Here is a 55210-nt window from a genome sequence, read left to right as displayed (position 1 = left end):
GGCCTGCATGACGCTTGCCGTGATGACCCGCGCCTCCCTCGGCCACACAGGCCGCGAACTGGCGGCAGGCGCCGGAACGCGTGCGATCTTCGTTGCGATCGTCATCGCAACCATCCTGCGCGTAGCTGCGGCCATGGCTCCCGGCGCTCCGATCCTCCTGCACGTCTCGGCGGCGCTATGGGTTACCGCTTTCGTCGGCTACGCCGTGTTCTTTGGCGGAATGCTCACGCGGCCACGCCGGCAAGCGCGTAACAACGCTGAATGAACGCTTGGGCCGACACTGACCATCATGCCGGTTCCGCGCCATCACTTTCGTCGCGGCATTTGAGCTAGCGCAAATCGCCACGTCCTCCGACGATCTAAAAGCGCGCGACGGTAGATGCCGTGGTGAAACAAGAAAGGAACTCTCCGATGAAACTGCCCCTCATTGCCGCGGCGGTCGCGTTGCTCTCGATGGCCGGCGCCGCGAATGCCGAAGAACATGTCGTCCAGATGCTGAACAAGGGTGAAAAGGGCGCGATGGTCTTCCAGCCCAACTTCGTCCGGGCGGCGCCCGGCGACACGATCAAGTTCGTGCCGACCGACAAGACTCACAATGCCGAGGTCATCAATGGAATGCTTCCGGACGGCGCCGAGCCCTTCAAGGGCAAGGCGAGCGAGGAGATCACGGTCACCCTCACCAAGGAAGGTGTCTATGGCGTGAAATGCGCTCCCCACTACGGCATGGGCATGGTGGCGCTGATCGTCGTCGGCAAGCCGGTCAACCTGGAGGCGGCAGAAGCCGTCAAACAGATCGGCAAGGCAAAGCCCGTCTTTGCCGAGCTGTTCGCCGAGGCGACCAAAGCCGCTTCGAACTGATCCGACAGCATGGGGGGCTGCCTCCGGCAATGGCGGGCCGGAGGCACGGGCCGGGCAGACCTTGGGAGAGGTCCTGCCCGGCCATCTTTTTGTCGGCCGCGTGTGCGCGGTGTGCCTATCTGGCCTTCCGGTAGAAGCAAACTCCTCAACAAAGAGCAACTGCACCTGTCACAGGTTTGCGCAAGCGCAAAGATGAGATTCTCGAAGTCGATATTCTGACGATATCGAAATGATTGAAATGAGGAGAGGTTATGATGCTTACGAGACGCGAAGCTTTGCTGGGTTCTGTTCTTACCGCCGCCGCTGTTGCCGCCATCGGCTCGACGCCGGCGATGGCGGCCGTGACGGGTGTGGCAGAGCTGCCGCGCGAAAAGGTCACGCTTGTCGCGCCGCCTTTCGTGCACGCTCACGACCAGGTGGCCAAGGGCGGCCCCAAGATCGTCGAGTTCACCATGAAGATCGAAGAGAAGCCGATGGTCATCGACGCCGACGGCACTCAGCTCAACGCCATGACCTACAACGGTTCCATTCCGGGCCCGCTCATGGTCGTGCATGAGGGCGACTATCTCGAGCTGACCTTGATCAACTCCGACGCCAACACGCTCGCCCACAATATCGACTTCCATGCGGCGACCGGCGGGCTCGGCGGCGGTGCGCTGACGCTGATCAACCCCGGCGAGCAGGTGACGCTGCGCTTCAAGGCGACCCGGTCCGGCACATTCGTCTATCATTGCGCGCCTGGCGGGGCGATGATCCCCTGGCACGTGGTGTCGGGGATGAGCGGGGCGGTGATGGTCCTGCCGCGCGATGGCCTGAGGGACGAAAAGGGCAAGCCCGTACGCTACGACCGCATTTACTATATCGGGGAGAACGACTTCTACATCCCGCGCGACGAGCAGGGAAAGTTCAAGAAGTACGACTCGGCCGGCGACAACTACGACGACACCGTGAAAGTGATGCGCGGCCTTGTCCCGACGCATGTCGTTTTCAACGGCAAGGCTGGATCGCTGACCGGCGAAAACGCCATGAAGGCCAAGGTCGGAGAGACGGTGCTCATCGTCCACTCGCAGGCCAATCGCGACACCCGTCCGCACCTGATCGGCGGCCATGGCGACTTCGTCTGGGAACATGGAAAGTTCGGCAATCCCCCCGCCAAGGATCTCGAGACTTGGTTCATCCGGGGCGGATCGGCGGGCGCCGCGCTCTACGCGTTCCGGCAGCCGGGCGTCTACGCCTACGTCAATCACAATCTGATCGAGGCCGTAGAGCTCGGCGCGACGGCGCACTTCACGGTGGACGGAAAATGGGACGACGATCTGATGATGCAGGTCGAGGCTCCCAAGGCGATTGCCTCATAGAAGGTCGATCGACCTGCGACCCGCCGGCGATATCGGCGGGTCGCAGCCGCTAGCGGAGCTTGAGCATGTCCTTCGATCCTGTCTTCACATTGGGAACGATTGCGGCCGCCGCCCTCATCGGTCTCGGCGTCAGCAATGCGATCGACGGGGCGACGTCCTCGCGGGTTCCAGCTGCCGTGGCGAAGCTGGTCGCCCTGGCGCCCGGATCACTCGAAAATCCGCAGCCTGGTGAGTTCCTCCGGGACAATCATCCCGTACCCGCACCCGTGGCGAAGGAAACCATCGACACGCCACTGGAAATCATGAAGTTCCAGGTGACGGCGTCGGACTATGACCTTTGCGTTTCGGACGGCGCCTGCAAACCTGCCGACTCGCGTCTCGTCGGCAACGTTCCGGTGACGGGCGTCAGCTTCCTCGATGCCCAGGCTTACGCGAATTGGCTGTCGGCAAAAACGGGTGAAACCTGGCGGCTGCCCACCAACGTAGAGTGGGCCTATGCAGCTAGCGAGCGGTTTCGGCCCGACATCGAGGGGGGCGACGGCGACCCGGCGGATCCGGCGAGGCGATGGCTCACCCAATACCGCAACGAGGCGGCGCTCGGCCGTAAAGCGGATCCTGAACCGCGTCCTCTCGGGGCATTCGGAATCAACTCAAAGGGCGTTGCGGATATTGCCGGCAATGTCTGGGAATGGACATCGACTTGCTACGCCCATGTGACGATGACCAGCGATGGCGTTGCCAGTTCGCTCACCAATTGCGGCGTGCACGTTGTGGAGGGGTTCCACCGCACCTACATGTCGAACTTCATCCGCGACGGCAAAAGCGGCGGCTGCGCGGTCGGAACTCCGCCGGACAATCTCGGGTTTCGCCTGGTCCATGAACGCGGCGACTTCCTGCAGGCCGCGCTTCGCCGATTGGGCCTCACCTGACTGCCCCACAAAAAGGAACTTAGATGACTTCGAAGCCGGCCCTGCTTGACAGAGTTCGCCCCGTCGCCGAACAGCCCCTGGCCCGCCCCGGCGTGGACCCGGCCTCGATCGGGGTGCTGGTGCGCGAGTTCTATTCCAGGGTGAGAAAGGATGAGCGGCTCGGGCCTATCTTCGCCCGGGAAATCGCCGGTGACTGGGAGCCCCATCTGGAGAAGATGACGGACTTCTGGTGTTCCGTCATCTTGAAGAGCGGCGACTACCATGGCCGGCCTGTGCCGGCCCATCTGAAGCTCAAGGACGTGACCGAAGCAGACTTCGGGATTTGGCTGGCTCTCTTCGGCGAGACGGCATCCCGCCTCTTCGCTCCCGAGATCGCGGCGGTGTTCGTCGAGCGGGCGGAAAGGATAGCGACGAGCCTCAAGCTCGCCATGTTCTTCCACCTCGTCCATGCCGCCAGAGACGTTTCGGGAAAAGTGTGAGCGGTCAGGTTCGCACCCCTCGCCATAGCCGTTCGTTCACAATTTTCTAAAACAGCGGGATGGAGCGGTTTCGCCGTTTCCTTGCTCCAAGTGACCGGCAAGCAGGGAGCAATCCACCGAGCTGACATCCGGTTTGATTCCGCGCATGGACTGTGATGGACTGTAGCTGTTCGAGCCCCTGATTTCCGCGATGATCCTCAATCTTTTCGTCGGCACGATCGTCATCAGCCTGACGGTCCTGATCCACACTTTCGGCCTTATCGCGATCACTTACGTGATGTCCCGACTCGTTGCGCTGTTCCGGATGCACGGGAGGCGCAGCCGGGTCATCGCCATGATCACGGTCGTGATGGGGCTTTTCGCTGTCATGACGGCGGAAGTCTGGCTATGGGCCGGGATCTACCGGCTGCTCGGAATCTTCAGCGATTTCGAGACGGCGCTTTACTTTTCGACCATCACCTTTTCGACGGTCGGATATGGCGATGTCGTGCCGGCTCATGGCTGGCGCGTGCTGGCGGCCCTGGAAGGCATCAACGGCTTTCTGCTGATCGGCTGGTCGACAGCCTATCTGATCGCGGCTGGGACCCGTGTCGGGCCGTTCAGGGTGGGCGAGCATTTCTGACCCGCTGCCTGAAGCCTATTCAAACCGCCACCGAATGCCTGCCGGTTCCGTTGCTGAGGTATTTGTCGAATTTCGCCGCCACCGTGCGGACAAGCGGACGGCTTGCCGCCGGCACGACGAAGTTCTCGCCTTCCAGCCGAAGAAGCTGGCCCGCCCCGCCGATGGCCAGTCGGCTCGCTTCGCAAAGCAGCCTTTGGCCGACATTTCCAAAGCGGTCGACAAGCTCCACCGCCGAGAAGGCGAAGTTGCACATCAGGCGCTCGATGACCCAGCCACGCGCCTCATCTTCGACGCTGAATTCTATGCCGCGCGCTATCGCCAGCTCTCCCGAATCCACGGCTTTCTGGTATTCACCCGTCGCAACGATGTTTTGTGCATGGCCCTGGCGATACCGGCTGATCGACGAGGGGCCGAGACCGATCAGGGTTTCGCACTGGTCCTCGGTGTAGCCCTGGAAATTGCGGCGGATCTTGCCGGCGCGGGCGGCAACCGCCAGCGTGTCCCCGGGCTTCGCGAAATGGTCCAATCCCAATGCCTCGTAGCCGGCATCGACAATCAGCTGCGCGGCAAGCTGTGACTGCGCCAGGCGCGCGACGGAATCGGGCAGCCAGGCTTCATCGATCATCGTCTGATGCTTCTTGAACCACGGCACATGCGCGTAGCCGAACAGGGCAAGCCTGTCCGGCGCCAAGGTCAGCGCCTGGGCAACGGTCGCCGCGACGCTCTTGCCGGTCTGATGCGGCAGGCCGTACAGCAGGTCGAGGTTGACGGATGTGACGCCCCGCGCCCGCACCGCATCGACAATGCTCTTGGTCAGCGCGAAACTCTGCTCGCGATTGATCGCCTTCTGCACCTTGGGATCGAAATCCTGGACACCGAGGCTCGCCCTTGTCATGCCGATCGCGGCAAACGCGTCCAGCCGACCCTCATCCATGTCGTTCGGGTCGATCTCGACGCTGAGGCTGGCATCGTCGAGGAAGTCGAATTGATCCCGCAACGCCTTTCCGAGCATGAGGATGTCGTCGGGCTTCAGCATTGTCGGGGAGCCGCCACCGAAATGAACGGCGCGGACCCTGCCGCGGCCGCTGACGAGGCCGCCGACCGTTTCGATCTCCTTGTGGAGCGAGCGAAGGAAAGTGGCCACGGGCGCATAGTGACGTGTCTGCTTGGTATGGCAGGCACAGAACCAACATAAGCGGTCGCAATAGGGGATGTGCAGATAAAGCGATATCTCGTCATCGCCTTCGAGAGCGTCCATCCACCCGCGAACCGTGACCGCGTCAACGCCCGGATGAAAATGCGGCGCCGTCGGATAGCTCGTGTAACGCGGCACGCTGTCGCCGGGGCTCACGGTCGGAGCTGGGCGCGGCGGATCTATGGGAGCGGCGGGCGGGGTCATGACGGTCAAACTGCCCGAACGACGCCGGCGAAACCTTGATCTCGATCAAGGCGACTCAGGTCGAAGCCGGCGCAGATTGCCGCTCCTATTTGACCATGGGCGTCGCAATGACCGCCAGACAGGATGTTCAACAGGCCGACGTCCCCGCAATTTGCAAATCCTGCGAAGCGCGGCAGGATGGATTATGCAGCGCCTTCAACGCCCGCCAACTCGCCGAGTTGGCCAAAGCCTCGTGCAGGCATGAGGTTCCGGCAGGCACGGAACTGCCCAACGACGAAACCTACTCCAACCTTCTGTCCGGCGTGGTCAAGCTCACGAGAAATCTCTCGGATGGTCGTCAGCAGATTGTCGGGTTCCATTTCGCGCCCGATTTCCTGGGCAGGCCGTTCGAGGCGAAGAAGCCGATCAGGGCCGAAGCCTTGACGAATGTGGCGCTCTGCTCGTTTCCAAAGGCAATCATCGAGCGGATGACAAACGAGATGCCGGAGCTTGGACGTCTGCTGCTGAAGCATACGCTGAACGAGCTCGACGAAGCACGCGACTGGATGGCGGCGCTGGGGCGCAAGACCGCGTCCGAGAAGGTCGCAAGCTTCCTCCTCATGGTCGCCAGAAACACCGATCCCGCGCACCATCCGGCGAGCCCGATAAGCTTCGACCTGCCGCTGACACGCACCGATATCGCCGATTTTCTCGGGCTGACCATCGAGACGGTCAGCCGGGAATTGTCCAGGTTGCGGTCCGACGGCACGATCCGGATCGTCAACAAGCGGCAGATCAGCCTCGCAAGCATGGCTCAGCTCGAGGAACGCTGCGGCGACTGAGCGGCGACGATCCTCCTGCGAGCCTTCGCTTTGCTTGATACCACCAAGGTCCCAAGGTTCGGCCTTGCAGGTCGTTTCGCTGGCGTCCCTGCCTGAAGCGGGATCAGTTTCCGACGCCCTCCAAATAAAAGCAGTGCGCGTTTGACCTGGATCAAGGCCGGGGGGCCGGGAAATCTCGAAAAGGTGCCTCGGGCGGGTATTTCCGCCGGAACTTTCGAGACGAGATCGGGGACTTGCGATGAAATTTGGCACGGAGATCGTCCTTCTAAGCCTGTTCGCCTTTGGCGCCCTCGTAGCCGCCGGCTTCGGGGTGGATGAACCTTTTCGCCAGCACATGTGGGTTTTGTTCTTGGCCGTGGCTGGATTCACCGCGGTTCTGCTGCGCACTACGGATTTCAAGCCCGCGGCGCCGATCGACCCATCCGCCTACATGGATGGTCCGATCCGCTACGGCGCCATTGCGACGGTATTCTGGGGCGTCGTCGGCATGCTGGTCGGCTTGATCATCGCTCTGGAGCTTGCATACCCTCAGCTTAACATCGGGCCCTGGTTCAATTTCGGCCGGCTGCGGCCGCTTCATACCTCCGGTGTGATCTTCGCCTTTGGCGGCAACGCCCTTCTGTGCACATCCATGTATGTCGTGCAGCGCACGTCCCGCGCGAGGCTGTTCGGCGGCAATCTCGCCTGGTTCGTCTTCTGGGGCTATCAGCTGTTCATCCTCATGGCCGCGACCGGCTATCTGCTGGGCATCACCGAAGGCCGCGAATATGCCGAGCCGGAATGGTATGTCGACCTCTGGCTGACGATCGTCTGGGTCGCGTATCTGATCCTTTTCCTCGGCACCATTCTGAAGCGCAAGGAACCGCATATCTACGTCGCCAACTGGTTCTACCTGTCCTTCATCGTCACCATCGCGATGCTGCATGTCGTCAACAACCTGACGATGCCGGTCTCGTTCCTCGGCTCGAAGAGCTACTCGGCATTCTCGGGTGTTCAGGACGCGCTGACGCAGTGGTGGTACGGCCATAATGCGGTCGGGTTTTTCCTGACGGCGGGCTTCCTCGGCATGATGTACTACTTCGTGCCCAAGCAGGTGAACCGCCCGGTCTATTCCTACCGGCTGTCGATCATCCACTTCTGGGCGCTGATCTTCCTCTATATCTGGGCAGGACCGCACCACCTCCATTACACCGCCCTGCCCGACTGGGCGCAGACGCTCGGCATGGTGTTCTCGATCATGCTGTGGATGCCGTCCTGGGGCGGCATGATCAACGGCCTCATGACCCTCTCCGGCGCCTGGGACAAGATCCGCACCGACCCGATCGTCCGCATGATGGTGGCGGCCATCGCCTTCTACGGCATGTCGACCTTCGAAGGGCCGATGATGTCGATCAAGACGGTCAACTCGCTGTCGCACTACACGGACTGGACAATCGGCCACGTCCATTCGGGCGCGCTCGGCTGGGTCGGCCTGATCAGCTTCGGCGCGATCTACTACATGGTGCCCAAGCTCTGGAACCGCGAGCGGCTCTATTCGATGCGCCTCGTCACCTGGCACTTCTGGCTGGCGACGCTCGGCATCGTTGTCTACGCGGCGGTGATGTGGGTCTCGGGCATCATGCAGGGGCTCATGTGGCGCGAATACGACGAGCAGGGTTTCCTCGTCTATTCCTTCGCCGAGACGGTCGCCGCGATGCATCCCTACTACATCATGCGCGCCGCGGGCGGCGCCATGTACCTGGCCGGCATGCTGATCATGGCCTGGAACATCACCATGACCATCCGTGGCTACCAGCGCAAAGAGCAGCCTTTGCCGGGTTCCGCCCCCGCCCTCCAGCCTGCCGAATAAGGAGCCAGACATGGGCCTGATAGACAAACACGCGCTGATCGAGAAGAACGCGACGCTTCTTCTCGTCGGATCCCTGCTGGTCGTGACCGTTGGCGGTATCGTCGAGATCGCGCCGCTCTTCTATCTCGACAACACGATCGAGGAGGTCGAGGGCATGCGCCCCTACACCCCGCTGGAGCTTGCCGGACGCAACATCTATGTGCGCGAGGGATGCTATCTCTGCCACAGCCAGATGATCCGGCCGTTCCGCGACGAGGTGGAACGCTACGGCCATTACAGCCTGGCGGCAGAGTCGATGTACGACCACCCCTTCCAGTGGGGATCCAAGCGAACCGGACCGGATCTTGCTCGCGTCGGCGATCGCTACTCCAACAGCTGGCAAGTTCAGCATCTTGCCGACCCGCGCTCCGTGGTGCCTGAATCGGTCATGCCGAACTACGCGTTCTTGAAAGACACGCCGATCGAGGTGAAGGATTTCTCGACGCATCTGGTTGCGAACAGGCGCGTCGGGGTGCCCTACTCCGACGACATGGTCGCCAACGCAAACGCCGACCTGACGGCGCAGGCCGATCCCAATGCCGACACGACCGGCCTGGAGAAACGCTACCCCAAGGCCAAGATCGGCGACTTCGACGGCAACCCGCAACAGGTCACCGAGATGGATGCTCTCGTAGCCTATCTCCAGATGCTCGGCACCCTGGTCGATTTCAAGAACTACGACGAAGCAGCCGGCTACCGCTGAGGAGGGCAACCGATGGAATACAACTTGATGCGGGAGTTCGCCGACAGTTGGGGCCTGCTTGCCATGGCTTTGTTCTTTGTCGGCTGCATTGTCTTCGCGCTGCGTCCGGGTGGCAGAAAGCATGCCGACGACGCCGCTAAAATTCCTCTCCAGGACGATTGATCATGAGCAACGAGCATATCGACGAAATCTCGGGCATCACGACGACCGGCCATGAATGGGACGGTATCAAGGAGCTCAACAATCCTCTGCCGCGCTGGTGGGTGATCACCTTCTACATCACCGTGGCCTGGGCGCTCGCATACACGATTGCCTATCCCGCCTGGCCGATGCTGAGTTCCGCCACCAGGGGCGTCCTGGGCTTCTCCAGCCGCAATGACGTCAAGAACGAGATGGCCGCGGCTGACGCCGCCAAGGCCAAATACGTCACGGCAATACAGTCCAAGACCGTTTCGGAAATCGCCGCTGACGACACGTTGCGCGAGTTCGCCGTCGCCGCCGGCGGCGCGGCGTTCAAGGTGAATTGCGTGCAGTGCCACGGCTCCGGCGCGCAAGGATCGACAGGGTTTCCGAACCTCAACGATGACGATTGGCTCTGGGGCGGCAAGGCGGAGGAGATCCAGCAGACGATCACGCACGGCATCCGCTTCGCAGCGGACCCCGACACCCGTCAATCCGAGATGACCGCCTTTGCCGACGTGCTCAAGCCGGAACAGATCGCCCAGGTCAGCGCCTATGTGGCGAGCCTTTCCGGACCGGTACAGGACAAGAGTCTGATCGAGCCCGGCGCCAAGGTTTTCGCGGACAATTGCGCCGCCTGCCATGGCGAGAACGCTAAGGGCAACCGCGACCTCGGAGCACCTGATCTGACGGATGCCATCTGGCTCCACGGTTCCGGCGAGGCCGCGATTGCTGCCCAGGTGCGAGCCCCGAAGAACGGGGTGATGCCTGCCTGGGTCGGCCGTCTCGGCGAGACGACGGTCAAGGAGCTGGCTGTCTATGTCCATTCGCTTGGCGGCGGAGAATAGGAGCGGGGCCTATTCTCGGCCCTCAGCCGTTCAAGCGACGAGGCCCGGTCATGCCGGGCCTCGACTTGCTTTTTGATGGCTCAATTTGACCTGCATCAACGCGACGCGCCCGCGCGATTGCGAGATTGCCGGAAAGAAGGCGGCATCATTTCGCCGTGATTGGAGATCGTCGTGCTGGATCAGTCGCAGGTAGAACGGCTCGAGGCCGAAGCGGTCAACTCCGCGAAGACGCGACAGCCGCTCTACGCCGCGCGCAAGAAAATCTTTCCGAAGCGCGCCTCCGGTCGTTTCCGCCAGTTCAAATGGCTGGTGATGGCGATCACGCTCGGCATCTATTACCTGACCCCCTGGCTGCGCTGGGATCGGGGGCCTTTCGCTCCCGACCAAGCCGTTCTCATCGACCTGGCGAACCGCCGTTTCTACTTCTTCTTCATCGAAATCTGGCCGCAGGAATTCTACTACGTCGCCGGCCTTCTGATGATGGCGGGCGTCGGTCTTTTCCTGATCACATCGACGGTCGGGCGAGCCTGGTGCGGCTATACCTGCCCGCAAACCGTCTGGGTCGACCTGTTCCTTGTCGTCGAACGCGCAATTGAAGGCGATCGCAATGCCCGCATGAAGCTGGATGCCGCTCCCTGGAGCGGCCGCAAGCTCTTCCTGCGCGTATCCAAGCACACCATCTGGCTTGTCATTGCTGTGGCCACCGGCGGCGCCTGGATCTTCTACTTCGCCGATGCGCCGAAGCTGCTCGGCGAGGTCGTCACCGGCACGGCGGCGCCCATCGCCTATGCCACGATCGCGGTGCTCACCGGCACCACCTATGTGCTCGGCGGGCTGATGCGCGAGCAGGTCTGCACCTATATGTGCCCGTGGCCCCGCATCCAGGCGGCCATGCTCGACGAAAACTCGCTGACGGTGACGTACAACGACTGGCGCGGCGAGCCGCGCTCGCGCCACGCCAAGAAGGCCTCGGCCGCCGGGCAATCGGTCGGCGACTGCGTCGACTGCAACGCCTGTGTCGCGGTCTGCCCCATGGGAATCGACATCCGCGACGGCCAGCAGCTGGAATGCATCACCTGCGCGCTTTGCATCGACGCCTGCGACAGCGTCATGGACAAGCTCGGCCGGGAACGCGGGCTGATCTCCTACGCGACGCTGGCTGACTACAACGCCAACATGGCGTTGGCTACCTCCGCGGGCACCGGCCCGGTCAATCCGGCGCTGGTGAGGACGCCGAGCGGCAGCTTCGCCAACGGCTTGGCACACTTCCACCTGGGCAAGATCTTCCGGTTGCGCACCTACATCTATCTCGGCGTGTGGTCGGCGATCGGCCTGGTGCTCGTCTATTCGCTGCTCACGCGCGAACGGCTGGAGCTCAACGTCCTGCATGATCGCAATCCGCAGTTCGTGACGCTCTCGGACGGCTCGATCCGCAACGGCTATACGGTCAAGCTGCTCAACATGATACCCGAGCCGAGGACGGTCGAGATCACGCTGCACGGCCTCGACGGCGGTGAGATGAGCATCGTGGGCATCGACCAGCCGGCGAGCCGCTCCTTCTCCATCCCGGTCGAGCCCGACCGGCTGAAGACGCTGAAGGTCTTCGTCCGGCAACCGGCCGATCAGATCAGGAAGCCGGCGCAGAGTTTCGAATTCCGCATCGACGACACGGCAAGTTCCGAAACCGCCGAATACACTGCAACTTTCAATGCCCCGGAGAACAGCAGATGAGCGCCGAAATGCCGAAGCCGCGCGAGTTCACCGGCAAGCATATGTTGGTCTCCATTCTGGCGTTCTTCGCGGTGGTGATCGGGGTCAATGTCACCATGGCCACGCTTGCCCAGAAGAGCTGGACCGGCCTCGTCGTCGAGAACACCTATGTCGCAAGCCAGCAGTTCAACGAAGAAGCCAGGAAAGGCAGGGCGCAGGCGGCGCTGGGCTGGACAGGCAAGCTGAGCGTCGCTTCCGGCGAGGTCCGTTACAGCCTTGTCGACAGCCAGGGCAAGCCGGTGCCGCTGCGCGGCGTCAAGGTGCTGTTCCGCCACCCGGCCTACGAGGCCGAGGACGAAGCCCTGACACTTGCCGCGGTGGCCGGCACTGCCGGGAACGCGGACGCATTTGCTGTCCGGCACACGCCCAGGAATGGCGTCTGGATCGTGGAGATCGATGCGGATGCCGGGCTGGCTTCACCGTTCCGCGACGTCCGCCGTGTCATGATCTCAAATGGAGCCCTGCAATGAGCTGCTGCGCGCCTGGGGCTGAAATGGCGTTGGAGGTCGCTGGCGCGACATCCGCATCGCCGTCGAGCGAGGAGATCAAGTTGGCCAGCCGCTCCCTGGGCGGCGACATCCACCAGACCGACCTATCGGTGCCGACGGTTCACTGCGGAGCTTGCATCCAGGCGATCGAGGCGGCGCTCGGCTCGGTCGAGAACGTCGCCTCCGCTCGCGTCAACCTGTCGACGAAGCGTGTGTCGGTCCGCTGGCGCGGCGACATCGTCCCGCCATTCTTCGCCGTGCTCGGCCGGCTCGGCTATCAGGCGCACCTGTTCGACCCGGAAATTCACGAGAAGGACAGGACGCTCTCGGAGCTGATCCGCGCCGTCGCCGTGGCGGGCTTCGCGGCCGGCAATATCATGCTGCTCTCGGTATCGGTCTGGTCCGGCGCGGAAGGCCCGACACGCGATCTGTTCCATTGGCTGTCCGCGCTGATCGCCATCCCGGCGCTCGCCTTCGCCGGCGGGATCTACTTCCGCTCGGCTGCGAACGCGCTGCGCCATGGCCGCATGAACATGGACGTGCCGATCGCGGTGGGCGTTTCCCTCGCCTACACGATGAGCCTCTACGAGACCATCAATCACGGCGAGCACGCCTATTTCGACGCCTCGGTGTCGCTGCTCTTCTTCCTGCTGATCGGGCGCACGCTGGATCACGTGATGCGCGAGCGGGCGCGAACCGCGGTCAATGGCCTGTCGCGGCTTGCCGCGCGAGGGGCAGTGGTCCTGCGGGACGACGGAATACGCGAATACGTGCCCGTCGCCGAACTCGCTCGGGGAATGCGCCTGCTCATTGCGGCCGGCGAGCGGATCCCGGTCGACGGCGATATCGTCAGCGGGAATTCCGACCTCGATTGCTCGATCGTCTCCGGCGAGAGCGCGCCGAAAGCCGTGAGCGCCGGCACGCACGTCCAGGCCGGCACGCTGAACTTGACGGGTCCGCTGACGATGCAGGCTCGCGCCGCAGCGAAGGATTCCTTCCTGGCGGAAATGATCCGGCTGATGGAAGCCGCCGAGGGTAGCCGCTCGCGCTACAGGCGGATCGCCGACCGGGTATCGGCACTCTACGCACCTGTGGTCCATCTGGCGGCCTTCGTCACCTTCCTCGGCTGGATGGTTGCGTCCGGCGATTGGCACCGCGCCATGACCATCGCGATCGCCGTGCTCATCATCACCTGCCCGTGCGCGCTCGGCCTCGCGGTTCCGATCGTCCAGGTGGTGGCGGCCCGGCGCCTGTTCGAGGCCGGCGTCATGGTCAAGGACGGTTCGGCGATGGAGCGTCTCGCGGCGATCGACGCGGCTGTGTTCGACAAGACCGGGACGCTCACTCTGGGGCTGCCCAGGCTCGTCAACGCGGCGTCGATCGATCCGGCCATGCTGGCGATCGCGGCAGACCTGGCGGCGCATTCCCGGCACCCGTTCTCGAAGGCGCTGGCGGCCTATGGCAGCCTTCGCGATCGAACCCAATTCGACCGCGTGCAGGAGGAGCCGGGCTTCGGCATCGAAGCGTCCGCGGGCGGCGATATCTGGCGCCTTGGCCGGCTCGGCTGGGCCGGATGGAAGGCCCGCACCGGCGGTGAAGGGCGATATGGCGGCCTTGGCGGCACGGTCCTCGCGAAGAATGGCAGGATCGTCGCATGCTTCGCCTTCGAGGATGCCACGCGCGCCGATGCGAAGGCGACGGTGGAACGGTTGAAGGACGCCGGCATCTCGGTCGAGATGCTTTCCGGCGACACCGCGAGAGCCTGCGGCGAGGCGGCGGGAGCCTTGGGCATCGAGAATTTCGTGCCGGCCCTGCTGCCTTCGGGCAAGGTCGAGAGGATCGAGGCGCTGGCCCGCGCCGGTCACAAGGTGCTGATGGTGGGCGACGGCCTCAACGACACGCCGGCGCTCGGCGCCGCGCATGTCTCGATGGCTCCGGCGACCGCGGCTGACATCGGCCGCCAGGCCGCGGATTTCGTCTTCCTGCGCGAGAGCCTGCTGGCGGTGCCGCTCGCCCTGGATGTCTCGCGCAAGGCCGGCCGGCTCATCCGCCAGAACATCGCGATCGCGATCATCTACAACGCGTTCGCCGTGCCGATTGCCATCCTCGGACATGTGACGCCGCTGATTGCGGCGATCGCGATGAGCGCTTCCTCGCTGATCGTGATCGCAAATGCGATGCGGCTTCAGACGACGGCGAAAGCGGCTCCTGAAGCCGCTCCCGCCAGGCGCCGCAGCGACGCCATCGAAGCGGCGCACCCATGACCATGCTCGTCTATCTCATTCCAGTGGCCCTGTTCCTCGGCGCTCTCGGTCTGTCCGGCTTCCTGTGGGCCTTGCGCAGTGGCCAATACGAGGATCTCGACGGAGCCGCCGAGCGGATACTGATCGAACCCGATACGCGAGACAAGGAAGCCCCGCGATCAAACTGACGTAGATCAAGGCGGCGTTGCTGCCGACGTCCGAGAGTAAGGCTGACGATAGCGGGAGACTTCGATGCAGGCTCGGGACATCATGACGACGCCGGTGGTCACAATCGCCACCTCTGCCTCGGTCGCCGAAGCGGCCGATCTGATGCTGACCAGGAACATCCGCTGCCTGCCGGTCGTGGGAGACGACGGATCGCTGGCTGGCATCATCAGCGAAGGCGATTTCCTGCGCCGGGGCGAACTTGGCACCAGGCGGGCGCGGCCTCGCTGGCTGGAGTTTCTTGCCGGTCCAGGCAAGCTCGCCGACGAGTATGTCCGTTCGAGCGGCCGCCGGGTGGCCGAGGTCATGACCGCCGGCGTCGTTTCGGCAGCGCCAGGCGCTTCGCTTGCCGAGGTCGTCGAGCTCATGGCAACCCACGACATCAAGAATGTGCCTGTCCTTGACGCGGATAAGATCGTCGGCATCGTCAGCCGCTCCGATCTGATGCGCATCATGCTCCGCACTCTGCCCAAATCAGGTTCTGCGACTGTCGACGACGAGGTCATCCGCAGGAACATTCTTGCCGAGCTGCGGGGGCAGTCCTGGAGCGTCGGCGGCGACCTTATCGGCGTCACCGTCGACAAGGGAGACGTTGAGCTGAGCGGCGCCATCTTCGACGAACGCCAGCGAAAAGCTGCCGTGGTTGCGGCCGAGAACGTTGCCGGGGTCAAGAAGGTCACGGACAAGCTCTTTTGCGCCGGGCCATTCTCGGTGGTGCTTGTCTCCTGAAGACCGTCGCGCTTCCGGCGCACGCACTCAAATCGCGGACAACGGCATCAGGGGGCGAACCAGCAGCAGCGCAAAGACAATGAGCGCCGCGCCGGCGATGGCGTCGGCCATCCTCTTGCCGCCGCTCAACCGCCCGCCCAGCAGCAGCCATATCGATCCGGTCAGTGCCTTGATCACGAGCAGCGCCATCCAGGCGATGCCCAGCGCGGCCGCCTCGATGTCCATCGGCACGATGGCCACGCAATAGATGAACGCCTTCGGGTTGAGGGCATCACAGGAGCCGCCTGTTAGTCGGCCGGGTAGCCAGGGCGGCTCACGGCGGCAACCGATCAAGGCCGCGGCCTCGGCGCTCGATCAACGGATAGACTGCAAACGCGCAATCAAGTCGCCATTGCGGCAATAGGCCGGCGGGTGATCCGCATGCTCGGTTTCGTCGAGCCAGGCCGCGCATTCGTCCTGGTGGCCGCAGGAGCGGCACCGGTCCACGGCGCGATTGGTGACGGCGACGTGATCGGCCACGACCCGCAGCTGCCGGTCGACGCCCGTTTTCTGCATCATGCGTCCCATCAAGGCAATTCTGGCGTCAACGCCCATCAGATAATCGAGAAAGCTCATCTCGCTACACTCCTCAGACGGCAAATCATTGCCATCTCAGGCGGCATGCGACGTTGATCTCGATCAAGGAGCGCTGTCCATTTCGTGGAATTGCTTCGCCAGACGGGCGCCGCTCAAGCATGCCATGGCAGGTGGATGGTCACCGCCAGACCGGAGTTGGCATTGGCCATTTCGAGACGGCCGCCATAGGCTTCGACGATATCCGAAACGATCGCCAGGCCGAGGCCGTTGCCGCCGCCCTTGCTGTCGAGCTGAACGCCACGCACCAGAGCGGCGTGCAGGGCGGCCTCGGGAATGCCCGGCCCATCATCGACGACCTTGATGATCACCTCGCCAGCGCTTGCCGATGCGCTCACATGAACCGCGGAGCTTGCGAAACGCGTCGCGTTCTCCACCAGATTGCCGAGAATCTCGGAAAGATCGCCCTCGTCGACGGGCGCGATGAAATCCTCGGCGGCATCGATGACGAATGAGAGCTGCTTGCCCCTCGGCGTGCGCTTGACGACCGCGACCACGCCACTCGCCACCTCACGGACAAGGCAAGCGGCATCGCCCGAAACACCAGGCGCCAGACGAGCGCGTGCCAACTCCCGCTCGACATGACGGCGAATCGCGCTCGCGCTCTTCTCGATTTCGTCGGCAAGCTCGCTTTCGCCCTTCTTGCGCAGGGTCCGGATGTCGGCGGACAGGACCTGCAGCGGCGTCTTGAGGCCATGCGCAAGGTCGGTGGCACGCGAGCGCGCCCGAGAGAGGGCTTTCTCCTGGGCGTCGAGCAGGCGGTTGATCTCGTCGGCGAGTGGCTGCACTTCGCTCGGCGCGGCCACGTCCAACCGTGCCGTCCGCTGCGCGATCACGTTCTTGACGGCGATCCTCAGGCTTTCCAGCGGCGCCAGGCCGACGGTGATCTGGATGAAGAAAGCTCCCATCAGGGCGGAGGCCAGCACAACGAGGGCCGGCGCAAGGTCACGGACGTACTCGCCAACGGAAACTTCCACATTGCGATGGTCTTCCGCCACCACGGCGCGAAAGGCCCGCCCGTCCGCATCGGTGATCGTGCGAATGACGGCGACGGTGAGCTCGCCGCCGGGCCCCTTGAGTTCTTCCTTCCGCAACTCGCCATTGCCTGCCTGTTTGGGCAGGGCCAGCGTTGCATCCCACAATGAGCGCGACCGAACGAGGCTGTGGGTGGCCAGGTCTTCCACTTGCCAGTAGTGGCCGGACAGCGGATTGGAGAAGCGTTGGTCGGCCAGCGTGGACGCCACAAACAGACGGCCATCGGCCGTGAAGCTCGTCGCGGCGATCAGTTCGTTGAGATCGTCCGTCAGCTCACTGACAACACGCCTCTCGACGTTCAGTTCGAACAGATAGCGAAGACCGACACCGGCGATGGCAAGGGCGATGACGATCGATATCGCCGCAGCCGACCAGAGCCTGAAACGGATCGAATTGCGCATCAATCCGGCCCGTCGGGGACAAAGTAACCGAAACCGCGACGCGTCTCGATGATCTTGCTGCCAAGCTTGCGCCGCAGACGCGCGACGATGACCTCGATTGTGTTGGGATCGCGTTCGTTGTCGGAACTGTACAGATGCTCGGCAAGCTCGGTTGATGCGACCACACGGCCGGCATGATGCATCAGGAACGCGAGAAGCCGATATTCGAGCGGCGAAAGCGCCACCGGAACGCCGCGAAGCGAGATGCGCATCTGGCACGTGTCGAGCAGCAAAGGGCCTGATTTCAGCACTGGTGCTGCCTGCCCGCTCGAGCGGCGCAGGATGGCTCGCAGCCGCGCCAGCAGTTCCTCCATTTCAAAAGGTTTCGGGAGATAGTCGTCGGCGCCGGCGTTGATCCCTTCGACGCGCTCGGTCCACAGCCCCCTCGCCGTCAGGATGAGGACGGGAAAGCGACGGCCATTTGCGCGCCAGCGCTTCAGCACCGTGAGGCCGTCGAGCTTCGGCAGGCCGAGGTCGAGAATCGCCGCGTCGTAGTTCTCGACATCGCCCGCAAACCAGGCCGCTGCACCATTGTCCACGATGTCGACAGCCATGCCCGAGGCCTTCAGGACCGCCGCGATGTCGGCCGCGATGCGCGGTTCGTCTTCAGCCACGAGGATCTTCATCTGTGGCCTTCATCACCCTTGACACCGCCCACCTCGGCATCGACGTCAACGATCCGGCGCCTGCCGTCGGCGGCGACCACCTGGAACCGATAGATCCATTTGCCTTCGGCACGAATGAGATCGACCGAAACAATCTCGCCGGGAGCCTTGGCGCGCACGATGGCCATGATGTCGGCAAGACCCTCGATTTCGCCGCGCTCATGGAGATCGCGCGCCCGATCATGATCATCGTCGTCATCCTGCGCCCGGACGGCCGACGGCAAGGCCATCACAAGCGCGGCCACGCCCAGAGCTGCCAGGCTCATCGATACGGTTTTCATGGAAGGGAGCTGTCGCATGCGGAAGCTGTCAAACCGCTGTCAATCATCGTCAGCTGGCGGCAAGGGCCGCATATCAAGGGCCATCGCGCCCGATGACAGGTTTTCGTTGCTCGACCTCGATCCGCCGCCATACAGGAAGCGCGCTCTTCCACTTCTAGACCGGTGCGAGTGGCGCCCAGCGGCGGTCATCGAGCTGCCTCCCCCAGCTTAACTCGCGGCGCGGCCCGGTCTGGTCGTGGCTCGATCCAGATGCGGGCCGGTCGCTTTCCGTCTGCGCTTGCCGCGGCTGCCATGGGCGTAGAGCCAGCTCTTGGTGACCTCCGACACAAGCACGTACAGCGCGGTGATCGCGAGCAACCCGGCCAGCACCGGTCCTGCCAGAGGCACAAATCCGAACCAGCTGGCGAACGGGGCAAAGGGGATGGCGATGGAGATGATGCCGACGCCTAGGGTCAGGCCCGCGAGCAAATGGCTGGGACGGCTGCGCCACAGCCTTTTGTGGGTCCGCACGACGAGCACAATGGCAAGTTCGGTGAGCACGGATTCCACGAACCACGCGGTCTGAAACGTGGCCGCCGTGGCGTGAACGACCAGAAGAAGGAAAGCGAAGGTCGCAAAGTCGAACAGGGAGCTCACCAGCCCGAAGCTCACCATGAAGCGCCTGACGAAACGGATGTCCCAGTGACGCGGCCTGCGCACCTGTTCGGCATCGACATTGTCACCCGCGATCGCCAGAGCCGGGATGTCGGAGAGGAAATTGTTCAGCAGGATCTGCTTTGCCAGCAGCGGCAGGAACGGCAGGTAGAGCGAGGCCGCCGCCATGCTGATCATGTTGCCGAAATTGGCGCTGGTCGTGATGGAGATGTATTTCATCGTGTTGGCGAAGGTCTTTCGGCCGTCATCGACACCCCGCACCAGCACGCCCAGGTCGCGCTTCAGCAAGATAATGTCCGCAGCCTCGCGCGCGACATCCACGGCGGTATCGACCGAGATGCCGATATCTGCTTCGTGAAGCGCCGGCGCGTCGTTGATGCCGTCGCCAAGATAGCCGACGACGTGGCCGCTCCGGCGCAGCGCCTCGACAATCCGCTCCTTCTGGTTCGGATCGATCTCCACGAAGAGATCGGTATGGCGCACACTGGCGAGAAGCCCATTCTTCGTCAGTTTCGACAGGTCTTCGCCGGTCATGATCCTGGCGGACCGGAGGCCCACAGCCTCGGCCAGGTGCGCGGTGACATAGCGGTTGTCGCCGGAAATCACCTTTACGCCAATGCCGCGGTCGGTAAGCGCCGACAGCGTTCTCCGCACCCCCTCTTTCGGCGGATCGAGAAAGAGCAGGAAGCCCGCGAATGCCATTCCGGTTTCGTCGTCACGGCTGAAGCCAGCCTTGCCCTGAAATCTCCGGGTCGCCAGGCCGAGAACGCGATATCCTTGCGCGCTGCAGCGCCTGAATTTCTCGTCGATCGCCTGGCGCTCCGCCGCGCCAAGGGGTGTCAAGCCGTGCGGACCTTGAACGAAGCCACACGCCTCGACGACATTCTGAACGGCTCCCTTGGTGATGAGGATCTGTTCGCGCGAGCTGTCCTGCGCGGCGACGGACAACCGCTTGCGGACAAAATCGTAGGGGATCTCGTCGATCTTGATAAAACCGGACAGATCCTCGTGGTCATGCGGCGCACTCGCAATTGCCTCGTCCAGGGGATTCTTCAGCCCCGTCTGCAAGGTCGCGTTCAGCAGCGCCCAAAGCAGGACGTCCTTCGAAGCGGTGCCCTCGACATCGAACGATCCATCGAGGTGAATGACGCCCTCCGTCAGCGTTCCTGTCTTGTCGGTGCAGAGCAGGTCCATGCTGCCGAGATTCTCGATCGCGTCGAGGCGACGCACGATGACGCCGCTGGCCGCCATCGTGCGCGCGCCTTTAGCCAGGGTGACGCTGATGATTGCTGGAAGCAGTTCAGGCGTCAGGCCGACAGCGAGGGCAAGCGAAAACAAAAGAGATTCGATCAGTGGCCGGTTGAGCATCACATTGGCGAAGAACACCATGATGACGATCGCAAGCATGATCTCGGTCATCAGATATCCGAACATTCTGATGCCTCGGGCGAACTCGGTTTCCGGGATCCGCCGCTCCAAGGCTTCGGCGATCGACGCGAACTCGGTCCGCGCTCCCGTGGCGACGGCAAGCACCTTTGCCGTTCCGCTGCGAACCGAGGTGCCGGTGAACACGGCATTGGTCCGTTGCGCGATGCCGGCTTCAGGCGCGGAGCGGCCGGCGGATTTCACGACGGGAAAGGTTTCGCCGGTCAGGACGGATTCGCTGACGTTGAAATCCCGCGACTCCAGGACGACGCCATCGACGGGGATGAGATTTCCCGCCGACAAGCAGACGACGTCGCCAGGAACGATGTTCTCGACATCGACAGTCCGTTCGAAGCTGTCCCGAAGCACGGTGGCCTTGCGGGAGATGCGCTGCTGCAGCGCCTCCATGGCACGAGAGGCGCCATATTCCTGGGTGAAGCTGAGGATACAGCTGGCGAGCACAATCGCGCCGATGATCGCTGCCTCATGACCTTCGCCGACGAACACCGACACGGCGGCGGCGAAGACCAAGATCAGGACCAGCGGGCTGCGAAACTGGCGCGCGAGCACAGCCAACGCCGATCGGTTCGACCGAGGCACCAGGGCGTTTCGTCCGAATTTGGCAAGCCGGGCCGCCGCATCCGCGCTCAGCAGTCCGGAAGTGGAGGTCTCCAGTTGTCCGACCAGCCGATCTGCTTCAAGCGACCAGTAGGCCTGCTTGGCGATGTCGGGCGCGCGGCCGGTCGACTGCAGTTCGGCGGGCCGGACTGCCGCCCGTTCCGTCGGATCGGCTCCACCGGTCACCATGGCCGACCGATCAGTTCGACAACAGGCGATTGATATTGCCCTCGCCGATGAGCGTGCGTGTGACGCCGCCGAAGGCCCATTCCCGCAGCCGGCTGTGACCATAGGCGCCGGAGACGATCAGATCGGCGTGGATTGAGCGCGCGAACGCTACCAGCCTGTCGCCATCCGCTTCGCCGGCGATCACTTCGGTTCGCGCCATGACGCCATGCTGCTCCAGAAAGACCGCGACGTCGGCGGGGCTGTTTCGCACATCTTCTCCGGACTCGGTTTCCATCGTGGCGACGACCACTTCGTTGGCTTTCGCCAGAAACGGCAAGGAATCGGACAAGGCCCTTCGCGCTTCCCGGCTGTCCTTCCAGGCGACAAGGACGGTCTTGCCCAGGAGATGCTCGGCATTGCCCGCCGTGACCAGCACGGGGCGACCGGCGCCAAGCACGAGGCTACCGACATCGACGGCACGGAAGACATCCTCCCCGCCCTCGGCGGTCACGATGAGATCGGCCGAGCGGGCCGCAAGGCCGAGGGCGCGGGTCGGTCGGCAAATGTATTGCGTCCATTCGCTGCTGACCGAGCCAGGGACGAGCTCCTCGAAGATATCGCGCAATTCGGCAAGGCGCTTCTCGATCTCGGTGCGCTGGACCTGCATAACCTCGCCTTCGTAGACCAGGCCCTCTCCTGTGGACACCAAAGGCGGGACGTCCGCGGCGGCAAGGCCGACGAGGTGGGCATCGAAGCGCTGCGCCAGTTCCGCCGCCAGCTTCACGACCGGCGCGGGGTCTGTATCAACGGCCAGATTGACGATTATCGTTTTATAGGACATGCAGGCACCTCGCTCGGAACGCGGAATGCTCTGTCACTTGCATTGTGCGAGCTTGGGGCGCCTTGATACAGATCAAATCGTCACAGCGGCGCCGCTGTTTGGCGGGCAGAATGATGCGTGCTAAATCGTCGGCCGCTGCTGTTTCTCGATCCGGAGACCGCTCGTGAGCAAGACGGAACAAGGCCGGCCAGAAGCAGCCAAGCCATCGCCGCTGGCCGCCCTCGATATCTTGCCGGAACACGAGCTTCTCGCCCTGATGTTCGACCAGGCTCCGGGCTTCATAGCCTTGCTCAGCGAGCCGGACCACGTCTTTCAGCTGACCAATGCCGCGTTTCAGCACTTGATCGGCCAGCGGCAGGTTATCGGCAAATCGTTTCGCGCGGCCTTGCCCGAGCTTGAGGGCCAGGGATTCTACGAATTGCTCGATCGCGTCTGCGAAACCGGCGAGCCTTATGTCGGCCGCAACGCCAAGATCGTCCTGCGCAACGATGAAACCGGCCTTGCGGAGGAGCGTATCCTCGATTTCGTCTACCAGCCCGTGAGGGCAAGGGATGGCCGGATCACCGCAATCTTCATTCAGGGCACCGACGTCAGCGATCTGTCATTCGCCAACGCCGCGCTGCTGCTGCGCGAGGATCACCTGCGTTCGATCCTGGCGACGGTACCCGATGCGATGATCGTCATCGACGAAGGCGCCAACATCCAATCCTTCAGCACGGCGGCCGAGATATTGTTTGGCTACAAGGCCGGCGAGGTCATCGGCCGAAACGTCAAGATGCTGATGCCCCCGCCGTACCGGGAGGAGCACGACACATACCTGCAGCGTTACCTGACAACGGGAGAACGCCGCATTATCGGACTCGGTCGAACGGTAACCGGGATGCGCAAGGACGGATCGACCTTTCCGATGGAACTCTCCGTCGGGGAAATGCATCCCGGAACAGGCCGTTTCTTCACCGGCTTCTGCCGCGACCTGACGGAGCGCCACAGGACGGAAGCCAGGATGCAGGAGCAGCAGCAGGAGCTGCTTCACATGGCGCGTTTCACCGCCCTTGGCGAAATGGCCTCCACATTGGCGCATGAGATTAACCAGCCTCTGACGGCGATCACGAACTATCTCAAGGGCAGCCGCCGTCTGCTCGAGAAAAGCAGGGACGATAACGCCGCAATGTTGCGGGAAGCCGTCGAAAGGGCCGCCGAACAGGCGTTGCGCGCCGGCGACGTCATCCGCCGTCTAAGGGACTTTGTCGCCAGGGGGGAAAGCGAGCGTCAGGTCGAACGCCTGTCGGCGCTCATCGAGGATGCTTCATCGCTGGCCCTGGTCGGCGCCAGGGAAGCGGATGTACGCGTCAGTTACGATCTCGATCCGTCGGCCGAACTGGTCTTGACCGACCGAATCCAGATCGAGCAGGTATTGCTGAACCTGATGAGAAACGCCGTGGAGGCCATGCAAGGCGCGCCACGGCGTGAATTGCACGTCGTTACCAATGCGCGCCAAGACGCGATGGTGGAGATCGGCGTGATCGACACCGGCCCGGGGCTGGCGCCCGAGGTTTCAGCCCAGCTTTTCCAGCCCTTCGTGACCACCAAGAAGCAGGGAATGGGGGTGGGTCTGTCCATTTGTCGCACTATCGTCGAGTCGCATGGTGGTCATATTTGGGCCGAGTCGATGCCCGGCGGAGGAACGGCATTTCGGTTCACCTTGCGTGCCGTAGAAAAGGACGAGGTTGCCCGTGGCCAATGATGTCGTTCATGTCGTCGATGATGACGTCGATGTCCGCAAGTCGCTGGGTTTCCTTCTTGCGACAGCCGACTTTGCCGTGCGCCTGCATGAGTCGGCGACCGCATTCCTGGCACCGGAACCGAAGGAGATCGACGGCTGCATCGTCACCGATGTGCGTATGCCCGGCATTGACGGCATCGAGTTCCTGCGGCAGCTGAAGGCGCGCGGCCTGAATGCGCCGGTGATCGTGATGACAGGTCATGCTGACGTCGCCCTCGCCGTGCAGGCGATGAAGGAGGGCGCTGCCGATTTCATCGAGAAGCCATTCGACGATCAGGTGCTCATCGATGCCATTCGTTCCGCCCTGGACCACCGCAGCCAGCCGATCGCGGCGCACCCGCAATCAGCCGGGATTCGAAAGAACCTTGCGACGCTGTCGGAGCGGGAGCGCCAGGTGCTCGACGGCCTTGTCTCGGGACTGCCGAACAAGACGATTGCCTATGATCTCGGGATCAGTCCGCGGACCGTTGAAATCCATCGCGCCAATGTCATGAGCAAAATGGGCGCCAGCAGCCTCTCGCATCTGGTGCGCATGGCCTTGATCGCCGATCCGAAGAGCTGAAGCGGATTGAAGCGAAGCGGTTCAAGTCCTTGTTTCCGCTGCATGCCGCCCTGAAAAGCTACACGCCAGAGGGCGCGCATCAGTGCGGATTCTGCAGGAAGCCAAGCTGGTGCTCCTCCGGATTCCAGACACGCCAGTGGGTCGGACGGATGTCGACCCGCGCCCCGGTCGCGACATTCTTCCAGCCCACCGGCGCCTTCTCGCAAGGGAACACGAGCGCGTGCACGCCATCGTCGTCGATGACGGCCAGTTCGAGGTTGCGGCCGGGTGGCGCGCTTGCGATCGGATTCCACATTCGGCCAGTGTGATCGAAGATTCGCCTCGCGCTTTGATTTGAGTCAGATTTTCCGGCCAGGAGGCCTCTTGGCGCGAACGGGGGTCATTGAACGAGCGTGGTTCAGGCTCTTTGACCCCAAACGTTCCTTCTTGCGGCTTGTTTGACGCGGATCAACGATGGCTGCTCATACCGGTGCTTTGATGCCGGCCTCGACAGGTCGCGCATGAATTGCAGTGCGGTCGCGTGGACCCCGTGTCAAACGCGGACGTCGCGAAGCAGATGGGTCAGTTCAGCGAGGATGCCTGTCGAGCAGGTCCGCCGACCTCTCTCTGGCGCGTGCTGGAATACCTGCGGTGAAAGAGCGGAGGCGGCGGCACTTGTTGCCCAATCGACCTTCAAGGAGAAAAGCCATGGCTGAGGCCGCTACCAAACTGCCCGTGAGAACCGAGAAGAACGTTCCCGCCCGATCGGATAACTGGGCGGGACCTTTCGAGAGCCTGCGACGCGAAATCGACCGGCTTTTCGATGACTTTCATCCCTTCGATTTCCATCTGCCCGCCACCCGTTCGCTCTTCGGCACGGACTTGCCCGCGAAATTGCGCGGTGAGTGGCCGGTGGCGCCGGCGATGGACCTGGTGGAAAAGGCCGATGCGTATGAGATCACGGCGGAACTGCCGGGCATCGACGAAAAGAACGTCGACATCAAGCTCGCCAACAACGTGCTGACGATCAAGGGCGAGAAGAAGGAAGAAAAAGAGGAAAAGGAGAAGGACTACTATCTCTCGGAGCGCCGCTACGGCTCCTTCCAGCGCTCGTTCCGGCTGCCCGAAGGTGTAAACGCCGACAAGATCGACGCCAGTTTCACCAAGGGCATTCTCACTGTGAAGCTGCCCAAGACGGCCGAAGCGCAGAAGGCCGAGAAGAAGATCACCGTCAAGGCTGCCTGAAGCCACGGATGGTCATTTCCTCAGTGCATCGGGCCGGTGCACTGAGGAGCCTTCCCCACAATCAGGCCTCATTTCTTTGGATCCGAAGGTTTCCCTGCGGCCTCGGCTTGATGCTCCGCGATTTCGAGCTTCTGCCTCTCGCGTGCAAGCAGGTTCTCGATCACCTGCCGCTTCTGCGGGTCGGATTCCGCGGCAAGCAAGTCTTCGAAATGGGCAATATTAGCCCGTGCAATGAACCGGTCCACGACTACCCTCAATGCAGGCTCTTCATCATTCCTACTCCAAATATCGCAGTCATCCACTTTTTTGTGAAGCACAAGCCCGCTGGATGAAGCCGCCTCCATTCACATTGTCTCGATCGCCAGAGGCATCCCGGAATTGACATAGCTCAAAGTGAGGTCCGCGCATGCCTCGTATGGTGTCGGCCAGGTAGGTCAACGCGCTACCCAATACGGATTTAGGCTGCACAGGAGCTCGACATGAATTACCAGCGGTTTTTCGAGGATGCGATCGACCAGCTCCACGCGGAGCGGCGCTACCGCGTCTTCGCCGACCTCGAGCGCATGGTGGGCAAGTTCCCGCGCGCCATCTGGCGTTCCAACGGCCGCGCCCAGGAAATCACCGTCTGGTGCTCCAACGACTATCTCGGCATGGGCCAGAACGAGGATGTGATTGCCGCCTTCCAGAGAGTGGCCGGCAAGATGGGCTCGGGCGCCGGCGGCACCCGCAACATCTCCGGCACCTCCAACCCGCTGGTCGAGCTGGAGCGGGAGCTCGCCGACCTGCATGACAAGGAGGCAGGGCTCGTCTTCACCTCCGGCTTCGTCTCCAACGAGGCCTCGATCTCGACCATCGCCCGGCTTTTGCCCAACAGCCTGGTGCTCTCCGACGAGCTCAACCATGCCTCGATGATCGAGGGCGTGCGCCGCTCCGGCGCGGAAAAGAAGATCTTCCGCCACAACGACGTCGCGCATCTGGAAAGCCTGCTGCAGGCGGCGGGGCGCGAGCGCGCCAAGCTGATCGTGTTCGAGAGCGTCTATTCAATGGACGGCGACATCGCGCCGATCCGGCAGATCGTCGACCTGGCCGAGCGCTACAACGCCATGACCTATATCGACGAGGTGCATGCGGTGGGCATGTACGGACCGCGCGGCGGCGGCATCACCGAACGCGAGGGCCTTGCCGACCGCATCGACATCATCGAGGGAACGCTGGCCAAGGCCTTCGGCACGCTGGGCGGCTACATCACCGGCACCAGTGCGGTGATTGACGCGGTGCGCTCCTATGCGCCGGGCTTCATCTTCACCACCGCGCTGCCGCCGGCGATCGCGGCCGCCGCCACCACCTCGATCCGCCACCTGAAGCGCTCGCAGGCCGAGCGCGACGCGCAGCAGCGCCAGGCGGCGCGCACCAAGCAGGTGCTTGCCGCCGCAGGCCTGCCGGTGATGGAATCGGCCACCCATATCGTGCCGGTGCTGGTCGGCGATCCCGAGCTTTGCAAGATGGCGAGCGACCGGCTGCTTGGCGTGCACGGCATCTACATCCAGCCGATCAACTATCCGACGGTGCCGCGCGGCACCGAGCGGCTGCGCATCACGCCGACGCCGTTCCATTCGGACGCGCTGATCGCCGAATTGCAGGACGCGCTGGTCGAGACCTGGGATGCGCTGGGCATCCCCTATGCCGGTTCAGGCCGCCCCGCCGTCGCCAGGACCGATCGGATCATTCCGCTGCTGGTGAACAAGGCAGGCGGCTGAAATCCGGGACGTTGAACTTATCCGGAGCAATGCGCAATTCCCAGCAAGGGAGAACCAAAACAGTCGAAGGATGAGGAGGATGACACACGCAGTTTCACACACTTCGATCACACATGCCGCCGAGCAGACGCAGCAATGGGTGAACGAGCTTGCCAGGGACCTGGATTGGAATGAGCAAAGCGCATTTCGCCTGCTGAAAGCGGTCCTGCATGCCTTGCGCGACTGGCTTTCGCCGGAGGAAATGGCCGACCTGTCGGCCCAGTTGCCGACGCTGATCAGAGGCATCTATTTCGAAGGGTGGAACCCGGCCGAACCGACGTGGGAACGCAAAAAGAGCGACTTCGTCATTTGCGTCCCCAACAGCTTTGGCTACGAGCCGGAGGTCGACACCGACAAGGCGATCGTAGCGGTGTTCAGGCTTCTCGACCGGCATATTTCCCACGGTGAGATCGTCCAGGTCCGAAACTCGATGAAGAAGTCACTGCGCCACCTGTGGCCGGAGGAATGACGATGTTTCGCGATCGCCAGGAGGCGGGGCAGAAGCTCGGAGCATCGCTGGACCTGCTTCAGCTGAAGGACCCGATTGTGCTCGCCTTGCCGCGAGGCGGCGTCCCTGTGGCTGCCGAGGTAGCCAAGGCCCTCAAGGCGCCGCTGGACCTCGTGATCGTTCGAAAGGTCGGAGCGCCGGGCAATCCGGAACTGGCCGTGGCCGCCATCGTGGACGGCGAGCCTCCCGACGTCGTTCTCAACCGGGAAATCGTGGAGGCATACGCCCTCGATGACGGCGCGCTTCGTGTCCTGATCGCGCAGGAGCGCCCCGAACTGGAACGGCGACGGGCGGTATATCGTGGGAAAGACCTGCCCCTGTCGGTGGCGGGCAAAACGGTGATCGTCGTTGACGACGGGGCGGCGACCGGAACGACGATGAAGGTCGCCATTCGCGCGTTGAAGCGACGTTCGCCGCGCAAGATCATCGTCGCTCTTCCCGTGGCGCCGGTGGACACCGCGGACGAGCTCTCGCAGGAAGCGGATTTGATCTGCCTCAATCAGCCTGCACGTTTTCGGGCGCTGAGCTATTATTACGGCAACTTCCCGCAGCTCTCCGACAACGAGGTTCTGGATCTCATGGCCCTCGCCCGCGGAAATGCCGACGAAAGAAGGCGCTCCGGCCAGCACACCGCGAAAAGATCGCGGCGCGAGACCGATAGCTAGGAGTCCCGCCGATGCAGATCCGCGCTTTGTCCACTCTGGAATGCACCAAACTGCTGACGGCCAATCGCGCCGGCCGGCTGGCCTGCGCGAAGGACGGGCGGCCCTACGTCGTTCCGTTCCATTACGCGCATGCGGACAACCACCTCTATGCCTTCTCCCTGCCGGGCAAGAAGATCGACTGGATGCGCGCCAATCCGCTCGTGTCCGTGCAGGTCGACGCCCCCGGCACGGGTCACGGTTGGAAAAGCGTCATCGTCACCGGCCGTTATGAAGAACTTCCCGATCGGATCGGACACGAGGCGCAGCGTGACCATGCATGGTTCGTGCTGAGCAAGCACTTCGACTGGTGGGAGCCAGGCGCGCTCAAGCCGGCCGCAGCCTCGGATCTGGAGCATCTGCCCCACGTGTTCTTCCGCGTCTCCATCGCCGAAGTTTCGGGCCGCGAAGCGTTGGAGAGCTAGCCTTACATGGCGAGGCCGAGGCGGAAGCCGCGCCAAGACGACCGCTGGCCAAAGCGGCTGGCAGCGTATGCAGCCAATCTGAGGTAGCCGCCATGGACACGCTCATTGCCCGGCTCGGGGTCGCCTTGGCAATAGGCCTGCTTGTCGGGTTGGAACGCGGCTGGAGAGAGCGCGATGCGCCCGACCGCAGCCGGACAGCCGGCATTCGCACCTTCGGCATCGCCGGGCTTCTCGGCGGCCTGGTTGCGGCATTGGCCGACGCGCTCAACGCAATTTCGGTGCTGGTTGCAGGCTTCCTCGCCTTCGCTGGCATTTTCGCCTGGTACAAGGCACGCGAAGCCGCGCATGACGAGGATTTCAGCGTCACAACCGTTATCGCGGGCCTCGCCGTCTTTACGCTTGGCGCGCTCTGCGTGGCAGGCGATTTTCGCGTTGCCGCCTCGGGAGGCGCAGCGCTCGCGGCGCTCCTCGCCAGCCGCGAAATCCTGCACGGGCTTCTGAAACGTCTGACCTGGATCGAGCTTCGCTCGGCACTGGTCCTGGCGGTGATGACCGCCATAATCCTGCCCCTGCTGCCGGACCGTCCATTTGACCCATGGGGCGGCTTCAACCCGCGGGAGATCTGGCTCCTGACGGTGCTGATGGCCTCGATTTCCTTCGCCGGTTATGTCGCGGCGCGCGTCCTCGGAAACGCCCGCGGTCTGATTGTGAGCGCGCTCGCCGGCGCCGTGGTCTCATCGACCGCCGTCACCCTGTCACTGGCCCGTACGGCCAATCGGTCGGACAATTCCTTGTCCTTCGCCGGCGCGGCTTCCCTGGCCGCTATGATCTCAATCTTGCGTGTCTGCCTCGTGGTTTTGATACTGGCGCCGGTGACCGCTTACATCGCCATACCCGCGCTCGCAGCCGCGCTGACACTCGGCGTCTGCGGAACGATTGCGCTGGCAATTCGCGGCAGCAAGCCAGAGAGCCCCGGCGCGACGCGCAATCCGTTCGAACTGGTGCCGTTGCTGATCTTTGCGCTGCTGTTCGCGGGCGCCTCGACAGCGAGCGCCGCGTTGGCCTTCCAATTCAAGGAACAAGGCCTGCTGGCGAGTTCCGCGATCGCGGGCGCCTTTGATGTCGACGCTTCGGTGCTCAGCGCCATACGGCTGATCAAGCAGTCGATGCCGATCGAAACCGTTGGACATGCGGTGCTGACAGCGCTGGTGGCCAACGCAATCGGGCGCCTGTTCCTGGCCGTATTCGCGGGTCCGGTGAGATTCTGGTTGCCCCTGGCCGGCATGACCTTGACCGCCGCTGCCGTGGGCTACGGCGCCATGCTGCTTCGGTAGGGTTGTTGCGGCCGTGACGCTCGCGCTGGGATCATTCTGATTTGACCCGTGTCAAAGCTGCCGGCCCGCTTTCCTGTTGAATGCCCCCATCATTGCAAAGGTGGGAGGGCCTCATGGCCACAACAGACATCAACGTCCCTATTCGGGAAAGAACTGCGATCCCGGCTTCGGCGAAGCTCCGGCTGGGGTCGCTGACCGCGCTCGTCATCGGCTCCATGGTCGGCTCGGGCGTCTTCAGCCTGCCGCAGAACATGGCGGCCGGCGCCGGTCCGCTCGCGATCCTGATCGGTTGGGCCATCACGGCTGTCGGCATGCTTGCGCTGGTGTTTGTCTACCAGTCGCTGGCGGTGCGCCGTCCCGACCTCGACGCCGGCCCCTATGCCTATGCCAAGGCCGGCTTCGGTCCGTTCGTAGGCTTCAACAGTGCCTGGGGCTACTGGATCAGCGCATGGGTCGGCAACGTCTCCTACGCGGTGATCGTTTTCAGCGCACTGTCCTATTTCTTCCCCGCCTTCGGTGACGGAAACACGTGGCAGGCAGTGCTCGGTGCATCGATCCTGCTGTGGCTCATCCATGTTCTGATCCTTGCGGGCATCCGTCAGGCGGCGGTCGTCAACACCATCGTGACCGTGGCCAAGATCGCGCCTGTCGTCCTGTTCGTCGGGATCGTCGCCGTCGCGTTCAAGCTTAATGTCTGGACACTCGACTTCACCGGGCTCGGCAACGCCTCGCTCGGCACCATCGCCGCCCAGGTCAAGAGCACGATGCTGGTGACGCTGTGGGTGTTCATCGGCATCGAAGGCGCCAGCGTTTTCTCCGCCCGGGCGGAGCGCCGCAAGGACATTGCGACGGCAACTGTGCTCGGCTTCTTCACCTGCCTCGCGCTCTATGCGCTGGTCTCGCTGCTTTCGCTCGGCATCCTGAGCCAGCCCGAACTTGCCGCCCTGAAGAACCCGTCGATGGCGGGCGTGCTCGAGGCGGTCGTCGGACCCTGGGGCGCCGTGCTCATCAATCTCGCGCTCGTCATCTCGGTCATCGGCGCCTTCCTGAGCTGGACGCTGCTTGCGGCGGAGGTTCCGCATGTGGCCGGAAAGGACGGGACCCTGCCGAAGTTCTTCGGCCGGGAAAGCGAGCGCGGCGTTCCTTCGACGTCGCTGCTGATCACCAACCTGCTCGTCCAGGCCTTCCTGGTGATCACGCTCTTTGCTCAGAGCACCTACCAGGCGCTCTTCTACATCGCTTCGACGGCGATCCTCGTGCCTTACATTTTCTCCGGAGCCTTCGCCGCGAAACTGGCATTGACCGGAGAAAGCTACCAAGGCGGCGAAGGGCGCACCGGACCGCTCGTCGCCGGCGTGCTGGCAACGATCTTCGGGCTGTGGCTCGTCTATGCGGCGGGGCCTGCGTACCTGTTCATGTGCGCGATCCTCTATGCCCCGGGCATCATCTTCTACGTATGGGCTCGCCGCGAGGGCAAACAGCGTGTCTTCCACCCGATGGAAGCCGTCATCGCCGTCGCGCTCGTCGCAGTCGCAATCCTTGCCGTCTACGAGATGTGGACCGGCGCTGTCAGCGCGCTTTGAGAGGCCGTACAATGACAAATCTGGGAGTGCATTCGGAGGTCGGCCGCCTGCGCGAGGTCATGGTCCACAGGCCGGATCTCAGCCTGCGCAGGCTAACGCCGGATAACTGCAAGGCGCTGCTGTTCGACGACGTGTTGTGGGTGAAGCGGGCGCGCCAGGAACACGACGTCTTCGTCGACGCGTTGCGCGAGCGTGGCGTGGTGGTGCATTCGTTCGGCGAGCTGCTTGCCGAGACAATGGCCATCGGCAAGGCCCGCGACTGGCTTCTCGACCGCCGGGTGCATGCCGGCGTGGTCGGCCTCGACATGGTCGACGAGATGCGTGGCTGGCTGAACGAAATGTCGGCCGGCCTGCTGGCAACCTGTCTGGTCGGTGGCATTGCGCGCGCCGAACTGCCGTTCGAGCCCAAGGGCCTGACCGGAAGGACGCTCGCGCCGCAGGATTTCGTGCTGCCGCCGCTTCCCAACCAGCTGTTCACCCGCGACAGCTCCTGCTGGATCTACCGCTCCGTGTCGGCCAACCCGATGTATTGGCCGGCCAGGCGGCCGGAGGCGGCCAATGTCGAGGCTGTCTATCGCTTCCATCCAAGGTTCCGCGACAGCGGCATCCCGTTCGTTTCTCCCCAGGCCGGAACGGGCGTCAGCCTCGAAGGCGGCGACGTCATGCCTGTCGGCGGAGGCGTCGTTCTGGTCGGTATGGGCGAGCGCACCACGCCGCAAGCGGTCGGCGATCTTGCGCGAAGCCTGTTCGCCGCCGGAGAGGCCACGCGCGTGATTGCGGCTCTGATGCCGCGCGACCGTTCCTTCATGCATCTTGACACCGTCTTCACCTTCTGCGACCGCGACCTCGCGACCATGTATCCGCCCGTGGTCGAAAGGCTGCGCACCTTCTCGATCCGGCCGGGAGACGGCGATGCGGCGGTCGAGGTCAGGGAGGAGAAGGAGCCCTTCATATCAGTTGTCGCGGAGGCTCTCGGGCTGAAATCGCTGCGGATCATCGCCACTGGCGGCGACCGCTACGAGGCCGAGCGCGAGCAGTGGGACGACGGCAACAACGTCGTCGCCGTCGAGCCGGGCGTCGTCATCGGCTACGACCGCAACGTCTACACCAACACGCTTCTGCGCCGGGCGGGAGTCGAGGTGATCACCGTCGAGGGTGCCGAGCTCAGCCGCGGCCGCGGTGGCGGCCATTGCATGACCTGCCCCATCGCCCGAGACCCGCTCTGAAAGGACCCCCAATGTCGATCAAACTTCATGGACGCTCGGTGCTCTCGCTGGACGATCTTTCGGCGGACGAGATCCGCTTCCTGCTGAAGCTGGCCGCCGATCTGAAGGCAGCCAAGCAGGCCGGGCACGAGATACCGCGCCTCGTTCGCAAGAACATCGCGCTCATCTTTGAAAAGGACTCGACCCGCACCCGGACGGGATTCGAAGTGGCCGCCTACGATCAGGGCGCCCACGTCACCTATTTCGGCCCAAGCGGCAGCCATATCGGGCACAAGGAGTCCATGAAGGACACCGCGCGCGTGCTCGGCCGCATGTATGATGCGATCGAATATCGCGGCTTTGCGCAACATCAGGCCGAGCTGCTTGCCACGCATGCCGGCGTGCCCGTCTACAACGGCCTGACCAATGAAGCGCACCCGACGCAAATCCTCGCCGATTTCATGACCATGCGTGAATTCACGCACAAGCATCTGTCCGACATGACGGTCGCCTTCGTCGGCGAGGGGCGGGACAATGTCGCGCTATCCCTGGCGGTGGGCGCCGCCAAGGTCGGCATCGACATGCGTATCGCTTCACCCAAGGAGCTCTGGCCGGACGGCGAGTTCTGCGCCCATGTCAGAACCCTGGCGGAGCGCAGCGGTGGCCGCTTCAGGCTGGACGAAGATGTGAAGAGCTGCGTCGAAGGCGCCGACTTCATCTACACCGATGTCTGGCTCTCCATGGGTGAGGACAAGTCGGCCTGGGCCGAGCGTATCCGCCTGCTGACGCCCTATCGGGTGACGAGCGAGGTGATGTCGGCCAGCGGCAATCCGCACGTGAAATTCATGCATTGCCTGCCGGCGTTCCACGATACCGAGACCGAGGTCGGCGCCTCTGTCTCGCGCGAATTCGGCATCGACTGCATGGAGGTCACCGATCAGGTCTTCGAATCGGGCGCGTCGATCGTGTTCGACCAGGCGGAGAACCGCATGCACACGATCAAGGCGCTGCTCGTCGCCACGATCGGCAATTGAGATGCTGATCGTAGCGGCTCTCGGCGGGAACGCGCTGTTGCGGCGCGGCGAGCCCATGACCGCCGAAAATCAGCGCGGCAATGTCAAGCATGCGGCATCCGCCCTGGCGGCGCTTATCGGCCAGGGCCATTCGCTCGTCATCACGCATGGCAATGGCCCGCAGGTCGGCCTGCTGGCGCTCCAGTCGGCGGCCTCGACCGACGGCGCTTTCCCGCTCGACGTGCTCGGCGCCGAAAGCGCCGGCATGATCGGCTACATGATCGAGCAGGAACTTGCCAACCTTATCAGCCAGAGGCTGTTCGCGACATTGCTGACACAGGTGAAGGTCGACCCGGGCGACCCCGCCTTCGCCCATCCGACAAAACCGATCGGCCCCGTCTATGACGAGGCGACGGCGCGACGGCTCGTGGGCGAGCGCGGTTGGACCGTTGCGCCTGACGGCGACAAATGGCGCCGTGTCGTGCCCTCGCCGCGGCCTCTCGATATCTTGGAAGTGTCGGTGATCTCCTATCTGGTCGAGCAGGGCGTCGTCGTCATCTGCACGGGTGGTGGAGGTGTCCCGGTCATCGCCCGCGACGATGGCAGCATGATTGGCGTCGAAGCCGTCATCGACAAAGACCTGGCAAGCTCGCTTGTGGCGCGTCAATTGAAGGCTGACATGCTGCTGATGCTGACGGATGTCGATGCGGTTTATGCCGGCTTCGGTACGCCGCAGGCCCGCGCGCTCCGGCACGTTGCCACGACAGAGATATCGGGACGGAATTTTCCGGCCGGATCCATGGGGCCGAAGGTGGGTGCCGCGATCGAGTTCGCCGAAGCAACGGGCAAGCCTGCCGCGATCGGCAAGCTCGAAGATGCCCTGGCAATCGTCAGGGGCGAGCGCGGTACCTGGTTGGAAGCCCCGGCCAAGGAACTGCAAAATAGCTGATCGCGGTGTACTTGCGCACCGCGAGTCCGCTATGTTGAACGTGCCCAATGTCGGCGTGCCGAAGGGATCAATGAAGCAGCTCGAGACCGCGGAGACCACCCGCACCCGCCTAGGAACCATCCCTGCGGGGATTTGGGCGTTGGGCTTCGTGTCTCTGCTGATGGACGTCTCTTCGGAGATGATCCACGCCTTGCTGCCAGTCTACCTCGTCACCGTCATGGGAGCGTCGATGGTGATGGTCGGCACCATTGAGGGCATTGCCGAAGCGACGGCCGCCATCACCAAGGTGTTTTCGGGCGCGCTGTCCGATTGGCTGGGAAAACGCAAGCTGCTGGCGGTCATCGGCTACGGCCTCGCCGCTCTCACCAAGCCGGTGTTCCCGCTGGCTTCCTCGATTGGCTGGCTGGTGGCGGCGCGATTTGTCGACCGTGTGGGCAAAGGGATTCGCGGCGCCCCTCGCGATGCCCTGGTTGCGGACATCGCCCCCGCCGACGCGCGCGGCGCGAGTTTCGGGCTTCGCCAGGCACTCGACACGGTTGGGGCGTTTGTCGGGCCGCTGCTGGCGTTCGGCCTCATGTGGCTGACCGCCAATCAGTTTCGGACCGTGTTCTGGGTCGCGGTTGTTCCAGGCCTTCTGGCGGTCGTGCTGCTGGTTACCGCCGTCCGCGAGCCGGCCCGGCCCACGGGGCTGCGCGAAGTGCGCGCTCCCTTGAGCCTGCAGGAGCTCAAGCGCCTGGGTTCGTCCTTCTGGCTGGTTGTCTGCGTGGCCACCGTGTTCACCCTGGCCAGGTTCAGCGAAGCGTTTCTCATCCTGCGCGCGCAGGGCATGGGCCTGCCGATCGGGCTCGTCCCGCTGGTGCTGGTGGTCATGAACGTGGTCTACTCGCTCTCGGCCTATCCGGCCGGCGCGCTATCGGATCGCGTCAATCGCCTGACGATGCTCATTCTCGGCTTCCTGGTCCTGATTGCCGCGGACATCGTGCTGGCGTTCCCTGGAAATCTTGCGGCCGCAGCGCTCGGCGTGGGCCTGTGGGGCCTGCATCTGGGGCTTACGCAGGGCCTCCTGGCAACGCTCGTCGCCGATACGGCCCCGCCGGAACTGCGAGGCACCGCCTTCGGGATGTTCAACCTGTCGACTGGACTTGCCTACTGGCCGCCAGCCTGCTGGCGGGCACGCTCTGGGATTTTTTCGGACCGAGGATGACCTTCCTGGCGGGCGCGGGCTTCACGGCGCTGGCGCTCTTCGGCCTTGGCCTCGTCCGTTGGCTGACGCCGACCCTTGGCCAAGACGCAACGGCCCCCGCGGCGGTCGTCACGCCGACAATCACCGGTTCCGCGGGTTAACGGTTTGACGGGATCAGGCCCGCGCCGGCCAGAAAGGTGCGGATTGCCGTGCGAACCTCCTGCGTCCGCCCGACGAGAAGATGTCCGCCGGTATCGTAGACCACCAGCTTGGCGCTGGGAATCCTGGCCGCCGCGAACTCGGCTGCCGGCAGCGTGTTGAACAGGTCGTCGCGCGCCGAGACGATCAATGTCGGTGCAGCGATTTCAGCCAGCGGCTGTTCATGCAGCTCCGGAGCGCTGTCGATATTGATGCCGGAGAAGCGCAGCGACAATGGTTCAACGCCTCTGACAAAGCTCATCACACGGTCTCTTTCGGCTTGGGGCGCGGCCGTCACCAGCGCCGGCCGAACGCCGAGGAAGCGAATGAGTACCGATGGCGCGATGTTCTCGGCTGCCCACCAGGCGAAATCGCCGCCGGCGTTGACAGCCCAGAACGCAAACCTGTTACCCGGATCCACGTCGACCGAGACCGGACTGGTGGGCGAATAAAGGGCCGGGACGACCAGAATGAGAGCGGCGACCTTGTCCGGGTGCCGAAGGCTCAGCTCGACCGCCGACCGCGCGCCAGCCGAAACGCCGACGACCACCACCGCCTTGGAAACGTTCAGTTTGGTGAGCAGCGCCGCGAGAGCATCGGCCTGAGCGGCCGGAGAAGGGTCTTGCGGAACAGGCGTGCGCAGATAGCCGTAGCGCGACGGCGCGATGATACGGAAGCCCTCCCCCACAAGACCGGAAGCAAGGGCAAGGCCTTGATCAAAGCCGCCGCCGGAGCCGTGGATCGAAAGCAGCGGAATGCCCGCGCCGCTGTCGGCGTATTCAACCGGGCCGATGTCGAGCTTGGCGACCAGACTGCCTCGGCTGACGGTGTCGCGCAAGCGACCAAGCTCGTTCCTGTAAAGCACGAAAGCCACACCGGCCGCGCTCGCCATGGCGATAAGCATGACCAGCAGGAAACCGCCAATTCGACTCATGCAAGGGCTCCATCAGGGCGCATATTGACCTGCCTCGCTCGGACGCAAGTCCATCTATCCAAACTGGCAGCGCGTTGCGTTGTAGACTAGCCCACGGCCGCTACCCCAACGACATAGTTCTTTCCGTAGGCTTCGGCGCATTTCGGGCAGGTCGTATAGAAGAAATAGACGTCGCCCGGTTCCGATTTCCGATCACGCGCCATCTGCAGCATCTCTTCGTGCCACGGCCTTGCCTGGCTGAAGGGGCCTTCTAACACTTTCGTCACGAAGTCCCCGCTCAGCGTCGTCATCTCTTCCTCGGGGACAGATTTCGAAACCGAGAAGAGATGTTCGCTGGTCCAGGGCGAGAGATCGCGGCTGAGAACGATGGACTGGCCATCGGCCGAAGCGCCGGCATCGTCGATGTGCCGATTAACGCGCGTGAAAACGCTGCCCATGTTCACGGGGACATGCATGACGCTGTGCGTCACCGCTCTCACGAACGGCTTGTCACGGAACTGCAGCTCCTGATCGTCCCAACCGCCGGGGTTGAACTTCGGGCAGCAACCGGTCGTATTCACGCTGGTATCGTAGTGTGGCGTCTCGTTCGTTCGCATCGTCGTCTCCTGACCTGAGAGCCCCATCAGACCAGCTGGCGAACCGGTCCTCATTGATTCCGGTCAACGCCGCCAGGGATGCACAATTGACGCGCGTCAAGGCTGGTCGGCCCCAATGCGGCTATGGGAATCGGTCGGATAGTCTGGAGACCACCATGGCCCACAAACAGGTATTGTTCCGCTCGGCGGCGCGCGAAAAAATCCTGCGCGGCGCGACCCAACTCGCCGACGCCGTGCGGGTGACGCTCGGTCCTCGTCCGAAGTCGGTTCTGATCGAGAAAAAATGGGGCGCACCCATCGTTTAGTCGCCAGCGTGCCGCTCCTGACGGAGGCGACCATGACGGAGATACCCGAGCCGGCAAAGGAGCGCGCGCTTGAGCCGGAAATGCCGATGTAGTCAGCGCGAAGGATGGTGAAAGCAGGAAGCGATATCGCACGATCGCGCGGAGAGAAAGGGAGTTCGAGATGGCAAGGAGAACTGCCAAGATCGAGGTCGGCATGGATCTGGCCGTAAGATGTCGCGTCACCGACACCTGGCAGGACGATCTGGGGGACCGGTGGGCAACGGTGCGCATTGAGGGCTATGAGACGCCGGTCAAGTTGAAGGCGGTCCACTTCTATCCCTTCGATGATTACGACATTGCCCGATCGCAAAGCGCGGTGCGTTGAAACTGGATCCAGGCGACGCGCTTCAAGTCCCTGTTTCGATGCATGTCGTTGTTGTCCCGGAACCGCGCTTCCGGGCGGCTTGCATCAATGCGACATCAAGACCGGCAGACGCAGATTCGACAAAATCCCCTCCGTCGCGCCGCCAAGCGCAAAGTCCCTCAGGCGGGAGTGGCCCCAGCCACCCATGACCAGCAGGTTGCCGCCGACTTTAAGGGCATGCTCCTGCAGGGCGACGCCAATTTCACTGTCGCCAGTCTGAATGGACTGGGCCTTCGCACGCAGCCCGCGCGCCGCAAGTCCATGCGCAAGGCGTTCAGCAATATCCTTGCCTGGCAGCACCTTCTCATCGGTCACGCTCACGATCGATATAGCCGATGCGCGTTCCAGGAACGGCTTCGCGTCGGCCACTGCCCTTGCAGCCACGCGGCTGCCGTCCCAGGCGATCACCACGTTGTCGAGCGCACCGACATCTTCGTCACCCGGGAGAATCAAGGCCGGCCGGCCGGAGCTGAACACGACCTCCTCAGCGGTCATGCGGATGGACTCGGTATCCCTCGCCCATCCCACCATGCAGAGGTCGAAATAGCGGCCCTCCCGGGCGGCAGCTTCCCCTAAGAACGCGGGCTGCGCTTTCAACTCCTGAGTGGTCAGGGTAACTTTGCACCGCGCGGCTTCGGCCGCGACATTCTCCAGCAGGGCCTTGCCGCGATTCCTGCTGGCAGTCTCGACCTCACGGATCTTGGCAGGGAGGTCGAGCAGGAAGCTGGACAGCGCGTTGGAAACGTCCGGAATGTCGACATTGATGACCGCCGCATCCAGCGTGGCGCCAAGCTGCTTGGCCACGGCCACCGCATTCGACGCGATCTTCGGCGCCGGCGGGTCCGGATAAGTCGGCAGGAACAGGGATGCCAGCATCTGCATAGCTTGTCTCCTTGGATCTTATGCCCGCCTGGCGGACATGGAATGCGGTGACTACTCAGTTCGACAGCAGCCTGTGGAACGAGCCCGATCCGAGCAGGGATCGCGTCGCGCCCCCGAACGCCCATTCGCGGAACCGGCTATGGCCATACCACCGGCCACAATGAGATCGGCCCCGATTCGATCAGCTCCAGCGATAATCGAGTCGCCCACCGAGCTTCCCTCGCTTTCGAGCAGTTGGGACCGGGCTTTCACACCATGCCTCATGAGGAAGCGCACCACGTCCGCCGCGCCATCCCGCGCGACGAGCGTTCCTTCCTCGGCCGCATTGAAAACGGTCACTTCCTTGGCGTTGCGCAGGAAAGGCATCGCGTCGACCACGGCCCGCCGCGCTTCGCGGCAATCCTTCCAGGCGACCATGATCCTCTCACCCTTGAAGGAGGCGAGATCGTCGGCCGCAAACAGAACCGGCCTGCCCGCGGAAAGCACCAATGCTCCCGGATCCACGGTCCTTCGGAAATCGCCGGCGGCAGCCGCGGCCGGCGCTCCGGTGATCACCAGATCGGCCGCCCGCGCGTGCAGCGCCACGGCGCGCGTAGGGTCGTCGAGTTCCGCATGCCAGGATGCGCGCTCGTTGTCACCGGCGACGGCGAGGAACTCCTCCTTGAGCTTGCTGATACGATCCTCGATCTCGAGCGTCCGGTGACGCAACACCTCGGCCACAGCCGGAGAAGACTCGCTCGGCGACACCAATGTGGAGGGCTCGGCAGCCGCCAGCGCGATCAGATCCGCTTCGAACTTCCTTGCGACCTGCTGCGCGAAAATCAGCCGCGGCGTTGCCGGGGCGTCGATATCGAGCTGGACCAATATCGTCGTGTAGATCATATCCGGGCTCCATCAGAGACGGGTAGACCAGCACGGCCGAAAGCGTCCCGCTTTGATGTGCATCAACTTCGGTTCAGTCGGGAGAGGACAGGCCGAGAGCATCGAGTCCGGCCGCAAGGTGATCGCCCAACAGCGGGTTGCCGCAAAGATAGTCGGCCGTGTGCCTGTTGTGAGCGTAGGCGGCCTGCTGACGAACCTCGTCCCAATCGCCCGCCTTGCCGTCATCCCTGCCGAGCCATGTCAACGCCACGAGGTCGATCTGCTCGTCGACGGAGAGATCCGAGATCAGCGACCCAAGCTCTTCGCGCACGGGGTCATCATCATGATCCTGAAGCACCGCGACTTCGCCGTCGTCCGTGGGATTGGAGCCCGCATCCGGCTCGGTGACGGCGACCTTGACATCGAATCCATGCGCCTTGGCGATTATGAAACAGACCTTGCCGACGGAGATCGCCAGCTCAGGAGCCTCGGCGTCCTCACTACCGATTCCGCGTTTCATCCGATACCTCCTCTTGCGCCGTCAGCGCTCTCCTCCGTCATTGGCCGAGGCTCCCGATATAGGCGATGATCGCCTCGATCTGATCCGGAGAGGCCACAAACTCGGGCATGTCCGGATGGCCGGTGGAGATTCCCTCGGCCAAGGCTTCCTGCAGGTCCTCGATCGGATAGCGGCGGTGCAGTAGACGAAAAGGCGGGGCATCGGGATGGGTGCTTTCGCCAGTCCGGCCGACTGCGTGGCACCGCGCGCAGTTTGTTTCGACCAGCCTTTTGCCATAGGCAACCTGCAGATTATCGCCCGCCCAAGCCGACGATGCGAAAACGATAGCAAACGGCAGAACCTTGAGCGCTGTTCGACGTTTCATGGCTGCTGAATAGGTCTTGAGCGGACGCCGCGCCTTGACCTCGCTCAAACGGCTGGAACGCAGCTACCGCTCGAGGACATACGTGCCGGGCGCCGCGCAAACCGTCTTCAAGGCGCCCAGGGCATCGCCCCGGTCGGCCGCGACCTCACGGCTGGAATGACCGGCCAGCCATTCGACCCAGGCCGGCCACCAGGAGCCATATGTCACGGCCGCCTCTTTTGCCCACTCGTCCGGGCCGGGACGAATGGCGGCATGGCGGCAACTGAGCCTTTTATAGGAACGGTTCGGGTGTCCGGGCTCCGACACGATACCCGCATTGTGCCCGCCGGTGGTCAGGACGAAGTCGATGTCGGTGTCCAGGAGATAGGTCAGCTTGAATACCGACCGCCACGGCGCGACGTGGTCCGTCTCGGTGCCGACCGCGAACACTGGGGCTCGAATGTCTTCCAGATGAACAGGCCTTCCCTCGACACGAAAGCGTCCCTCGACAAGGTCGTTGTCCAGATAGAGCTGCCGCAAATATTCCGACTGCATGCGAAACGGCATACGGGTTGAATCGGCATTCCAGGCCATGAGGTTGGTCATCGGAGCGCGCTCGCCGAGCAGATATTCGCGCACCATGCGTGACCAGATCAGATCCTGCGAGCGAAGCATCTGGAAAGCGCCAGCCATGCGGCGCTGGTCGAGGGTGCCTTCCACCCACATCACGTCCTGGAGCAGCGTGATCTGGCTCTCGTCCATGAACAGGCCGAGCTCGCCCGGTTCTTCGAAATCGACCTGCGCCGCGAAAAGCGACAGGCTGGCCAGGCGGTGGTCGCCGTCACGGGCCATTGCCGACGCCGCTATCGACAGCAGCGTCCCGCCAAGGCAGTAGCCCACCGCGTGAATCTGGCTGCTTCCCGTCGCTGCCTCGACCGAGTCCATGGCCGCCATCGCGCCGAGCTGGCGATAGTCGTCGAGCGATACTCCGGCCTGGTCGCTGCCCGGATTGCGCCAGGAGATGCAGAAAACCGTATAGCCGCTCTGGACAAGATAGCGGACCAGCGAGTTCTCCGGTGAAAGATCGAGGATGTAGTATTTCATGATCCAGGCGGGGACGATGAGGATCGGCTCCTCCTTCACGGTGTCCGTCATCGGCGCAAAACGGATCAGCTCGATCAGTTCATTGCGAAAGATCACCTCGCCCGGTGTGGCGGCGACCTCGATGCCCGGCCGGAAGTTTTCCACGCCAGCCGGCGGCTTGCCGTCGGCCAGACGCAGCAGGTCGTCGATCAGATTGCTGGCGCCGTTGACGAAATTGGCGCCATTTTTCCGCAAGGTCCTATCGATGACCTCGGGGTTGAGCGCCGGGAAGTTGGAAGGAGAGACGGTATCCAGGATCTGCCGGCTGTAGAACTCGACGAGGCGCTCATGCCTTCTGGTAACGCCTGGAAGTCCGCTGGTGGCGTTGTGCCACCATTGCTGGGAAAGCAGGAAGGCTTGCTGCGCGGCGTTGAAGGGGAATGACTGCCACGCCTGATGCTGGAACCTTCTGTCTTGCGGCAGGGGTGTGATGGTCGGCGCAGCGGTCCCCATTCCAAGCCCGCAGCGAAAAAGAAAATCATTCAACCTGACGAGCTTCTCGACCGCCTTGGTGGAGACCTCCGCCTGCTTGCCCGGTGATGTGGACAAGTGCAGCAGCCAGTCCTGCCAGGCCTGCAGGAGGCTGATCGGCGAAATGCCCGCGGTGAAGGCCGCTACCAGAGCATGCGAGAGCCTGTCGACATCGCGATAGACGCTTGCGCTTTCTTCGTCCGGCAATAGCGGCGCCGGGGCCGCGGCCATCACCTCGGTGCCCATGGAGCCCTGCGGCGTCCCCGGATCTTCCGCCATGTCATATCTGCTCCAGGCGGAGGACCGATCGGCGGCTGGCTTCCAGCTTTTCCCTGATGGCGACATTTCAGGCGGGAAGCGTTGCCGCGGCCATGTCGTTCATCGTTGCTTCCGCCTCCTTGCGGACTTGCCCGGCTGTCTCCGAAGCCAGCTTGGCGCCGATGGAAGCGAATTTGCCGGCTTCCTTCGCATAGTCGGAGGTGGCGTTCTGGACGAAATTCACGAACACGTCGAACGCATCGACGAACTCGTCACCGCCGGTCAGCTCCTCTACAAGCTTCAGGTCATCCTCGAACCGCCGCTTGAGGAAGGACACGCCTTCGATCCGGTAGCGCAGCAGCGCGCGGACCGAATGCGCCTGCATCGCGGCGGCGGCTCTTACGAATTTCTGGCCGGTGTGGGCGAAAGGGAGCAGCTCGGGCGCCCGAAACTCTTCTGGATTCCACATCATGGTGTCTTTCCCTTCGCTTCTCGCTTCAATTCTGATTTTGGGTGATGCGGCCGTGAGCGGCGCCCAAAGCCGTGGCTTGCGGACAAGCCTTTGCTTCGCCGGAACGACGCCCGCTCGAAATAGATCGCGGCTCCGGCGATGAAGCCGAGGCAGAGCACGGCGCCCCATAGCAGGAAATCTTCAGTGACCATCAACGAGCCCCTTTGGCCGTCCTGGCCGAACATCGCAGGTGCCGCGCAAGCTGGCATTGATCATGATCAATCCGGCCCGGCATGCCGGCTTTGACCCTGATCAAGGCGAGTGACGCCAATGCCCGCGACAAGTCCGGGACAACAAGCCCACAAGCCCACCCGCAGACGCAAAGCGAGGGACGGATATGAAGGAATTGCCGCTTGCCGATGTCTACCGGCTGATTGAGCCCGGTCCGGTCGTCCTGCTTTCGACGCGGTCCAGGCAAGGCCGCTCGAACATCATGACGATGTCCTGGCACATGATGGTGGAAGTCGCGCCGCCAATGATCGCCTGCGTCGTGTCAAGCAATGACCTCTCCTTCTTCGCCTTGCGTCAAACCAGGGAATGCGTGATCGCGCTCCCTGCCGTCGGCCTTGCGGAGAAGGTCGTGAAGGTCGGCAATTGCTCTGGCCGGGACACGGACAAGTTCGCGACCGCATGGTTCACGCCGCTTCCCGCCGAACAAGTATCGGCGCCGCTGGTGGCCGAATGTTTCGCCAACCTAGAGTGCCGCGTGGTCGATACGCGCCTGGTCAACAGACACAATCTCTTCCTGCTGGAAGTCGTCAAGGCTTGGATCGATCCGCAACAGCCGAGGCCAAAAACCATCCATCACATCGGGCATGGCACCTTCGTGGTCGATGGCGAGGTCATCCATTTCGAATCCCGGATGCCTTGAAAGTCGGGGGCGCGGCTTAGAAACGACTTTGATCCACATCAAGGCGCGCATGCTCGTCGGACATAGGGTTTGGTTCATCGAGAAGGATCAGATCGAAAGCGCGTGCGATGAGCTACAAATCAATTCTCCTAAACCTCAACATCGACGGTCCGATCGAACCGGTCACGCGGATCGGCGTGAATCTCGCCAAGCGCTTTGACGCCCGTTTGATAGGGTTTTGCGCCGCGGATGCGCCGTTGCCGGTGACGATGGCGCCTGAGGGCGCGGCGATCGCCGCCGATATCTGGGAACAGTCGCGGGATGAGATCCGACGCCGCCTGACCAGCCTGAAAGGCGAGTTCGACGGCCTGGTGGCCGGAGCGGTCAAGACGGACTGGCATGGCGATATCGAAAATCCGAATCACGCCGTGGCCCGGAGAGCCCGCATGGCCGACATCGTCGTCACCAGCGCTTCCCAGGGCGCGTCGACGGGCGACTCCTACCGCACGGTCGATCCAGGATCGCTGGTGCTGCGCGCGGGCCGGCCGATCCTGGTCGCGGCTCAGGGCGCGATGGATTTGCCGGCTCGCAGGATCGTGGTGTCCTGGAAGGACACGCGTGAGGCCAGGCGGGCGGTGGCGGACGCTGTACCGCTTATGGCCATGGCCGAGGAAGTCACCATCGTCGCGGTCGATCGCAATCCGGACGACTGGACCAGGGACAGCGTCAAGGACGTGGCGAGCTTCCTGGCCGGTCACGGCATCAAGGCGCGCACCGAGATCATCAAGACGGCCGATGATGAAAGCAATCGCCTCGTCGATTTCTTCGCCTCGATGAATGCCGAGTTGATTGTGTCGGGCGCCTATGGGCATAGCCGGTTGAGGGAGTGGGTGTTCGGCGGCGTTACCCGCTCCTTGCTGGACGAGGTGTGGCTTAATCGGCTGATGTCGAACTGACGCCGCTGCTTATCCGCGCGGCGCTCTCGCGGTGAAGCATCGCTACCGCATGCAAGGGATGCGTGGATGCCGCTGCAGGCGACTATTTTTCGACGCATTGACCGAAATCAAATTCTTCGCATCGAAATCCTTCATATGTGGCGCAATCACCTACTTAAGGTAACGCCGCTCAATGAGAAATGCCGTCGCGAGGCTTGTCGACACCTGCAATGCTGAGAGAAGCAAGGGATCGGACTTTCCAACCATCTGGAGAGATGTGCTGAAGGCGCATCCCTGCGTGCTCGGGCAGCCGGTACAGGACAGCGGAGAGGACGGTCCGCTGCTGAGGATTCCCTTGATCACCGGCCAGGCCCTCGTGTTCCTGGGTTCGCATTTTTCCCTGTGGTAAGCTCCCGGTTGCCGGGTGGTCCTGACGGTTTGGCCGCATCCTGTCCAACTTGACGAGAATCAAGGTCGTTGCGTCCTGTCTTGGTCCCACCAGCAAACAGCAGGACGCTGCCGATCTCACGGGCGACTGCCTCCGCGCGTAGACATCGTCGACTGTGATGTTGATCGCCAACCGACCGGGCGTCGGGACCGTCAGCGGGTTGTCAGGCTGGGCTTGCTAGACAGCGCTCGCGGCCGATCATCTTTCCAAGCAGTCCGCCTTTGTGGTCGCCGGACGGCAGACAGGAGCACATTCGATGCAGTTTCTGAGAATTGGACTTGCGTTGACCACGCTGGCCGTTGCGGCGCCGGCGTTCGCGGATTCCACGGTCAACGTGAAATTATGGGACAAGAACGGCGACATGAACGCCGACGCCAAGATGGGGATGGGCATGCCGGCGAATATGAGCATGGCGATGATGAAGGTTCAGGTCGACAAGAAGGTCGTGCCGGCTGGCAAGGTGACCTTCGATGTGACCAACACCTCCAAGGCCACGGTCCATGAAATGATCGTCGTGCCCGTGGCGGACCCAAAAAAGACGACGCTGCCCTATATTTCGAACGAGAACCGTGTCGATGAGGATGCGGCGGGCCATCTGGGCGAGGTCTCGGAACTCGATCCGGGCAAGTCGGGTTCGCTGACGCTCGACCTCAAGCCAGGCTTCTACGCGGTCTTCTGCAACATCCCCGATCATTTCATGAACGGCATGTGGGCCACCATCAAGGTTCAGTAAGACGGCACCGAGCACGCCCGGCGACGAACCGCGGCGTGCTCGCCAAGCCAAGTGTGGTTGTGCCAATCAAAGGCGAACCGAGTGTCGATCCGGTCAGGCGGCTTCTATGGCGCTTTTGATCGACATCGCGGAATGCTTGACGAAGTCCTTGGCGATCTCGCCGACGAGTTTGGCGCTCAATGCCGGCTGATAGTGCCTCCGCATCTCACCAAGTGTGCGCGGATCGGCGATCAATAGTATATGCTCGCAGGCTTTCTCGCGGGCCTTCTGATTGAGATAGCTCGCGATCGACGCGGCAAAGTCGTCTTCGCCCAGCCGGGACTCGTCCGGATTGGCGGTTGAACTGCGATGCCTGCCGCCGGATCCGGCGTGGGCCACTTCAAGGACCGAATCCTCGACTTCGATCAGGTCAAGATGAGGTTCGTGCCCCTTGTTGTGAAACAGCCGAAGGCTCTCGCCATCCGTAACTGCGACGAGGGTGCCGTTATTCAGGATCATGTGTTTCTCCGAGGTCGGATCAGCCGAGCACTCCAGCGCCGTCCGATCATTTCACTTGCCATTGCCAGACAGGTAAGCCCCGATCCCCTCGCGTCGCTTTGACCTTGATCAAAGCCGGGCACGGCCATGAACGACCGGCTAAGTCGAGCAGAAGGCGGAATGCAGCGCCTCGATGACAGTCAGCACCTCCGGGCGGTGCCAGGCGATCGAATCCGTCGAAGCGCCCCCCTCGGCGTAGATCATGCCGGAGCATCAAAGCCGACGAACTTGGCATGCCGGACGGCGGCGCCGTCGAATCTTGACCCGCCGCGGCAAGGTCCTATTCGAAGGAGTAGGTGAATCCTTCCGGCGACGCACCCACGATGACTTTCGCCATCTTCTTGCCCTCGAGCGAGCGGTTGAGCACGCCGCGGCTGAGTTCCGGCAGCAGCGTGTTGGTCAGGATGGCGTCGATCATGCGCCCGCCGGACTCGATCTCGGTGCAGCGCGCCTTGACCAAATCCATCACGCCATCGCCGATCACCAGCTCGGCGTCGTTGGTTGCCTTGAGGCGCTTGGCGATCTTGCCGAACTGGTGCCGGGCGATCGCCTCGATCATCGCGTCCGACAGCGGATAATAGGGAATGGTGACGACGCGGCCGAGGAAAGCGGCCGGGAAGACCTTCAGCAGCGGCGCGCGCAGGGCCTGGTCGAGATCGTCGATGCCGGTCCGGACCGTGCCGTTCTTCGTCCGATCCATGATGACGTCTGAGCCGACATTCGAGGTAAGCAGGATCAGCGTGTTCTTGAAATCGATGCGACGGCCCTCGCTGTCGTCCATCATGCCCTTGTCGAAGACCTGGAAGAAGATCTCATGCACGTCGGGATGCGCTTTCTCGACCTCGTCGAGCAGGATCACCGAATAGGGTTTTCTGCGCACGGCCTCGGTCAGGATGCCGCCCTTGCCGTAGCCGACATAGCCGGGCGGCGCGCCCTTGAGCGTCGAGACCGTGTGGGCTTCCTGGAATTCCGACATGTTGATCGAGATGAGGTTCTGCTCGCCGCCATAGAGCGTCTCGGCCAGCGCCAGCGCGGTCTCGGTCTTGCCGACCCCGGAGGGGCCGCAGAGCAGGAACACGCCGACCGGCTTTTCCGGCGCGCCGAGGCCGGCGCGGCTGGTCTGCACGCGCCTGGCGATCATCTCCATTGCGTGATCCTGGCCGACGACGCGTTCGGACAGGGTGGCGGCGAGCTTCAGCGCCTTCTCGGTCTGGCTGGAGAGCATGCGTCCGGTCGGAATGCCGGTCCAATCCTGCACCACGGCGGCGACAGCGTTGCGGTCGACCGACGGCAGGATCAGCGGCGTCTCGCCCTGCGCGGCCGCAAGTTCCGCCATCAACTCGCGCAGCCTCGCCAGGTCGGCGGCGGCTTCATCCGCCGGCTCGGCGGAAACTGTTTCGGCCTTTGCGGCCTTTGCTCCTTTGGCCTTCGGGGTCTTGGCCTTCTTGGCCCCGGCAGCCGCGCCGTCGCCAGCCTTGCTCTCGGCAGCCTTTTGTTCGGGCGCCTTTGCCGCGCCGTGCCCGCTCTCGGTCCCGGCAGTCTCCTCAGCCGCCGCCTCGTCGAGCGGCACACCCTCGCCGCGCAGTTTGGCGCGCAGGTCGAGGATCTCAGCCACCAATGCCTTTTCCCGATCCCACCGCCCCTGGGCGGCGGCCAAACTCGTCTCGGTTTCCGCCAGCCCGGCATCGACACGGGCCTGCCGGTCGGAGACGTCGATGCCGATCGCCGCTTCGCGGCCGATGATGCCGCTTTCGACCTCCAGCGCCTGGCGGCGGCGCAGGATGTCCTCGACCTCGGCCGGCGTCGCATGCTGCGAGACGGCGACGCGGGCGCAGGCGGTGTCGAGTAGGCTGACCGCCTTGTCCGGCAGCTGGCGCGCCGGGATATAGCGGTGCGAAAGCGAGACCGCCGCCTCGATCGCCTCGTCCAGGATTTGCACCTTATGGTGCTGCTCCAGCACGCCGGCGACGCCGCGCAGCATCAGCACGGCCACGGCTTCCGACGGCTCGTCGATCTTGACCACCTGGAAGCGGCGGGTGAGCGCCGGATCCTTCTCGATGTGCTGCTTGTACTCGGCCCAGGTCGTGGCCGCGATGGTGCGCAATTCGCCGCGCGCCAGCGCCGGCTTCAACAGATTGGCTGCATCGCCGGTTCCCGCCGCTCCGCCAGCGCCGATCAGCGTATGCGCCTCGTCGATGAACAGGATGATCGGCACTTCGGAGGCCTGGACCTCGTCGATGACGGCCTTCAGCCGCTTTTCGAACTCGCCCTTGACGCTGGCGCCGGCTTGCATCAGCCCGACATCGAGCATGCGTACGGAGACATTCTGAAGCGTCGGCGGCACGTCGCCCTGGGCGATGCGCAGCGCAAATCCCTCGACCACCGCCGTCTTGCCGACGCCGGCCTCGCCGGTCAGGATCGGGTTGTTTTGCCGGCGTCGCATCAGGATATCGACGATCTGCCTGATTTCCGGATCGCGGCCGACGACCGGATCGATCTTGCCGTCACGGGCGCGCTGGGTGAGGTCGGTGGCGTATTTGGCCAGGGCGGAATCCCCGCCCGGGCCGCGCTTGACCGGTGTCTCCGCGGCGGCCGCGGCGCGAGGTGAGCCGGCTTCGAGCGAGCCTTCCGTGACATCGGCGAAGCGGGAAATGACGCCATCCGCATCGATCTTGTCGAATTCGGCGCTGATCTTCGACACCAAGCCTTCCAGCGCCGGCGTCTTCAGGCAGGCGAGCAGGATATGGGCGCTGCGCACCTCCTCCACCCCGAATTCGAGCGTCGCCAGGTTCCAGCCTTCCTGGATGGCGTGGAAGATGTGGTCTGAGAATTCCTCCACCGAAGTGGCGCCATAGGGCAGCTTGTCGATGGCGCGGGTCATGTCGGCCGTCAGCCGGCTGACATCCAGTCCGGCGTCGGCGATGATCATCTGCACATCCGAGCGCTCCGACAGCACCAGCTGCTGGATGAAATGGGCGAGCTCGACATAGGGATTGCCGCGCAGCTTGGCCGTGTCCGCCGCAGCCTTGAAGGCGCGCACCCCCGTGGCGTTGAGCTTGGCGACCAGTTCCTTACGCTTGAAGCTCTGCGATGACCGGCGCTGTTCCATCGAACCTGCTCCCGCAACCTGCCGACCCATACCCTGCCATATAAGCGGCTGCTTGACAAAGCCGTGCGGCGGATAGGGTCCTTGAATCTATCCGGGCGGCACCGCCCGGTTACACAAGCCTTGCAAACTCGTGGCAACAAACATGGATTGCCGTCCAGACTATGCGAGCCATTTCACATACCGGGTCCGACAATCGCGCAATGGGTTTCGCCGAGAAAGCGGCTGCGTTTAGCTTCCGTTAGTTTTTGCGCAGGTGCTCAATTGTCGTCGCGTGAGGCCGGTGATAACGTTACGTCACATAGGGTCTCAGGGCCGCTGGCTGGGGGTTGGTGTGATTGATCTCGCACTCTGGCTGAATCCTCTGAACGGTGCGAAACCGTCGGGAGAGGACTTGCGCAACGACCCGGCTTTTCATGAGCTGGAGCGCCTGACCGAGCCTCAGGTCAAAGTCGTTCACGACGGCAACAGCAAGCCCACCTCGCAATCCAGTCCGGTGGACTGGACGGCCGTGCTGGAAAAAGCCGAGGAATTGCGTCCGCGCGGCCGGGATCTGCGGCTGCTGGTCATCGTTGCGCGGGCCTTGGCCAACGAGGAAGGGCTGGCCGGCCTCGCCCAGGGCCTGACGCTCATCGCCAAGACCCTCGAACAGTACTGGGACACGATGCACCCTGCGCTGCGGACGGGCGCGCCGCGCGAGGCCGCCTTGCGCCGCATAAATGCGCTGCTCGACCTGCAAAACGGCCAGGAAGGCCTGCTGGCGAACCTCAGGCAGGCGGTATTCTTCTCGCCGCGCGCGATCGGGCCGATCAGTGGCCGGGACCTGGAACAGGCAGCGCTCGACGAACGCGTCATGCTCCAGGAGGCTGCCTCCGGCCTCGGGACCGCCGAAAAGGCGGCGCTGACGAGCGCTCACAACCAGCTGTTGAATCGTGTGCGGACCGGATGCGCGGCGCAGATCGATCAAGCGGCGGACGCGATGACGTCGCTGCTGGCCGACGCGCGTGCCGCGATCGCCGCTCTCGACGCGGTGGATGTCGCGCTCAATGCCCGCATCGAAGGCAGTGGCGCCACCGTCCCGGAATTGAAGAAGTTCCTGCAGCGTTTGCTGACGACGCTGGAGCGGAATTCCAGCGCGGGCGCCCAAGTGGCGAATGGTGCCACGAAAGCCTCCCCACAGCCGGCGCAGCCGGCATCGACGCCCGCCCGAAACGGTCATGGAGCCGAGCCGATGGCAAGTGTGGCAAGCCCAGTCGAAGCGAGCGCCGGCCTGCCGGACCGGATCAACTCGCGCGACGAAGTCGTCAAATGCCTGGACCTCGTCGTCGCCTTCTACGACCGCACCGAGCCGTCCAGCCCCATCCCGCATCTCGCCCGGCGGGTGCGCCGGATGGTGCACATGGATTTCGTGGAACTGATGGAAGATCTCGCCCCGTCGGGGCTGAAGGAATTCCGGCTGCTTGCCGGTGTCCCGGATCCCAAGAAGCCGGCCCAGAAGGATGAAAGGTAACAAGCATGCCAGCAGAGAGCAAAGCGAAGGTCATCGAAAGAAACCGCGCGCCGCGCGTGCAGATCGCCTATGACGTCGAAACCTACGGCAGCCCGACGACGATCGAACTGCCGTTCGTCATGGCCGTGATGGCCGATCTTGCCGGCGCTTCACAGACCAAGGAAGCGTCGAAATCGGTCCTCGACCGCAACTTCGTCGAAACCGACGCCAACCGCTTCCCGAAATTCATGGAAGCGATGGGGCCGCGCGTGAAGGCGCGGGTGAAGAACACGCTCCCGCAGGCCGAGGGCCAGGAGCGGGACGAAGAGCTCGCCATCGACCTCACCTTCTCCAAGATGGGCGACTTCGCGCCGGACAAGATCGCCGAGCAGGTCCCGCAGCTGGCCGAGATCCTGAAGATGCGCCGCCAGCTCGAGGAGCTGCTGGGCTTCATGGACGGCCGCGTCGACGCCGAAAAGCGCATCGCGCAGCTTCTGAACAACGAGCCGCTGCTGAGCAAGATCGCCAGCCAGGCGATGGATGACGGCAAGGGCGAGGAGTAAGTCATGGCCGAACAGCAAAAAACCGCAGCCACCGCCGAGGCGGAAGCCATCGATCTCGGCGAATTCAGCGGGCTCCTTGAAAAGGATTTCAAGGTCAAGAAGGACGACAGCGAGAAGCTGCAGCAGCTGGTGCGCAACCTGGCACTGGCGGCGCAATCGCGCTCCGAGACGACGACCATCTCTTCCAACGCGATCAAGTCGATCAAGTCGCTGATCGCCGGCATCGACAAGATGCTGACGACGCAGGTCAACGAGATCCTGCATGCGCCGGAAGTGCGCGAGATGGAAGGCACGTGGCGCGGCCTCTGGTACCTGATCAACAACACCGAGACCGATACCAAGCTGAAGATCCGGGTGATGAACATCTCCAAGGAGCAGCTGGCCGACACGCTGGAAGACTATGAAGGCCAGATGTGGGACCAGAGCCCGATCTTCAAGAAGGTCTACACGGACGAGTATTCGATGCTGGGCGGCGAGCCTATCGGCTGCATCATCGGCGCCTACGAGTTCTCCAACCACCCGCGCGACGTCGGCCTGCTGCGCAACATCTCGGGCGTCTGCGCCTCGGCGCACACGCCGTTCATCGCTGCCGCCTCGCCGCGGCTGTTCCGCATGGACAGCTGGCAGGAACTGCCGAACCCGCAGGACCTGCAGATGATCGTCAACAACCCGGCCTATGCCTCCTGGCAGTCGCTGCGCGAAAGCGAGGACGCCCGCTATATCGGGCTCACCATGCCGCGCGTGCTGGCGCGCCTGCCCTACGGCTCGGAGACCGTTCCGGTGAAGGGCTTCACCTTCGAGGAAGAGGTGGGCGGCGACCACAACAAATATGTCTGGATGAATGCCGCCTTCCCGATGGGCGTCAACATCAACCGCAGTCACAAGCTCTATGGCTGGGGCACGCAGATCCGCGGCGTCGAGAATGGCGGCACGGTGCTCAACCTGCCGGTGCACGCCTTCCCAACCGACGACGGCTCGATCGCGATGAAATGTCCGACCGAGGTCGCCATCGACGACCGGCGCGAAGCGGAATTGGCCAAACTCGGCCTGATGCCGATCCTGCACCGCAAGAACACCGACCTTGCGGCCTTCATCGGCGCGCATTCGCTGCAGGACGACGAGACGCGCGCCGGACGTCTGGTCGATCCTGACGCGCAGTCGAACGAGCGGCTTTCCGCCAACTTGCCTTACCTGTTCCCGGTCTCGCGCTTCGCGCACTACCTCAAGGCAATCGCGCGCGACAAGATCGGCTCGTTCAAGGAACGCACCGATATGGAGATCTGGTTGACCGAATGGATCAACCGGTACGTGCTGGCCAACCCTGCCTTCGCCGACGACAAGGCGCGCGCCAAGCGCCCGCTTGCCGCGGCCGAGGTGCAGGTCGACAGCGTGGAAGGCCGGCCCGGTTACTACAATGCCCGTTTCTATCTGCGTCCGCACTATCAGTTGGAAGGCATCAACGCCTCGCTCCGGCTGGTGTCGGAACTGCCGTCGGTGAAGGGCTGAACTCGTTAAGCAAAGTCATCTTGTTTCGTAGCGGTGGAGAAAGACAATGCCAGACAGAACCGATGCGCCCTCGACGAAAATCGACGGCTTCCTGAAAGTGCCGGACATCAAGGGCCCGAGCAAACGTGACGGCCATGAAGACGAGATCGAGATCCACGGCGTCGACTACAAGATGATCGCGCCCTACGACCCGAACTCGCTGTCGCGGCGCGGCCGCGTGTCGATGGGAATGATCAAATTCTTCAAGCACTACGACAAGTCGTCGCCCTACCTGAAGAAGGCGCTGTTCGAGAACAAGGCGCTAGACGAGGTGGTGTTCTCGGCACGCCGCACCATCGACGGCGAGACGAGCGACTATCTGGTGGTGACTCTCACCGACGCCTCGATCATGGAATACGATATGCGGCAGGCGCAGGACGAGCCAGACCTGATCGAGGAAGAGGTCAGCTTCGCCTACAAGAAGATCAAGTTCGTCTACGACAAGGACGATGAGATCGAAATGGACGTCTATGTCGGCAAGTGAGGCCAAGCGGCCCGGCGCAAAGGCGCAGCTCGCCGGCAGCTCGCGGGCAAAGCGCGAGGCGGTTCAGCCCTCCCTCTGGGACCGCCTCGTCAACGATTTGCCCGGGCTGACGTCGGAGATCGACGGGCTGCGTCGCCTGCTGGATGAAGAACTCGGCGCCGAGCGCGTCGAGGCTCTTCTTGCCGGCAGCGCGCGGGCCATCGATGCCGATGCCGAGCTTACGGCCGAGCAGAAACGGCGACTGCATAGGCTGATCTTCCAGACCGAGCATCGCGCCGAAATCGAAAGCCGCGGCGTGGTGGTATCGGCGCGCGTGCTGCGCGAAGCCGTCCGGCGCGACATAGAGGCGCTGTTCAACACCGAGCGTTTCGAATCCGTGCCGATGCTGTCCGACGCCGAGCACGAACAGCCCTTGGACGAGTTGCCGTCGCTGGCCGATTTTCCGGAAGTGCGCCGCAGCGTCGTCAATTACGGCGTGCCGTCCTTCTCCGGCCGCTCCTCGCGGGATTTCGACCGCGACACGCTGGCG

Annotated in this window: 59 protein-coding genes and 1 pseudogene (2 of these 60 only partly in view); 39 read left to right on the top strand and 21 right to left on the bottom strand. The window is 63.3% G+C overall.

The genetic code is table 11. From position 1 onward, the window contains the following. The 6 genes from EJ068_RS22290 to EJ068_RS22265 all read left to right on the top strand — a co-directional run. A protein-coding gene (locus EJ068_RS22290; protein WP_127250434.1) for an NnrS family protein crosses the window boundary here: on the top strand, window positions 1-265 show its 3' portion. The gene continues 932 nt to the left of window position 1, outside the view; 265 of the gene's 1197 nt are visible here — the last part of the coding sequence; its start codon lies off the left edge, out of view; its stop codon occupies window positions 263-265. A 146-nt stretch (window positions 266-411) separates the two neighbouring features. After that, window positions 412-858: a pseudoazurin gene (locus EJ068_RS22285; RefSeq protein WP_126062654.1), complete on the top strand. Its 447-nt coding sequence runs from the start codon at window positions 412-414 to the stop codon at window positions 856-858. 254 nt (window positions 859-1112) lie between these two features. Further along, window positions 1113-2216, top strand: coding sequence for a copper-containing nitrite reductase (gene nirK / locus EJ068_RS22280; RefSeq protein WP_127250433.1), 1104 nt, complete (start codon window positions 1113-1115; stop codon window positions 2214-2216). 65 nt (window positions 2217-2281) lie between these two features. After that, a complete protein-coding gene (locus tag EJ068_RS22275; protein ID WP_127250432.1) occupies window positions 2282-3145 on the top strand; it encodes an SUMF1/EgtB/PvdO family nonheme iron enzyme in 864 nt (287 codons plus the stop codon). A gap of 23 nt (window positions 3146-3168) precedes the next feature. Continuing rightward, window positions 3169-3624, top strand: coding sequence for a group III truncated hemoglobin (locus EJ068_RS22270; protein WP_127250431.1), 456 nt, complete (start codon window positions 3169-3171; stop codon window positions 3622-3624). A 190-nt stretch (window positions 3625-3814) separates the two neighbouring features. Beyond that, window positions 3815-4246, top strand: a complete 432-nt coding sequence (locus EJ068_RS22265; RefSeq protein WP_126079227.1) for an ion channel — start codon at window positions 3815-3817, stop codon at window positions 4244-4246. Window positions 4247-4265: 19 nt separating this feature from the next. Here the strand turns inward: EJ068_RS22265 and hemN are convergent, their stop codons facing one another. Then, the gene (gene hemN, locus EJ068_RS22260) at window positions 4266-5645 is read right to left on the bottom strand and encodes an oxygen-independent coproporphyrinogen III oxidase (protein ID WP_127250430.1); all 1380 of its coding nucleotides are present in this window, start codon (window positions 5643-5645) and stop codon (window positions 4266-4268) included. 107 nt (window positions 5646-5752) lie between these two features. Here hemN and EJ068_RS22255 point away from each other — a divergent pair, with 107 nt between their 5' ends. From EJ068_RS22255 to EJ068_RS22210, 10 genes are all read left to right on the top strand, one after another. Next, window positions 5753-6466 carry a Crp/Fnr family transcriptional regulator gene (locus EJ068_RS22255; protein ID WP_127250429.1) on the top strand — a complete coding sequence of 238 codons (714 nt, stop codon included), beginning with the start codon at window positions 5753-5755 and terminating at the stop codon, window positions 6464-6466. A 238-nt stretch (window positions 6467-6704) separates the two neighbouring features. Next, the gene (gene ccoN / locus EJ068_RS22250) at window positions 6705-8315 is read left to right on the top strand and encodes a cytochrome-c oxidase, cbb3-type subunit I (RefSeq protein ID WP_126079229.1); all 1611 of its coding nucleotides are present in this window, start codon (window positions 6705-6707) and stop codon (window positions 8313-8315) included. Between the two features lie 10 nt (window positions 8316-8325). Beyond that, on the top strand, window positions 8326-9057 hold the full coding sequence (gene ccoO / locus EJ068_RS22245; RefSeq protein WP_127250428.1) for a cytochrome-c oxidase, cbb3-type subunit II: 732 nt from the start codon (window positions 8326-8328) through the stop codon (window positions 9055-9057). 12 nt (window positions 9058-9069) lie between these two features. Continuing rightward, the gene (locus tag EJ068_RS22240) at window positions 9070-9219 is read left to right on the top strand and encodes a CcoQ/FixQ family Cbb3-type cytochrome c oxidase assembly chaperone (RefSeq protein WP_042647191.1); all 150 of its coding nucleotides are present in this window, start codon (window positions 9070-9072) and stop codon (window positions 9217-9219) included. A gap of 2 nt (window positions 9220-9221) precedes the next feature. Then, entirely contained in the window at window positions 9222-10085 is an 864-nt protein-coding gene (gene ccoP, locus EJ068_RS22235; RefSeq protein WP_127250427.1) for a cytochrome-c oxidase, cbb3-type subunit III, read from the top strand. Window positions 10086-10256: 171 nt separating this feature from the next. After that, window positions 10257-11816: a cytochrome c oxidase accessory protein CcoG gene (ccoG, locus tag EJ068_RS22230; protein WP_127250426.1), complete on the top strand. Its 1560-nt coding sequence runs from the start codon at window positions 10257-10259 to the stop codon at window positions 11814-11816. Further along, the gene (locus EJ068_RS22225) at window positions 11813-12325 is read left to right on the top strand and encodes a FixH family protein (protein ID WP_126079233.1); all 513 of its coding nucleotides are present in this window, start codon (window positions 11813-11815) and stop codon (window positions 12323-12325) included. The genes ccoG and EJ068_RS22225 overlap by 4 nt, the downstream gene beginning before the upstream one ends. Further along, entirely contained in the window at window positions 12322-14607 is a 2286-nt protein-coding gene (locus tag EJ068_RS22220; RefSeq protein WP_127250425.1) for a cation-translocating P-type ATPase, read from the top strand. Before EJ068_RS22225 ends, EJ068_RS22220 begins: the two co-directional genes overlap by 4 nt. After that, a complete protein-coding gene (gene ccoS / locus EJ068_RS22215; protein ID WP_129554866.1) occupies window positions 14604-14774 on the top strand; it encodes a cbb3-type cytochrome oxidase assembly protein CcoS in 171 nt (56 codons plus the stop codon). Before EJ068_RS22220 ends, ccoS begins: the two co-directional genes overlap by 4 nt. Before the next feature lie 64 nt (window positions 14775-14838). After that, a complete protein-coding gene (locus tag EJ068_RS22210) occupies window positions 14839-15540 on the top strand; it encodes a CBS domain-containing protein (RefSeq protein ID WP_127250424.1) in 702 nt (233 codons plus the stop codon). A 27-nt stretch (window positions 15541-15567) separates the two neighbouring features. Here the strand turns inward: EJ068_RS22210 and EJ068_RS22205 are convergent, their stop codons facing one another. From EJ068_RS22205 to EJ068_RS22175, 7 genes are all read right to left on the bottom strand, one after another. Then, window positions 15568-15780 (bottom strand): hypothetical protein, encoded by a 213-nt coding sequence (locus EJ068_RS22205; protein WP_127250423.1) that lies wholly within the window; start codon window positions 15778-15780, stop codon window positions 15568-15570. Between the two features lie 114 nt (window positions 15781-15894). Next, window positions 15895-16155: a DUF6455 family protein gene (locus EJ068_RS22200; RefSeq protein ID WP_127250422.1), complete on the bottom strand. Its 261-nt coding sequence runs from the start codon at window positions 16153-16155 to the stop codon at window positions 15895-15897. 113 nt (window positions 16156-16268) lie between these two features. Beyond that, entirely contained in the window at window positions 16269-17609 is a 1341-nt protein-coding gene (locus EJ068_RS22195) for a HAMP domain-containing sensor histidine kinase (RefSeq protein WP_127250421.1), read from the bottom strand. Beyond that, window positions 17609-18274, bottom strand: a complete 666-nt coding sequence (locus EJ068_RS22190; protein ID WP_127250420.1) for a response regulator transcription factor — start codon at window positions 18272-18274, stop codon at window positions 17609-17611. Before EJ068_RS22190 ends, EJ068_RS22195 begins: the two co-directional genes overlap by 1 nt. After that, complete coding sequence (locus EJ068_RS33420; RefSeq protein ID WP_245463486.1) at window positions 18271-18441, bottom strand: PepSY domain-containing protein; 171 nt, start codon at window positions 18439-18441, stop codon at window positions 18271-18273. The genes EJ068_RS22190 and EJ068_RS33420 overlap by 4 nt, the downstream gene beginning before the upstream one ends. 360 nt (window positions 18442-18801) lie before the next feature. Next, window positions 18802-21480 (bottom strand): magnesium-translocating P-type ATPase, encoded by a 2679-nt coding sequence (mgtA, locus tag EJ068_RS22180; protein WP_127250418.1) that lies wholly within the window; start codon window positions 21478-21480, stop codon window positions 18802-18804. A 10-nt stretch (window positions 21481-21490) separates the two neighbouring features. Beyond that, window positions 21491-22300: a universal stress protein gene (locus tag EJ068_RS22175; RefSeq protein ID WP_127250417.1), complete on the bottom strand. Its 810-nt coding sequence runs from the start codon at window positions 22298-22300 to the stop codon at window positions 21491-21493. Between the two features lie 256 nt (window positions 22301-22556). Here EJ068_RS22175 and EJ068_RS22170 point away from each other — a divergent pair, with 256 nt between their 5' ends. Together EJ068_RS22170 and fixJ are read left to right on the top strand one after the other, a co-directional pair. Then, on the top strand, window positions 22557-24044 hold the full coding sequence (locus EJ068_RS22170; RefSeq protein ID WP_127250444.1) for a PAS domain-containing sensor histidine kinase: 1488 nt from the start codon (window positions 22557-22559) through the stop codon (window positions 24042-24044). After that, on the top strand, window positions 24034-24645 hold the full coding sequence (fixJ, locus tag EJ068_RS22165; protein ID WP_126062679.1) for a response regulator FixJ: 612 nt from the start codon (window positions 24034-24036) through the stop codon (window positions 24643-24645). The genes EJ068_RS22170 and fixJ overlap by 11 nt, the downstream gene beginning before the upstream one ends. Before the next feature lie 79 nt (window positions 24646-24724). On the opposite strand, the gene EJ068_RS22160 is transcribed toward fixJ, so the two are convergent. Beyond that, window positions 24725-24940, bottom strand: a complete 216-nt coding sequence (locus EJ068_RS22160) for a hypothetical protein (protein ID WP_127250416.1) — start codon at window positions 24938-24940, stop codon at window positions 24725-24727. A 392-nt stretch (window positions 24941-25332) separates the two neighbouring features. On the opposite strand from EJ068_RS22160, the gene EJ068_RS22155 reads away from it, so the two are divergent. Next, window positions 25333-25869: an Hsp20/alpha crystallin family protein gene (locus EJ068_RS22155; protein WP_127250415.1), complete on the top strand. Its 537-nt coding sequence runs from the start codon at window positions 25333-25335 to the stop codon at window positions 25867-25869. A 68-nt stretch (window positions 25870-25937) separates the two neighbouring features. Here the strand turns inward: EJ068_RS22155 and EJ068_RS22150 are convergent, their stop codons facing one another. Then, window positions 25938-26213 (bottom strand): hypothetical protein, encoded by a 276-nt coding sequence (locus tag EJ068_RS22150; protein WP_127250414.1) that lies wholly within the window; start codon window positions 26211-26213, stop codon window positions 25938-25940. Window positions 26214-26348: 135 nt separating this feature from the next. Between EJ068_RS22150 and hemA the strand changes: the two genes are divergently transcribed. The 10 genes and pseudogenes from hemA to EJ068_RS22100 all read left to right on the top strand — a co-directional run bounded on the left by hemA (window position 26349) and on the right by EJ068_RS22100 (window position 36727). Beyond that, window positions 26349-27626 carry a 5-aminolevulinate synthase gene (hemA, locus tag EJ068_RS22145; protein WP_129554865.1) on the top strand — a complete coding sequence of 426 codons (1278 nt, stop codon included), beginning with the start codon at window positions 26349-26351 and terminating at the stop codon, window positions 27624-27626. Window positions 27627-27765: 139 nt separating this feature from the next. Beyond that, entirely contained in the window at window positions 27766-28134 is a 369-nt protein-coding gene (locus EJ068_RS22140) for a DUF2267 domain-containing protein (RefSeq protein WP_245463188.1), read from the top strand. Between the two features lie 2 nt (window positions 28135-28136). Further along, complete coding sequence (locus tag EJ068_RS22135; protein WP_127250934.1) at window positions 28137-28838, top strand: phosphoribosyltransferase; 702 nt, start codon at window positions 28137-28139, stop codon at window positions 28836-28838. Window positions 28839-28849: 11 nt separating this feature from the next. Next, window positions 28850-29299 carry a pyridoxamine 5'-phosphate oxidase family protein gene (locus EJ068_RS22130; protein WP_126062684.1) on the top strand — a complete coding sequence of 150 codons (450 nt, stop codon included), beginning with the start codon at window positions 28850-28852 and terminating at the stop codon, window positions 29297-29299. 92 nt (window positions 29300-29391) lie between these two features. Further along, on the top strand, window positions 29392-30633 hold the full coding sequence (locus EJ068_RS22125; protein WP_129554864.1) for an MgtC/SapB family protein: 1242 nt from the start codon (window positions 29392-29394) through the stop codon (window positions 30631-30633). A 113-nt stretch (window positions 30634-30746) separates the two neighbouring features. Continuing rightward, complete coding sequence (gene arcD, locus EJ068_RS22120) at window positions 30747-32216, top strand: arginine-ornithine antiporter (protein WP_127250931.1); 1470 nt, start codon at window positions 30747-30749, stop codon at window positions 32214-32216. 11 nt (window positions 32217-32227) lie between these two features. Next, on the top strand, window positions 32228-33442 hold the full coding sequence (locus tag EJ068_RS22115; protein WP_128314569.1) for an arginine deiminase: 1215 nt from the start codon (window positions 32228-32230) through the stop codon (window positions 33440-33442). An 11-nt stretch (window positions 33443-33453) separates the two neighbouring features. Beyond that, window positions 33454-34455: an ornithine carbamoyltransferase gene (argF, locus tag EJ068_RS22110; protein WP_127250929.1), complete on the top strand. Its 1002-nt coding sequence runs from the start codon at window positions 33454-33456 to the stop codon at window positions 34453-34455. A gap of 1 nt (window position 34456) precedes the next feature. Next, window positions 34457-35383 carry a carbamate kinase gene (arcC, locus tag EJ068_RS22105; protein WP_127250928.1) on the top strand — a complete coding sequence of 309 codons (927 nt, stop codon included), beginning with the start codon at window positions 34457-34459 and terminating at the stop codon, window positions 35381-35383. Between the two features lie 70 nt (window positions 35384-35453). Next, window positions 35454-36727, top strand: a pseudogene (locus EJ068_RS22100) (MFS transporter). Here the strand turns inward: EJ068_RS22100 and EJ068_RS22095 are convergent. Further along, window positions 36724-37698 carry an alpha/beta hydrolase gene (locus tag EJ068_RS22095; RefSeq protein WP_127250927.1) on the bottom strand — a complete coding sequence of 325 codons (975 nt, stop codon included), beginning with the start codon at window positions 37696-37698 and terminating at the stop codon, window positions 36724-36726. The pseudogene EJ068_RS22100 and the gene EJ068_RS22095 overlap by 4 nt on opposite strands. Window positions 37699-37784: 86 nt before the next feature. Further along, window positions 37785-38294 carry a hydrolase gene (locus EJ068_RS22090; RefSeq protein ID WP_127250926.1) on the bottom strand — a complete coding sequence of 170 codons (510 nt, stop codon included), beginning with the start codon at window positions 38292-38294 and terminating at the stop codon, window positions 37785-37787. Window positions 38295-38449: 155 nt separating this feature from the next. On the opposite strand from EJ068_RS22090, the gene EJ068_RS32735 reads away from it, so the two are divergent. Continuing rightward, complete coding sequence (locus tag EJ068_RS32735) at window positions 38450-38599, top strand: hypothetical protein (RefSeq protein WP_189341917.1); 150 nt, start codon at window positions 38450-38452, stop codon at window positions 38597-38599. 160 nt (window positions 38600-38759) lie between these two features. After that, window positions 38760-38963: a hypothetical protein gene (locus tag EJ068_RS22085; RefSeq protein ID WP_127250925.1), complete on the top strand. Its 204-nt coding sequence runs from the start codon at window positions 38760-38762 to the stop codon at window positions 38961-38963. A gap of 84 nt (window positions 38964-39047) precedes the next feature. Here the strand turns inward: EJ068_RS22085 and EJ068_RS22080 are convergent, their stop codons facing one another. From EJ068_RS22080 to EJ068_RS22050, 7 genes are all read right to left on the bottom strand, one after another. Continuing rightward, the gene (locus EJ068_RS22080) at window positions 39048-39884 is read right to left on the bottom strand and encodes a universal stress protein (protein ID WP_127250924.1); all 837 of its coding nucleotides are present in this window, start codon (window positions 39882-39884) and stop codon (window positions 39048-39050) included. Window positions 39885-39935: 51 nt separating this feature from the next. Continuing rightward, on the bottom strand, window positions 39936-40766 hold the full coding sequence (locus EJ068_RS22075; protein ID WP_129554863.1) for a universal stress protein: 831 nt from the start codon (window positions 40764-40766) through the stop codon (window positions 39936-39938). A gap of 73 nt (window positions 40767-40839) precedes the next feature. Continuing rightward, a complete protein-coding gene (locus EJ068_RS22070) occupies window positions 40840-41265 on the bottom strand; it encodes a DUF3775 domain-containing protein (RefSeq protein ID WP_127250922.1) in 426 nt (141 codons plus the stop codon). Window positions 41266-41302: 37 nt separating this feature from the next. Then, window positions 41303-41677: a cytochrome c gene (locus EJ068_RS22065; protein WP_245463187.1), complete on the bottom strand. Its 375-nt coding sequence runs from the start codon at window positions 41675-41677 to the stop codon at window positions 41303-41305. A 15-nt stretch (window positions 41678-41692) separates the two neighbouring features. Next, on the bottom strand, window positions 41693-43501 hold the full coding sequence (locus EJ068_RS22060; protein WP_129554862.1) for an alpha/beta fold hydrolase: 1809 nt from the start codon (window positions 43499-43501) through the stop codon (window positions 41693-41695). Between the two features lie 67 nt (window positions 43502-43568). Then, window positions 43569-43952, bottom strand: a complete 384-nt coding sequence (locus EJ068_RS22055) for a phasin family protein (RefSeq protein WP_129554861.1) — start codon at window positions 43950-43952, stop codon at window positions 43569-43571. Continuing rightward, on the bottom strand, window positions 43949-44176 hold the full coding sequence (locus EJ068_RS22050; protein WP_126079263.1) for a hypothetical protein: 228 nt from the start codon (window positions 44174-44176) through the stop codon (window positions 43949-43951). The genes EJ068_RS22055 and EJ068_RS22050 overlap by 4 nt, the downstream gene beginning before the upstream one ends. 152 nt (window positions 44177-44328) lie before the next feature. On the opposite strand from EJ068_RS22050, the gene EJ068_RS22045 reads away from it, so the two are divergent. The 3 genes from EJ068_RS22045 (at window position 44329) to EJ068_RS22035 (ending at window position 46957) form a co-directional block, all read left to right on the top strand. Next, a complete protein-coding gene (locus tag EJ068_RS22045; protein ID WP_127250919.1) occupies window positions 44329-44862 on the top strand; it encodes a flavin reductase family protein in 534 nt (177 codons plus the stop codon). A 107-nt stretch (window positions 44863-44969) separates the two neighbouring features. Continuing rightward, entirely contained in the window at window positions 44970-45797 is an 828-nt protein-coding gene (locus tag EJ068_RS22040) for a universal stress protein (RefSeq protein ID WP_127250918.1), read from the top strand. Window positions 45798-46480: 683 nt separating this feature from the next. After that, window positions 46481-46957: a plastocyanin/azurin family copper-binding protein gene (locus EJ068_RS22035; RefSeq protein WP_245463186.1), complete on the top strand. Its 477-nt coding sequence runs from the start codon at window positions 46481-46483 to the stop codon at window positions 46955-46957. A gap of 93 nt (window positions 46958-47050) precedes the next feature. Here the strand turns inward: EJ068_RS22035 and EJ068_RS22030 are convergent, their stop codons facing one another. Together EJ068_RS22030 and tssH are read right to left on the bottom strand one after the other, a co-directional pair. Then, a complete protein-coding gene (locus EJ068_RS22030; protein WP_127250917.1) occupies window positions 47051-47455 on the bottom strand; it encodes a host attachment protein in 405 nt (134 codons plus the stop codon). Between the two features lie 319 nt (window positions 47456-47774). Further along, window positions 47775-50603 (bottom strand): type VI secretion system ATPase TssH, encoded by a 2829-nt coding sequence (gene tssH, locus EJ068_RS22025; RefSeq protein ID WP_127250916.1) that lies wholly within the window; start codon window positions 50601-50603, stop codon window positions 47775-47777. A 331-nt stretch (window positions 50604-50934) separates the two neighbouring features. On the opposite strand from tssH, the gene tssA reads away from it, so the two are divergent. The 5 genes in view from tssA to tssE are tightly spaced (at most 46 nt apart) and all read left to right on the top strand, a layout consistent with a single transcriptional unit that may run on beyond the window. After that, window positions 50935-52110, top strand: coding sequence for a type VI secretion system protein TssA (tssA, locus tag EJ068_RS22020; RefSeq protein WP_127250915.1), 1176 nt, complete (start codon window positions 50935-50937; stop codon window positions 52108-52110). A 5-nt stretch (window positions 52111-52115) separates the two neighbouring features. Next, window positions 52116-52652, top strand: coding sequence for a type VI secretion system contractile sheath small subunit (gene tssB, locus EJ068_RS22015; RefSeq protein ID WP_040985731.1), 537 nt, complete (start codon window positions 52116-52118; stop codon window positions 52650-52652). A gap of 3 nt (window positions 52653-52655) precedes the next feature. Next, window positions 52656-54158, top strand: coding sequence for a type VI secretion system contractile sheath large subunit (tssC, locus tag EJ068_RS22010; protein ID WP_127250914.1), 1503 nt, complete (start codon window positions 52656-52658; stop codon window positions 54156-54158). 46 nt (window positions 54159-54204) lie between these two features. Then, entirely contained in the window at window positions 54205-54681 is a 477-nt protein-coding gene (locus EJ068_RS22005; protein WP_126062707.1) for an Hcp family type VI secretion system effector, read from the top strand. Beyond that, window positions 54668-55210, top strand: partial view of a type VI secretion system baseplate subunit TssE gene (tssE, locus tag EJ068_RS22000; RefSeq protein ID WP_129554860.1) — the 5' portion only. Its footprint extends 210 nt past the window's final position; only the first 543 of its 753 coding nucleotides appear in the window; the start codon lies at window positions 54668-54670; its stop codon lies off the right edge, out of view. The genes EJ068_RS22005 and tssE overlap by 14 nt, the downstream gene beginning before the upstream one ends.

This window comes from Mesorhizobium sp. M2A.F.Ca.ET.043.02.1.1, assembly GCF_003952405.1.
Classification (GTDB): Bacteria; Pseudomonadota; Alphaproteobacteria; order Rhizobiales; family Rhizobiaceae; genus Mesorhizobium.
This window is presented reverse-complemented; position numbering and strand designations above follow the sequence as displayed.

Bases quoted from the DNA above. Each gene is read 5' to 3' on its own strand.
- EJ068_RS22285 (WP_126062654.1), top strand. From the start codon at position 412: ATGAAACTGCCCCTCATTGCCGCGGCGGTCGCGTTGCTCTCGATGGCC.
- nirK (WP_127250433.1), top strand. From the start codon at position 1,113: ATGCTTACGAGACGCGAAGCTTTGCTGGGTTCTGTTCTTACCGCCGCC.
- EJ068_RS22275 (WP_127250432.1), top strand. From the start codon at position 2,282: ATGTCCTTCGATCCTGTCTTCACATTGGGAACGATTGCGGCCGCCGCC.
- EJ068_RS22270 (WP_127250431.1), top strand. From the start codon at position 3,169: ATGACTTCGAAGCCGGCCCTGCTTGACAGAGTTCGCCCCGTCGCCGAA.
- EJ068_RS22265 (WP_126079227.1), top strand. From the start codon at position 3,815: ATGATCCTCAATCTTTTCGTCGGCACGATCGTCATCAGCCTGACGGTC.
- hemN (WP_127250430.1), bottom strand. From the start codon at position 5,645: ATGACCCCGCCCGCCGCTCCCATAGATCCGCCGCGCCCAGCTCCGACC.
- EJ068_RS22255 (WP_127250429.1), top strand. From the start codon at position 5,753: ATGACCGCCAGACAGGATGTTCAACAGGCCGACGTCCCCGCAATTTGC.
- ccoN (WP_126079229.1), top strand. From the start codon at position 6,705: ATGAAATTTGGCACGGAGATCGTCCTTCTAAGCCTGTTCGCCTTTGGC.
- ccoO (WP_127250428.1), top strand. From the start codon at position 8,326: ATGGGCCTGATAGACAAACACGCGCTGATCGAGAAGAACGCGACGCTT.
- EJ068_RS22240 (WP_042647191.1), top strand. From the start codon at position 9,070: ATGGAATACAACTTGATGCGGGAGTTCGCCGACAGTTGGGGCCTGCTT.
- ccoP (WP_127250427.1), top strand. From the start codon at position 9,222: ATGAGCAACGAGCATATCGACGAAATCTCGGGCATCACGACGACCGGC.
- EJ068_RS22225 (WP_126079233.1), top strand. From the start codon at position 11,813: ATGAGCGCCGAAATGCCGAAGCCGCGCGAGTTCACCGGCAAGCATATG.
- EJ068_RS22220 (WP_127250425.1), top strand. From the start codon at position 12,322: ATGAGCTGCTGCGCGCCTGGGGCTGAAATGGCGTTGGAGGTCGCTGGC.
- ccoS (WP_129554866.1), top strand. From the start codon at position 14,604: ATGACCATGCTCGTCTATCTCATTCCAGTGGCCCTGTTCCTCGGCGCT.
- EJ068_RS22210 (WP_127250424.1), top strand. From the start codon at position 14,839: ATGCAGGCTCGGGACATCATGACGACGCCGGTGGTCACAATCGCCACC.
- EJ068_RS22200 (WP_127250422.1), bottom strand. From the start codon at position 16,155: ATGAGCTTTCTCGATTATCTGATGGGCGTTGACGCCAGAATTGCCTTG.
- EJ068_RS22195 (WP_127250421.1), bottom strand. From the start codon at position 17,609: ATGCGCAATTCGATCCGTTTCAGGCTCTGGTCGGCTGCGGCGATATCG.
- EJ068_RS22190 (WP_127250420.1), bottom strand. From the start codon at position 18,274: ATGAAGATCCTCGTGGCTGAAGACGAACCGCGCATCGCGGCCGACATC.
- EJ068_RS33420 (WP_245463486.1), bottom strand. From the start codon at position 18,441: ATGGCCATCGTGCGCGCCAAGGCTCCCGGCGAGATTGTTTCGGTCGAT.
- mgtA (WP_127250418.1), bottom strand. From the start codon at position 21,480: ATGGTGACCGGTGGAGCCGATCCGACGGAACGGGCGGCAGTCCGGCCC.
- EJ068_RS22175 (WP_127250417.1), bottom strand. From the start codon at position 22,300: ATGTCCTATAAAACGATAATCGTCAATCTGGCCGTTGATACAGACCCC.
- EJ068_RS22170 (WP_127250444.1), top strand. From the start codon at position 22,557: ATGTTCGACCAGGCTCCGGGCTTCATAGCCTTGCTCAGCGAGCCGGAC.
- EJ068_RS22160 (WP_127250416.1), bottom strand. From the start codon at position 24,940: ATGTGGAATCCGATCGCAAGCGCGCCACCCGGCCGCAACCTCGAACTG.
- EJ068_RS22155 (WP_127250415.1), top strand. From the start codon at position 25,333: ATGGCTGAGGCCGCTACCAAACTGCCCGTGAGAACCGAGAAGAACGTT.
- EJ068_RS22150 (WP_127250414.1), bottom strand. From the start codon at position 26,213: ATGGAGGCGGCTTCATCCAGCGGGCTTGTGCTTCACAAAAAAGTGGAT.
- hemA (WP_129554865.1), top strand. From the start codon at position 26,349: ATGAATTACCAGCGGTTTTTCGAGGATGCGATCGACCAGCTCCACGCG.
- EJ068_RS22135 (WP_127250934.1), top strand. From the start codon at position 28,137: ATGTTTCGCGATCGCCAGGAGGCGGGGCAGAAGCTCGGAGCATCGCTG.
- EJ068_RS22130 (WP_126062684.1), top strand. From the start codon at position 28,850: ATGCAGATCCGCGCTTTGTCCACTCTGGAATGCACCAAACTGCTGACG.
- EJ068_RS22125 (WP_129554864.1), top strand. From the start codon at position 29,392: ATGGACACGCTCATTGCCCGGCTCGGGGTCGCCTTGGCAATAGGCCTG.
- arcD (WP_127250931.1), top strand. From the start codon at position 30,747: ATGGCCACAACAGACATCAACGTCCCTATTCGGGAAAGAACTGCGATC.
- EJ068_RS22115 (WP_128314569.1), top strand. From the start codon at position 32,228: ATGACAAATCTGGGAGTGCATTCGGAGGTCGGCCGCCTGCGCGAGGTC.
- argF (WP_127250929.1), top strand. From the start codon at position 33,454: ATGTCGATCAAACTTCATGGACGCTCGGTGCTCTCGCTGGACGATCTT.
- arcC (WP_127250928.1), top strand. From the start codon at position 34,457: ATGCTGATCGTAGCGGCTCTCGGCGGGAACGCGCTGTTGCGGCGCGGC.
- EJ068_RS22095 (WP_127250927.1), bottom strand. From the start codon at position 37,698: ATGAGTCGAATTGGCGGTTTCCTGCTGGTCATGCTTATCGCCATGGCG.
- EJ068_RS22090 (WP_127250926.1), bottom strand. From the start codon at position 38,294: ATGCGAACGAACGAGACGCCACACTACGATACCAGCGTGAATACGACC.
- EJ068_RS32735 (WP_189341917.1), top strand. From the start codon at position 38,450: ATGGCCCACAAACAGGTATTGTTCCGCTCGGCGGCGCGCGAAAAAATC.
- EJ068_RS22085 (WP_127250925.1), top strand. From the start codon at position 38,760: ATGGCAAGGAGAACTGCCAAGATCGAGGTCGGCATGGATCTGGCCGTA.
- EJ068_RS22080 (WP_127250924.1), bottom strand. From the start codon at position 39,884: ATGCAGATGCTGGCATCCCTGTTCCTGCCGACTTATCCGGACCCGCCG.
- EJ068_RS22075 (WP_129554863.1), bottom strand. From the start codon at position 40,766: ATGATCTACACGACGATATTGGTCCAGCTCGATATCGACGCCCCGGCA.
- EJ068_RS22070 (WP_127250922.1), bottom strand. From the start codon at position 41,265: ATGAAACGCGGAATCGGTAGTGAGGACGCCGAGGCTCCTGAGCTGGCG.
- EJ068_RS22060 (WP_129554862.1), bottom strand. From the start codon at position 43,501: ATGGCGGAAGATCCGGGGACGCCGCAGGGCTCCATGGGCACCGAGGTG.
- EJ068_RS22055 (WP_129554861.1), bottom strand. From the start codon at position 43,952: ATGATGTGGAATCCAGAAGAGTTTCGGGCGCCCGAGCTGCTCCCTTTC.
- EJ068_RS22050 (WP_126079263.1), bottom strand. From the start codon at position 44,176: ATGTTCGGCCAGGACGGCCAAAGGGGCTCGTTGATGGTCACTGAAGAT.
- EJ068_RS22045 (WP_127250919.1), top strand. From the start codon at position 44,329: ATGAAGGAATTGCCGCTTGCCGATGTCTACCGGCTGATTGAGCCCGGT.
- EJ068_RS22040 (WP_127250918.1), top strand. From the start codon at position 44,970: ATGAGCTACAAATCAATTCTCCTAAACCTCAACATCGACGGTCCGATC.
- EJ068_RS22035 (WP_245463186.1), top strand. From the start codon at position 46,481: ATGCAGTTTCTGAGAATTGGACTTGCGTTGACCACGCTGGCCGTTGCG.
- EJ068_RS22030 (WP_127250917.1), bottom strand. From the start codon at position 47,455: ATGATCCTGAATAACGGCACCCTCGTCGCAGTTACGGATGGCGAGAGC.
- tssH (WP_127250916.1), bottom strand. From the start codon at position 50,603: ATGGAACAGCGCCGGTCATCGCAGAGCTTCAAGCGTAAGGAACTGGTC.
- tssB (WP_040985731.1), top strand. From the start codon at position 52,116: ATGCCAGCAGAGAGCAAAGCGAAGGTCATCGAAAGAAACCGCGCGCCG.
- tssC (WP_127250914.1), top strand. From the start codon at position 52,656: ATGGCCGAACAGCAAAAAACCGCAGCCACCGCCGAGGCGGAAGCCATC.
- EJ068_RS22005 (WP_126062707.1), top strand. From the start codon at position 54,205: ATGCCAGACAGAACCGATGCGCCCTCGACGAAAATCGACGGCTTCCTG.